Here is a 57,671-nt window from a genome sequence, read left to right on the forward strand (position 1 = left end):
GTGGCCGTAAGTCACCGTCGTCCGCAGGGTGGTCCGGTCCGGTCCCGACCGGGCCCTGTGCCGGCCGGCCGCGCACCCGGACGACCTCCTGGTCCTCGGCGCCCGCACGGGGGCTCGTAGGGCCGCGGTCCGCCGCCAGGTGCCGACGCACGCCCGCTGCCCGGTCCTGACGGTGCCCGCGTCGGCCTTCGTACGGCGCGAACGCCGAGCTCTGCGCCGGGCCATGGCGCGGGACTTCGCCGACCTCGCCGCCGGGTGACCCCCGGGGCGCGCCGGTCAGGCCCCCGGGCCCGAGCTCGCCAGCGCCTCCGACAGCTCCACCGCGACCTGCTGGAGCACGGGCACGATCTTCTCCGTGGCCGCGTCCGTGACCCGGCCCGCGGGACCTGAGATCGAGATGGCGGCGGCCGTGGGGGAGTCGGGGACCGAGACGGCCAGACAGCGCACGCCGATCTCCTGCTCGTTGTCGTCGACCGCGTAACCGAGCCGGCGCACCTCCTCCAGCGCGGTGAGGAAGCCGTCCGGGGTGGTGATCGTCTTCTCCGTCGCGGCAGGCATGCCGGTACGGGCGAGCAGCGCGCGCACCTCGTTCGCCGGGGTGTTCGCGAGCAGGGCCTTGCCCACGCCCGTGGAGTGCGGCAGCACCCGGCGTCCCACCTCGGTGAACATGCGCATCGAGTGCTTGGAGGGCACCTGGGCCACGTAGACGATCTCGTCCCCGTCGAGCAGCGCCATGTTCGCGGTCTCGCCGGTCTCCTCGACCAGACGGGCGAGGTAGGGGCGTGCCCAGGTGCCGAGTAGTCGGGAGGCGGACTCGCCCAGGCGGATCAGGCGGGGGCCGAGCGCGTAGCGGCGGTTCGCCTGCTGGCGTACGTAACCGCAGGCCACGAGCGTGCGCATGAGGCGGTGGATGGTGGGCAGCGGCAGCCCGCTGCTCACGGAGAGCTCGCTCAGGCCGACCTCCCCGCCGGCGTCGGCCATGCGCTCGAGCAGATCGAAGGCGCGCTCGAGGGACTGGACACCACCGCTCGGGGCGGATGACTTGGCGTCGTCGGTGGTGCTGGCGCTGGACGCAGGCACGGCGCGGTCCTTTCAAGGCTGACAGGCAGTGATGCAGCCTACCCGGCTGTTGGTTGACTCCTTGGTGGTACGTAGCTACGTTCTGCTTTGCGGAATTCTAATTCCATTCTGTGGAAACATCCAGAGGGGTGTATTCGAGGGCAGGGTGGAGGGGTGAGCCCTTGACGGCATGAGGGCTTGAGTGAAGACTCCTTCAACAGAACGTTGAATTCCGTTACGTGGAAGTTAACTGCGGCAGCGGGAGTCGACAGCGGCAGAGAGAGGGGTCCGGGTGTCCGACGTCGGATGGGTCGAACTGATGCTGCGCTCGACGCGCGTCATCACTCCCGAAGGGACGCGCGCCGCCACGGTCGCGGTCGCCGCGGGCAGGATCACGGCCGTGCTCGCGTACGACGCCGAGGTGCCGCCCGGTGCCCGCCTGGAGGACTTCGGAGACGACGTCCTCCTGCCGGGCCTGGTCGACACCCACGTGCACGTCAACGACCCCGGCCGCACGGAGTGGGAGGGCTTCTGGACCGCGACGCGCGCCGCCGCGGCCGGTGGCATCACCACCCTGGTCGACATGCCGCTCAACTCCCTCCCGCCGACGACCACGGTCGAGCACCTCCGTACGAAGAGGGACGTCGCCCGCTCCAAGGCGCACATCGACGTCGGCTTCTGGGGCGGTGCCCTCCCGGACAACGTCAAGCACCTGCGCCCGCTGCACGACGCGGGAGTCTTCGGCTTCAAGGCCTTCCTGTCGCCGTCCGGCGTGGACGAGTTCCCCGAGCTGGACCAGGAGCAACTGGCCCGTTCCCTGGCCGAGATCGCCGCGTTCGACGGCCTGCTCATCGTGCACGCCGAGGACCCGCACCACCTCGCCGCCGCCCCTCAGAAGGGCGGCCGGAGGTACGCCGACTTCCTGGCCTCGCGCCCGCGCGACGCCGAGGACACCGCCATCGGCAACCTCATCGCGCAGGCCGAACGCCTCCACGCGCGTGTGCACGTGCTGCACCTGTCGTCCTCCGACGCGCTGCCCCTGATCGCCGAGGCCAAGCGTGCGGGCGTGCGGATCACGGTGGAGACCTGCCCCCACTACCTGACCCTGACGGCCGAGGAAGTCCCCGACGGGGCGAGCGAGTTCAAGTGCTGCCCTCCCATCCGCGAGGCCGCCAACCAGGACCTGCTGTGGCAGGCGCTGGCCGACGGCACGATCGACTGCGTCGTCACCGACCACTCGCCGTCCACGGCCGACCTGAAGACGGACGACTTCGCGACCGCCTGGGGCGGCATCTCCGGGCTTCAGCTGAGCCTGTCGGCGGTCTGGACGGAGGCCCGCAAGCGCGGTCACAGCCTGGAGGACGTGGTCCGCTGGATGTCCACGCGCACGGCCCGACTGGTCGGCCTGGACTCCCGCAAGGGCGCCATCGCGGTGGGCCTTGACGCCGACTTCGCCGTCCTCGCCCCCGACGAGACCTTCACCGTGGATCCCGCCGCGCTGCAGCACCGCAACCAGGTCACGGCGTACGCCGGCCGAACGCTCAGCGGGGTCGTGAAGTCCACCTGGCTGCGAGGCGAGCGGATCGCGGCCGACGGCGAGTTCGGCGCCCCCGGCGGCGAACTCCTGACGCGCACCCCGTAGTCCTCGAACGCACCCGCACCCGCAGCGGCCGACCTCGAAAGGCAGACCTGATCAACGTGACGGCGATTCCTCACTTCACCGGCGACGCGAACCCTTACGGAGGCGGCGACCCGTACGCGGACCACCGCACCGCCGACTTCCCCTTCACCCAGTACGCCAACCTCGCCGACCGACAGCTCGGCGCCGGGGTCATCGCCGCCAACGACGAGTTCTTCGCCCAGCGCGAGAACCTCCTGCTGCCCGGGCGGGCCGAGTTCGACCCCGAGCACTTCGGGCACAAGGGCAAGATCATGGACGGCTGGGAGACGCGACGGCGCCGCGGCGCCTCGGCCGAGCACCCGTGGCCGACGGCCGAGGACCACGACTGGGCGCTCGTCCGGCTCGGCGCACCCGGTGTCGTACGCGGGGTGGTGGTCGACACGGCCCACTTCCGCGGGAACTACCCCCAGGCGGTGTCGGTCGAGGGCGCCTCGGTCCCCGGCTCCCCGTCACCGGAGGAACTCCTCGCGGACGACGTGAAGTGGACGACGCTCGTACCGCGCACGGCGGTCGGCGGCCACGCCGCCAACGGCTTCGCCGTCTCCGTCGAGCAGCGCTTCACCCACCTCCGCGTCAACCAGCACCCCGACGGCGGCATCGCCCGGCTGCGTGTGTACGGCGAGGTCGTGGCCGACCCGGAGTGGCTCTTGGCGCTCGGCACCTTCGACGTCCTTGCCCTGGAGAACGGCGGCCGGGTCGAGGACGCGTCCAACCTCTTCTACTCGCCCGCCACGAACACCATCCAGCCGGGGCGCTCCCGCAAGATGGACGACGGCTGGGAGACCCGCCGCCGCCGCGATCAGGGCAACGACTGGATCCGCTACCAGTTGGTCGCCCAGTCCGAGATCCGCGCCTTGGAGATCGACACGGCGTACCTGAAGGGCAACAGCGCCGGCTGGGCGTCGGTGTCGGTGAAGGACGGCGACGACGGCGACTGGACGGTGATCCTCCCCCGTACCCGCCTCCAGCCCGACACCAACCACCGCTTCGTCCTCGCCGCGCCGGTGAGCGGGACCCACGCGCGCGTGGACATCTTTCCCGACGGAGGCATCTCCCGCCTGCGTCTGTTCGGCTCCCTCACGGAGGAGGGCGCCACGGCCCTGACGACCAGGTACCAGGAGCTCGGCGGCTGAGGCCGCGCTGCCGCGCGGGGCCCGGCGGGCCGCGATCAGGGCTGGTCGTCGGCGGCGTCGCGGGCACGGCTGTCGCGCAGCTGCCGCCAGTGCGTGCGGTACAGCACGTAGTACAGGGCGACGATCACGGCAGCCACCTGCAGACCCACGCCGAACTCCAGGAAGGAGTCCTCGCTCATCAACCGGTTGGTGAGGTAGGCGAAGTTCAAACCGAAGAAGCCGGTCAGGAACGACAGCGGCAAGAAGATCATCGAGACGATGGTGAGCCTGTTGATCACGACGTTCTGCTGATCGGCGACGAGTGACGCGTAGCTGGTCGCGGCCCGCCGGGCCGCGTCCCGCAGCGCCTCGATCTCCACGAGGACCAGTTGCACGGTGTGCTCGTGCAGCCGGTTCATCGCCTGCCGCTCCTCCGAGAGATGGTGATCCGCCATCCTGCGGCGCACCAGGATCTCCTGGGCGACCGCGGCGTACGGCAGGAACGCGCGATGCAGATGGGCCGCGCGCCGTCGCAGCCGGGCCAGCCGTTGGACGTGCTCCGGCTGCCGCCGCTCGAACATCGCCTCCTCCAGGTCCTCGACCTCCAGCTGGGCCTGCGTGACGGCCCGGCGAAAGGTCTCCAGAACCCCTTGCAGAAACAGGAACAGCGTCGTCACCACGTCGGGGGGCAGATCCTGCCGCAACCGGTCGATGAAGGCCTCGATCAGTTCGACGGGCCCGTGATGCACCGTGATGAAGCGGCGCTCGTCGGCAAGGACATGGACATGGGAGACCTCGTTTCCGCAGACCACCGGAACGACGCCGATGGCAGTGCCGCCGTGGTACTCGGCCCGGACCTGCTCGTCCGCTCTGCCGAGCCACTCCCCGGCCGCGTCGTCCAGTCCGAGCCGACGGGAGAGCGGCTCGTCGTCGAGTGGGGGTTCGTCTCCCAGGTCGATGTCCACGATCACGAAGCCGGAGGGCGCCGCGAGGCGCTCCCGGGCCTGTGCCAGTCCGGTGCGAACGACGACGCCCTCCGGCATCGACACCACCGAAACGATCATCGCCCCTCACCGTGGATGGCGTCGTGTGCGCACCGCACCATCCCTCGGCACACTACCGCCGAAGGTCCCGCGAGCAGCTGACCGCGCACGGCGTCGTGTCGGGCTTCGTTAACTCCCGGAAAATTCATCGGACTTGGCGGGAGAAATCCTCTGCCTTGACATTGACATGCCAGGGTCTACGCGCGTCATCCTAGAGTCATGAGATTCCCCCCACGAATCACTCGTATCGGCGCCCTGGTCGCCTTCACGTCCGCGCTGCTCATCGGTGGCACCACCGTGGTCCCCGCCAACGCGGCGGCCACCGCCGTGGGCAGCATCTGCTACAGCAAGCTGCCGTCGCAGGCGTACGACACGCTGGACCTGATCGCGTCCGGCGGTCCCTTCCCGTACTCGCAGGACGGGGTCGTCTTCCAGAACCGGGAGGGTGTCCTGCCCTCCCAGTCCACCGGGTATTACCACGAGTACACCGTCATCACGCCGGGCTCCTCGACGCGCGGCGCCAAGCGCATCGTGACCGGCAAGAAGACGCAGGAGGACTACTACACCTCGGACCACTACGTCACGTTCAGGCTGATCAACTTCGGCTGCTGAGCCGAGGGCTGAGCGTACAACTGGTGTGACCGCTTTGCGGAAGACCCTCGCCCCGCGGTTCCCCCCACGTTCATGGGCCGCGGGGCGAGGTACGTCCGGACGAAAGTATGCGGCGCCGCTACTTTGGTCGACGATCGCCGCCGCGGGGGAGGTGCCCGCGGGGCGGGCCTCGTAGATTTGCCGACCGTGAGTGGTGACAATCCGGTGCCGATGGCACCCGTTCTGCCCGGGCGGCGCTGGCTGCTGCCGTCGGCCGTGGTCGCGGAGCTCGGCCCCGAGCGGACGGGGCAAGGCGGACGGCCCCGGCGTACCGCGCGTGACTGGGTGGTCGACTTCGGCTGCTTTCTGCTGGCCGTCGTCATCGGGGGGATGGCCGCGCACACGCTGACCCGCGACCCGGACACCCCGCACGCCCTCGCCGTCGTCGACCAGTGGATCGGCGGACTCGCCTGCCTCGCCGTGTGGTCGCGCCGCCGGTGGCCGCTGGGGCTGGCCGTGGCGATGATCCCTGTCGGACTGCTCTCCAACACCGCGGGCGGCGTAGGCCTGGTCGCCCTCTTCACGCTCGCCGTGCACCGGCCCCTCAAGTACGTGGGCTGGGTCGCAGGTCTCCAGCTCGCCCTGCTTCCGGTCTACTTCTGGCTGCGCCCCGATCCCGATCTGCCCTACGCCGCCGCCATCGCCGTCACCGCGCTGCTGACGCTGGCGGTCGTCGGCTGGGGCATGTTCGTACGGTCCAAGCGGCAGCTCATGCTGAGTCTGCGGGACCGGGCGCGGCGGGCCGAGACGGAGGCCGCGCTGCGGGCCGAGCAGGCGCAGCGGCTGGCGCGCGAGGCGATCGCGCGCGAGATGCACGATGTGCTCGCGCACCGGCTGACGCTGTTGAGCGTGCACGCGGGGGCGTTGGAGTTCCGGCCGGACGCGCCTCGCGAGGAGGTCGCGCGGGCCGCCGGGGTGATCCGGGAGAGCGCGCACGAGGCCCTGCAGGATCTGCGGGAGATCATCGGGGTGCTGCGGGCGGGTGACTCCGACGACGCGGGGCGGCCGCAGCCGACGCTCGGCGCGTTGGACGCGCTGGTCTGCGAGTCGCGTGAGGCGGGGATGAAGGTGGCCCTCGATCTGCGGGTCACCGATGCCGCGGCTGTGCCCGCGTCCGTCGGGCGGACCGTGTATCGCATCGCCCAGGAAGGGCTGACGAACGCTCGAAAGCATGCTCCGGGAGCCGAGGTCACGGTTGATGTCTCGGGTGCCCCGGGTGACGGTCTGCGTGTGTCCGTGCGAAATCCGGCCCCTCCGGGGGAGGTGCCGCATGTGCCGGGTTCCGGGCAGGGGCTGATCGGGCTGACGGAGCGGGCCACTCTGGCCGGGGGGCGTCTGGAGCACGGGTCCGACGGGGGTGGGGGCTTCTTGGTGCGGGCGTGGCTGCCGTGGGGTGGGTGAGCGTGGGGTGCGGCTGCGGCTGCGTGGGTGAGCGTGCGGTGCGCCTGCGGGTGCGTGGTGGGGCGGGGCCGTGGCGGTGCGTCGAGCCCGTCGCCGCCTGATCAGACGTGGGCCGGGCAAGGGAGCCGCTGCTCGATCCGGACGTAAGCGACGGCTTGCGGCGCACCGCCACGGCCCCTTGCGTCGCATTGCGGCTGCGGCTGCGGGTGTGTCAGGGGGTGCGGGGGATTACTCGGTGGCCCGCGGTGCCGTACACCCAGCTTGCTGTTTCGTTGATGAAGTCTGTCGGGAAGCCTGTGCGGAAGGCGGTGGCCTCCTCCAGGCCGGTCAGTATGTGGTCGGGGAGGGTGAGTTCGCTTGCGCCCAGGTTGTCGGTGAGCTGGGTGACGTGGCGGGCGCCGATGATGGGGTGGACGATGGGGGAGTGGGCCATGGTCCAGGCGATGGCCACCTGGGCGGGGGAGGCGCCTAGTTCGTCGGCCGCCGACTGGACCGCTTCGGCCACCGTCCGTTCGAGTTCCCCGATCGCCTCGGGGGAGAGGCGGGTCGCCGTGCCGGGGGCCACGCCGCCCGGACGTGTGTACTTGCCCGACAGAACGCCGTTCTGCAGCGGGCTCCACGCGGCCACCGACATGCCGAGGGTCTCCGCCATGGGGAGGAGCTCGCGCTCCGCGTCGCGGCTGAGCAGGCTGTAGGGCACCTGGAGTGCGGCGAAGGGGGACCAACCCCGCCACTCGGCAAGGGTGTTGGCCCGTGAGACCACCCAGGCGGGCGCGTCCGAGATGCCCACGTACAGGACCTTGCCGGACCTTACGGCGTCGTCCAGGGCGCGCATGGTCTCCTCGACCGGTGTGTTCCGGTCCCAGATGTGCACCCAGTAGACGTCGATGTAGTCCGTGTCGAGGCGCCGCAGGCTCGTCTCCAGGGAGAGGGCGAGGTTCTTGCGGTGGTTCCCGGCGGCGTTCGGGTCGGTGCCGTCACGGGAGACGGTGTACTTGGTGGAGAGGACGAAACGGTCGCGTCGGCCCTTGAGCAACTCCCCCACGATCTCCTCGCTGGCGCCGCCCCGGTAGTTGACGGCCGTGTCCACCACGTTGCCGCCCGCCTCCGCGTACGCGTCGAGGATCCGCGCGCACTCCTCTTTCGGCGCTCCCACCCCGCCCTGCTCCCCGAACGTCATGGCGCCGAGGAACAACTCCGAGACGCGCAGGCCGGTCCTGCCCAAGAGCCGATAGCGCACTGAACTCCTCACTCCCGGGAGAGACCCCGTCGAGACTGTCCTGTCGGCCGACGGTAGTCGTTCGTCGCGGTCGAAGCGTGGGTAATGCCCCGGTGGGCACCTACGGTAGGCACCATGAATGCGATCCGGCTGCTTCTCGTCGACGACGATCCGCTGGTCAGGGCCGGCCTGTCCTTCATGATGGGCGGCGCCGACGACATCGAGATCGTCGGCGAGGCCGCGGACGGCAGCGAGGTCGAGGCGCTCGTCGACCGCACCCGCCCGGACGTCGTCCTGATGGACATCCGGATGCCGGTGGTCGACGGGCTCACGGCCACCGAACGGCTGCGAGGGCGTGAGGACGCGCCGCAGATCGTGCTCCTCACCACGTTTCACGCCGACGACCAGGTGCTGCGGGCGCTGCGCGCGGGTGCCGCCGGGTTCGTTCTCAAGGACACGCCGCCTGTGGAGATCCTCGCCGCGGTACGCCGGGTCGCGGCCGGTGATCCCGTGCTCTCGCCCGCCGTCACCCGCCAGTTGATGGAGCACGCGGCCGGTGGGGCGCCGGGTGGGCGGCGCACCGGCGCCAGGGACCGGATCGGCGCGCTCAACGACCGTGAACGCGAGGTCGCCGTGGGCGTCGGCCGGGGCTCCTCCAACGCCGATATCGCCGCCGAGTTGTACATGAGCGTCGCCACCGTCAAGACCCATGTCTCACGGATCCTCGCCAAGCTCGGCCTCAACAACCGTGTGCAGATCGCCCTGTTGACGTACGACGCGGGACTTCTGGAGGGAGACGACGGGCACTGAGCGCCGGGCCCGCGCGTTGGAAGGACAACGGGAGGGAAACCATGATCGATCTGGGGGAGTACGGCGCGGCGTTCACGAGGGACCCGTATCCGGTGTACGCGGCGCTGCGCGAGCGCGGCCCCGTCCACTGGGTGCGGACGCCGCAGCCGGGTGCGTACGAGGGCTGGCTCGTCGTCGGGTACGAGGAGGCGCGGGCCGCCCTCGCCGACCCGAGGCTCTCCAAGGACACGAGGAGAGGGGGGTGGAGCTCGCTCGAAGAGGAGCTGATGGGCCGGTATGTGCTGATCGCCGACCCGCCGGAGCACACCCGGCTGCGCTCCCTCGTCACGGGCGCGTTCACCATGCGGCGGGTGGAGGCGATGCGCCCGCGCGTCCAGCAGATCACCGACGAACTGCTGGACGAGATGCTGCCGAAGGGGGGCGCCGACCTCGTCGACTCGTTCGCCTATCCGCTGCCGATCACCGTCATCTGCGAGCTCCTCGGCGTTCCGGACATCGACCGGGTGACGTTCCGCGCGCTGTCGAACGAGATCGTGACGCCGACCGATGGGGATTCCGAGCTGGCGGCCGTCCGGCAGCTGGCCGCCTATCTCGACGAGCTGATCGAGGACAAGCGGTGCACGGCACCTGGCGACGACCTGCTCAGCGACCTCATCCGCACCCGGGCCGAGGACGGCGACCGGCTCTCCCGGGACGAGTTGCGCGGGATGGCGTTCATCCTGCTGGTCGCGGGCCACGAGACCACCGTCAATTTGATCACGAACGGTGTGCATGCTCTGCTCACCCACCCCGAGCAACTCGCCGCGCTGCGGGCCGACATGACGCTCCTCGACGGCGCGGTGGAGGAGGTGCTGCGCTTCGAGGGACCGGTCGAGACGGCGACGTACCGCCATGCGGCGGAGCCGTTGGAGATCGGTGGCAGGGCCATCGCGGCCGGTGACTCGGTGATGATCGGGCTCGATGCCGCCAACCGTGACGCGGCGCGCTGCCCGGATCCGGACCGCTTCGACATCCACCGCGCCCCGCAGGGCCATCTCTCCTTCGGGCACGGCATCCACTACTGCCTGGGTGCGCCGCTGGCCCGTCTCGAAGCCAGGGTCGCGCTGCGCTCCCTGCTGGAGAGATGCCCGGACCTCGCGCTGGACGGGGCCCCGGGTGACTGGCTCTCCGGCATGCTGATGCGCGGTCTGCGCAGCCTGCCGGTGCGCTGGTGAGTGGTGGTGCGTGGGGGGTGAGTCGGGGGGGGTGACGATGGTGCGGCTTCGGGTGGGGAGCGGCACCGACGTGTTCGCTCAGTCCCGTCTGCCGGGGATCTCCGCCAGATACACCGGGCGTCTCTCCAGCCGCGACAGCTCGCAGGCCTCGGCGATGCGCAGGGCGTGCAGGGCCTCCTGCCCGTCGCAGGGGTTGGCGCGTTCGCCGCGCACGACGTCGACGAAGGCGGCGAGCTCGGCCTCGTAGGCGGGGCCGAAGCGCTCCAGGAAGCCGGTCCACGGCTTGTCGGCGGCCGGCGGTCCCGCCGGTTCGGTGGAGGCGATCGGCGTACGGTCGTCCAGGCCGACGCCGATCTGGTCCAGCTCGCCGGCCAGCTCCATGCGCACGTCGTAGCCCGCGCCGTTCAGCCGGGTCGCCGTCGTCGTGGCGAGTGTGCCGTCGTCCAGGGTGAGGACGGCGGCGGCCGTGTCGATGTCATGAGCCTCACGGAACATCGAGGGCCCGGCGTCGGAGCCCATCGCGTACACCTCGACGACCTCGTGGCCAGTGATCCAGCGCAGCATGTCGAAGTCGTGGACGAGGCAGTCGCGGTACATGCCGCCGGAGATCGGGAGGTACGCGGCCGGGGGCGGCGACTGGTCGGAGGTCATCGCACGGATGGTGTGCAGCCGTCCGAGCCGCCCCGAGCGCACCGCCTCGCGCGCGGTCGTGTAGCCCGTGTCGAAGCGGCGCTGGAAACCCAGCTGCAGGACCGTGCCGGCCGCGTCGACCTCGGCGAGCGCGGACAGCGTGCCCGGCAGATCGACCGCGATGGGCTTCTCGCAGAACACCGGGAGCCCCAGGCGCGCTGCCCGACCGATCAGTTCGCCGTGCGCCGAGGTGGCCGCCGTGATGACCACGGCGTCCACGCCCCAGGTGAAGATCTCGTCCACGCTGGGCGCCGCCGTCGCGCCCAGCCGGTCCGCGACCGTATGTGCCCTGACCGAGTCCGCGTCCGTGACGATGAGGGAGCCGACCTCGCGGTGGCGGTTGAGAACGGTCGCGTGAAATGTGCCGATACGACCCGTTCCGATAAGTCCGATGCGCATGGGAACAAACTGAGGCCCACCAGGCACGCTGTCAATGCTTTGTCCGGACAATCGAACTACACAACTTCCCGTCAACATCTCCCGGAGCTACGCTCGGCCCGTGCCGAAACCAGATGAGGAACCGACCGTGTCGCTCCAGCTCAGCGTCGACCGCAGCAGTCCGGTCCCGCTGTACTTCCAGCTGTCCCAACAGCTGGAGGCCGCGATCGAGCACGGGACCCTGACCCCGGGCAGCCTTCTCGGCAACGAGATCGAGCTCGCGGGGCGGCTCGGGCTGTCCCGGCCCACGGTCCGTCAGGCCATCCAGTCCCTCGTCGACAAGGGTCTGCTGGTGCGCCGCCGCGGCGTCGGCACCCAGGTCGTGCACAGCCAGGTCAAGCGGCCCCTGGAGCTCAGCAGCCTGTACGACGACCTGGAGGCGGCCGGGCAGCGCCCCGCGACCCGGGTGCTCGTCAACACCGTCGTACCGGCGTCCGCCGAGGTCGCGGCCGCTCTGGGCTTGGCCGAGGGCAGTGACGTACACCGCGTGGAGCGGCTGCGGCTCGCCCACGGGGAGCCGATGGCGTACCTCTGCAACTACCTGCCCCCGGAGCTGCTGGACCTGGACAGCGGGCAGATGGAGGCCACCGGTCTGTACCGGCTGATGCGGGCCGCGGGCATCACGCTGCACAGCGCCCGTCAGTCCGTCGGCGCCCGCGCGGCCACCGCGGAGGAGGGGGAGCGGCTCGGTGAGCCCGAGGGGGCACCGCTGCTCACCATGCAGCGCACCACCTTCGACGACACCGGACGTGCGGTGGAGTTCGGCAGCCATATGTACCGTGCCTCGCGCTACTCCTTCGAATTCCAGCTTCTCGTGCGGCCGTGAACCGGCCGTGAATCGGCCGTGAATCGGTGGGGGAGCGGCCGTGGGTCGGCTTCGGTGAGGCCGAATTTGAATCGTAAGAATGTTCTAAAAAGTGCATTGACTGGTGTGCGGACGCAAAGCTAGAACTCCCCTCAGCCGCAAAGGAGCGGCGGAGAAGAGGGTGTTCCGACCATGCGTACAGCCCGAACGGCAGCGGCGGTGATCGCCGTGATCGCGCTCGCGGCCGGCTGCAGCAACTCCGGTGGCAAGGACTCCGAGAACAAGGCGAGCGGCAGCGGGAGTGGCGGCAAGGCCGCGAGTACGCCCCGTCTGAAGATCGCGATGGTGACGCACTCCGGCGAGGGTGACACGTTCTGGGACATCGTGCAGAGCGGCGCCAAGCAGGCGGCGAGCAAGGACAACGTCGACTTCCTGTACTCGAACGACAAGGAAGCGGGCGGGCAGGCCCAGCTCGTCCAGGCCGCCATCGACAAGAAGGTCGACGGGATCGTCGTCACCCTGGCCAAGCCCGATGCCATGAAGGACGTCCTCGCCAAGGCCGAGCAGGCGGGCATCCCGGTCGTCACGATCAACTCCGGTGCCGAGTTCTCCAAGCAGTTCGGGGCGCTCGCGCACTTCGGCCAGGACGAGTCGGTCGCCGGTGAGGCCGTCGGCGAGGAGCTCAACAACCGAGGCCTGAAGAAGGCCGTCTGCGTCATCCACGAGCAGGGCAACGTCTCGCTGGAGCAGCGCTGCGCGGGCGTGAAGAAGACCTTCAAGGGCACGGTCGAGAACCTCAACGTCGACGGCACCAACGCCCCCGCCACCCAGTCCTCCATCGAGGCGAAGCTCCAGGCGACCAAGGGCATCGACGCCGTGGTCACCCTGGGCGCCCCGATCGCCGCCGTCGCGGTGAAGGCCAAGGCCGACGCGGGCAGCAAGGCGGAGATCGACACCTTCGACCTGAACGCCGAGGTGGTCAAGCGCCTCCAGGCCAAGGAAGTCGGCTTCGCGGTCGACCAGCAGCCCTACCTCCAGGGGTACGAGGCCATCGACATGCTGTGGCTCTACAAGACCAACGGCGACATCCTCGGCGGCGGCAAGACGGTCCTGACCGGCCCGGCCATCATCACCGAGAAGGACGCCTCGACCCTCGAGAAGTACACCGCGCGCGGGACCCGCTGATGGGGTGCACGATCCCAGTGTTCGATACTTGGGCGTTTGGGGCCGGCGAGATGTCGGCCCCCGGGGCCTGCGGAACGGCCCGCCGGGCCGTTCCGCAGGCCCCGGCGCACCAAGGAACACAGCAAGAAGGGCACGGCCTCGTGGCACGGACTCGGACCTGGGTAAGCATCGCGCTCGCAGGGGCGCTGGGGGTGTCCCTCGCGGGATGCAGCAGCACCGGCGGGAAGCGGGCCGAGGATGCCCGTAAGGCGGCGTCGGCCCAGGGCAGGGCCGCGGTGAACACGCCCAAATGGACTTTCGCGATGATCACCCATTCGGGCGATGGCGACACGTTCTGGGACATCGTGCAGAACGGCGCCAAGCAGGCCGCCGTCAAGGACAACATCAACTTCCTGTACTCGCACAACGCCGAGGCGCAGCAGCAGGCGCAGCTCGTCGACGCCGCCGTGGACAAGCAGGTCGACGGCATCATCGTCACGCTGGCCAAGCCGGACGCGATGAAGGCCGCCGTCGCGCGCGCCGAGAAGGCCGGCATTCCCGTGATCACGGTGAACTCCGGATCCGAGCAGTCCAAGGCGTTCGGCGCGCTCGCCCACATCGGGCAGGACGAGACGATCGCCGGTGAGGCGGTCGGCGAGGAGCTGAACAAGCGGGGTCGCAAGAAGGCCCTGTGCATCCTGCACGAGCAGGGCAACGTCGGCCACGAGCAGCGCTGCGCGGGCGTGAAGCAGACCTTCCACGGCACCGTGCAGAACCTCTACGTCCAGGGCACCAGCATGCCCGACGTGCAGTCCTCCATCGGCGCCAAGCTGCAGGCCGACAAGTCCATCGACACGGTCGTCACGCTCGGCGCCCCCTACGCGGACACCGCGGTGAAGGCGAAGGCCGACGCGGGCAGCAAGGCCGAGATCGACACCTTCGACCTGAACGCGAAGGTGGCCTCGGAGCTCAAGGACGGCACGCTCGGCTTCGCGGTCGACCAGCAGCCCTACCTCCAGGGGTACGAGGCCGTGGACCTGCTGTGGCTCTACAAGTACAACGCCGATGTCCTCGGCGGCGGCAAGCCGGTCCTCACCGGCCCGCAGATCATCACCAAGGATCAGGCCGCCGCGCTCGAGGAGTACACCAAGCGGGGGACCCGATGAGCGCCACTGCGCCCGCACCCGCGCCGTCGCCCGACACCAAGGTCGACGAGCGCCTCCTGAAGACCTCGCCACTGCGCAGACTCATGGGCCGGCCCGAGCTCGGTTCCGTGGTCGGCGCGATCGCGGTCTTCCTCTTCTTCGCGATCTTCGCGGACAGCTTCGTACGGGCCGCGAGCCTCAGCACGGTGCTGTACGCCTCCTCGACGATCGGCATCATGGCCGTACCGGTCGCGCTGCTGATGATCGGCGGCGAGTTCGATCTCTCCGCGGGCGTCATGGTGACCAGCTCCGCGCTGATCTCCTCGATGTTCAGCTACCAGATGACCGCGAACGTCTGGGTCGGCGTCCTCGTCTCGCTGGTCGTCACGCTGGCGATCGGTGTCTTCAACGGCGTCATGCTGACCCGTACGGACCCGCCGAGCTTCATCATCACGCTCGGCACCTTCCTGATGCTGACCGGTATGAACCTCGGCTTCACCAAGCTGATCAGCGGCACGGTGTCCACGAAGTCGATCTCCGACATGCAGGGGTTCTCCTCGGCCAGGGACGTCTTCGCCTCGACGCTCACCATCGGCGGCGTCGACTTCAAGATCACCATCCTGTGGTGGCTGGCCCTGGTCGTCGTCGCCACCTGGATCCTGCTGCGCACCCGCTTCGGCAACTGGATCTACGCCGTCGGCGGCGGCGAGGACGCGGCCCGCGCGGTCGGCGTCCCGGTCAACAAGACGAAGATCGGCCTCTACATGGGTGTCGCCTTCGGCGCCTGGATCTCCGGGCAGCATCTGCTGTTCTCGTTCGACGTCGTGCAGTCCGGCGAGGGCGTGGGCAACGAGCTGATCTACATCATCGCGGCCGTCATCGGCGGCTGTCTGATCACTGGCGGCTACGGCTCCGCGGTCGGCGCGGCGGTCGGCGCGCTGATCTTCGGCATGGTGAGCAAGGGCATCGTGTTCGCCGAGTGGAACCCGGACTGGTTCAAGTTCTTCCTGGGAGTGATGCTGCTCCTGGCGACCCTGCTCAACCACTGGGTCCGCAAGCGCGCGGAGGTGACGGCATGACGACGGACGGCGACGGCATGACGACGGACGCGGAAAAGACGACCGGCGCGGCCGCCACGGAACGCACGGCGCTCGTCGAACTCGACGACGTCAGCAAGTACTACGGCAACATCCGGGCCCTCGAAGGTGTCTCGCTGGTGGTGCACGCGGGGGAGATCTCGTGCGTGCTCGGCGACAACGGCGCGGGCAAGTCCACACTGATCAAGATCATCGCGGGTTTGCACCAGCACGACGCCGGCACCCTGAGCATCGAGGGCGAGGAGACCCGCCTCACCTCCCCGCGCGAGGCCTTGGACCGGGGCATCGCCACCGTCTACCAGGACCTCGCCGTGGTCCCGCTGATGCCGGTGTGGCGGAACTTCTTCCTCGGCTCCGAGCTGTCGAGGGGCACGGGCCCCTTCAAGCGCATGGACGTCGACCGCATGCGCCGGACCACCCACGCGGAGCTGCTGCGCATGGGTATCGACCTGCGTGACGTCGACCAGCCCATCGGCACCCTCTCCGGCGGTGAGCGCCAGTGCGTGGCGATCGCCCGCGCCGTCCACTTCGGCGCCAAGGTCCTCGTCCTCGACGAGCCCACCGCCGCGCTCGGCGTGAAGCAGTCCGGCGTGGTCCTCAAGTACGTGGCCGCCGCGCGGGACGCCGGTCTCGGCGTGGTCCTCATCACCCACAACCCGCACCACGCGTACCTGGTGGGCGACCGTTTCGTCCTCCTGAAGCGTGGCGCCATGTTCGGCAGCCACACCCGCGACGAGATCACCCTCGACGAGCTGACCCGCCAGATGGCGGGCGGCAGCGAGCTGGACGACCTGCGTCACGAGCTCGAGCGGAGCACCCCCTAAGAGGCGCGGGGCTGTGACATTCGCGGCTCTGCCGCGTGGCGCGACCAGCCACACACGGCCCGCGGTTCACATACGGCCCAAGGCTCTCCGGGGCGTTCCGACGGAGCGTTCCGGAGAGCTCAGGGGGACTCCGCCATGCGCCCCTATGGCACGGTGAGGCAGAATCGGCCCGATGAGCACCTACCGCGACCTCGCACACCGCGGCTCCGCGCGGGCCACTGTCCTGCGGACCGTAGGGACGCGTGAACGCCGTTCCCACCTGACGGCGCCCCGCGTCCCCACCGTCGGTATCGACATCGGCGGCACGAAGGTGATGGCGGGCGTCGTCGACGCCGACGGCAACATCCTGGAGAAGCTCCGCGCCGAGACGCCGGACAAGTCCAAGAGCCCCAAGGTCGTCGAGGACACCATCGTGGAGCTGGTCCTGGACCTCTCGGACCGGCACGACGTGCACGCCGTGGGCATCGGTGCGGCCGGCTGGGTCGACGCCGAGCGCAACCGCATCCTCTTCGCTCCCCACCTGTCCTGGCGCAACGAGCCCCTGCGCGACCGTCTCGCCGGACGGCTCGCCGTTCCCGTCCTGGTGGACAACGACGCCAACACCGCCGCCTGGGCGGAGTGGCGGTTCGGCGCGGGCCGTGGCGAGGACAACCTCGTCATGATCACGCTCGGCACCGGCATCGGCGGCGCGCTGCTGGAGGACGGCCAGGTCAAGCGCGGCAAGTTCGGCGTCGCGGGCGAGTTCGGCCATATGCAGGTGGTCCCCGGCGGCCACCGCTGCGCGTGCGGCAACCGCGGCTGCTGGGAGCAGTACAGCTCCGGCAACGCGCTGGTCCGTGAGGCCCGCGAACTCGCCGCCGCGGACTCCCCGGTCGCGTACGGGATCATCGAGCACGTCAAGGGCAACATCGGCGACATCACCGGCCCGATGATCACCGAGCTCGCCCGCGAGGGCGACGCCATGTGCATCGAGCTGCTCCAGGACATCGGCCAGTGGCTCGGCGTCGGCATCGCCAACCTGGCGGCGGCCCTGGACCCCTCCTGCTTCGTCATCGGCGGCGGCGTCAGCGCGGCCGACGACCTCCTCATCGGGCCCGCGCGCGACGCCTTCCGCCGCCACCTGACCGGCCGCGGCTACCGCCCCGAGGCCCGTATCGCCCGCGCCCAGCTCGGCCCCGAGGCGGGCATGGTCGGCGCCGCCGACCTCGCCCGCCTCGTCGCCCGCCGCTTCCGCCGCGCCAAGCGCCGCCGTGTGGAGCGCTACGAGCGGTACGAGCGCTACTCCGAGTCCCGCCGTACGACCCAGGGGACGCTGTGACGGCCTCGCTGCCGCGCCAGGCCTCACCTCCGGACGAGCCGCAGCGCCCGCCGGAGGACCCGCGCCGCAAGTTCCGCCGCCGTGCCCTGACGCTGCTGATCATCGTGCTGCTCATCGGCGTCCCGGCCGGCTACCTGGTCATCTCCGCCAACCAGAGCCGCGACAGCGGCAAGCAGAAGGAGGAGAAGTACTCGGCGACCGGCCTCACCGTGGGCTGGCCCTCGCGTGTCCAGCGCCGCCTCTACCAGGTGCCGATCCCGCTGAACGCCGTCGCCGTCGCCTCCTACGAGACGAACAACTGGAAGACCAGCCGCTTCTACGTTCAGTTCGCCACCAACGGCCCGGGCCTGGAGCAGTTCCTCGCGGAGATCGGCACCAACCGGGACGAACTGCGCAAGAACGACATCGCCATCAGTGCCCGCGACCAGAAGGTCGTCGGCTGGAAGTTCACGGGCCCCGGCTCGTGGTGGGGCCTCGTCCACGAACAGAAGGACCCGGCGCCCACCCAGGACATCGTCGTGAACTGGCCCCAGCCCGGGCGCGCCATGGTCTACGTCGTCTCCCGCACGATCCCCTGAGCCGCCCCGCGCCGGCGCCACCGTCGGGACCGATTGTCAGAGCCCGCCCGTAGAGTCGAAGACAACTGATTCGACCGAGGGGCGGGAGGTGACCGGACGTATGGGCGACGAGGCCGTGCGGACCGATACGGCTGTGCCGGTGCGGCTTGCCGCCGTCTTCCTGCCCGCACCCGTGCCCCGCCAGGGGCGCGTCGCCTTCTGGGACCCGGAGGGCGGGCCGCTGCCGTCCGACGGCGGCTCCGGGAGCGTGCCGCCCGCCGAGAGCACGACGTCCGCCGAGCCGACCGAGCTGACGGTGGTACGACCGCACGGCTCCGGAGGCCGCCGCGGCACCGTCCCCGCGCTGACCCTGCCGATCGCCGAGGCCCTCCCACTGCTTGCCGGGGCCCGCCACGACCGCGCCGCGCATCCGGCCACGATCTGCTGGGGCGCGGCCGCGCTGCACGCGCTGCGGCTCGTCGCGCGGGGCCGGCTGCTGCCCGGGCTCACCCCCGAGGGCCACGACGCCTGGCGCGCGGGCCCACTGGACCCGGACGACATCGCCCACCTGCGGGCCGTGGCCGCCGCCCTCCCGTACGAAGGGCATGCCGTCCCGCTCCCCGGCAAGGGCCCCCTCCGGCTGCCCGAACCGGAAGCGCTGATGCGCTCCTTCCTGGACGCGGTCGCCGACACTTTGCCGCGCACCCCCGCCGCTCCCCACACCTCAGGGAAACCCTTCGCGGCCGGCGAGCCGCAGCGGCTGCCCGGAGGCCACGACTGGGCCGCCGAGGTCGCCGCGGGCATGGACGCGGGCGTACGGATCTCGCTCCGCCTGGACCTGTCGGCGTACCAGCTCTTCGACGACGGCGAGGACGCGCACCGCGCGGGCGCCGCCGTCGTCCAGGTGCACAGCCTCGCCGACCCCACCCTCGTCGTCGACGCCGCGGCCCTGTGGGCGGGCGACGCCGACACGGCCTTCGGCCCCCGCGCGCGCGTCGACGCGGCGCTCGCCGTGCGCCGCGCGGCCCGCGTCTGGCCGCCCCTGGACCGCCTGTCCGAACAGGATGCGCCCGACGTCCTCGCGCTCTCCGAAGAGGAGCTCTCCGACCTGCTGGGCATCGTCGCGACCCGCCTCGGCGCGGCCGGAGTCGCCGTCCACTGGCCCCGCGACCTCGCCCACGACCTCAGCGCCGCCGCGGTGGTGCGCCCCGCGCCCGGCTCGGCCACGGACGGCACCGGATTCTTCGAGAGCGAGGAACTGCTCCAGTTCCGCTGGCAGTTGGCCCTCGGCGGTGACCCGCTCACCGAGGCCGAGATGGACGCCCTCGCCGAGGCCCACCGCCCGGTCGTCCGGCTGCGCGATCAGTGGGTCCTCGTCGACCCCGCGCTCGTCCGCAAGGCCCGCAAGCGGGAGCTGGGCCTGCTCGACCCGGTCGACGCCCTGTCCGTGGCGCTCACCGGCACCGCGGAGGTCGACGGCGAGACGGTCGAGGCGGTCCCGGTCGGCGCCCTCGCCACACTGCGCGAGCGCCTGACGGCCGGCATCACCCCCGTGGAACCGCCCCCGGGTCTCCAGGCCCGGCTGCGGGACTACCAGCTGCGGGGCCTCGCCTGGCTCGACCTCATGACCTCGCTCGGCCTCGGCGGCTGCCTCGCCGACGACATGGGCCTCGGCAAGACCATCACCGTCATCGCCCTGCACCTGCGCCGGGACCGCGGCGAACCCACCCTGGTCGTCTGCCCGGCATCGCTCATGGGTAACTGGCAGCGGGAGATCAACCGCTTCGCGCCCGGCGTCCCCGTCCGCCGCTTCCACGGCCCCGACCGCACCCTGGAGGACCTCGACGGCGGTTTCGTCCTGACCACCTACGGCACGATGCGCTCGGCCGCGCCCCGGCTCGCCCAGCAGACGTGGGGCATGGTCGTCGCGGACGAAGCCCAGCACGTCAAGAACCCCTACTCGGCGACGGCGAAGGCCCTGCGCACGATCCCGTCCCCCGCGCGCGTGGCCCTCACCGGCACCCCCGTGGAGAACAACCTCTCCGAGCTGTGGGCCCTGCTCGACTGGACGACCCCCGGCCTGCTCGGCCCCCTCAAGTCCTTCCGCGCCCGACACGCGCGCGCCGTGGAGAACGGCGAGGACGAGGAGGCGATCGCCCGCCTCGCCCGGCTGATCCGCCCCTTCCTGCTGCGCCGCAAGAAGTCCGACCCCGGGATCGTCCCCGAGCTCCCGCCCAAGACGGAGACGGACCACCCGGTCCCCCTGACCCGCGAACAGGCCTCCCTCTACGAGGCCGTGGTCCGCGAGTCGATGCTCGCCATCGAGACGACCGAGGGCATCGCCCGCCGCGGCCTGGTCCTGAAGCTCCTCACCTCCCTCAAGCAGATCTGCAACCACCCGGCGCTGTTCCTGAAGGAGGACGCCCGGGCGGCCGCCCACGGACCCTCCGCCCGCTCCGGCAAGCTCGCCCTGCTCGACGAGCTGCTGGACACACTGCTCGCCGAGGACGGCTCGGCGCTGGTCTTCACCCAGTACGTGGGGATGGCCCGACTGATCACCGCCCACCTGGCCGCGCGCGCCGTCCCGGTGGAGCTCCTGCACGGCGGCACCCCGATCGCCGAACGCGAGCACATGGTGGACCGCTTCCAGAGCGGCGCCACCCCGATCCTGGTGCTGTCCCTCAAGGCCGCGGGCACCGGCCTGAACCTCACCCGGGCGGGCCACGTCGTCCACTTCGACCGCTGGTGGAACCCGGCCGTCGAGGAACAGGCCACCGACCGCGCCTACCGCATCGGCCAGACCCAGCCCGTCCAGGTCCACCGCCTCATCACCGAGGGCACGGTCGAGGACCGCATCGCCGAGATGCTCGAAGCGAAGCGGGCGCTCGCCGACGCCATCCTGGGCTCCGGAGAGGCGTCCCTGACCGAACTGACCGACCGCGAGCTGTCGGACCTGGTGTCACTGCGGAGGCCGTCGTGAGCGGATCCGAGGAGGAGACCCGACCGGTGACCGGGGGCGTGGACGTGCCCGAGGCCGAGCCGTCACGTCCGGCGGCCGGGCCGCGCCCCGCCGACGTGGCGCGTCGCGCGCTGCGAGCCGCGCGGGAGCGCGACACCCGGGTTGCGGCGGCAGGGGAGGAGCCGGGTTCGCGGTCCGACGGGGTGACCTCCCCGGCGGCCCGACCGGGCGACGTGGCCAGGCAGGCCCTGCGCCGGGCCGCCACGAGGGGGAGCGATCCGCACCCGGGCCCGAGTTCGGGTGCGGACACCGTCCCGGATCCGGAGACCGACTCAGGCGCCGAACCCGGCCCCGTACGACCTCCCGCCCGAGCGGAGACGGCGGACGCCCCGTCCGCCGACGTGCCCGCAACCGGCACGCGTCCTGGTGACATCGCCCGCGAGGCACTGCGCGCCGCGCGCACGGAGGCCAGACAGGCGCGAACGGCGGCGGAAATCAAGGGAGTCGAGAGCGCGCACCGGTCCGCCGACCGCGCGTCGGCCGGTTCGCGAGCCCGGCGCGACCGACGGGACCACGACCGGGGAGGCCGGGTCCGGGACGTGCGAGAGGTGCTCGCGGAGGCCTTCGAGCTGCCCGGCTCCGAAACGCCGCGCGAGGCAACCGCCACCGGACGTCCGGCGCACGTCGACACCGAGCCCGATACCAAGACCGCGCGGGACGCCAAGACCCACACCGAGCCCGACTCCGACACCGAGCCCGACGCCGAGAAGGGGCACCGCAGGTCGACGCAGCCGACGCAGCCGACACAGCCCCGGCTCGGCGAGCCGAGCATGCTCCCGTCGGCCGCCGCCCTGCCACGCTCCATGGCATCCCCGCGCCGTGACGGCGAGCTGCGCCGCACGTTCGAAGCGCTCCCCGCCCGCACCTCGCACGCGGACGCGCACACCTTCGCGGAGACCTGGTGGGGCAACGCCTGGGTGAGCGCACTCGAAGAAGGGGCCCTGGACGCGGCGCGGCTGGCGCGCGGACGGGCGTACGCCGACCAGGGGCACGTCGACGCCATCACCGTCACACCGGGACTCGTGCTCGCCTATGTCCACGGGAGCCGCCCGCGGCCGTACCGCGTCCAGGTCCGACTGCGAACGCTGGACGACGGCGACTGGGACCGTTTCCTCGACGCGGCCGCCGAGCGCCCCGGGCACATCGCGGCGCTCCTCGACAAGGAGATGCCCAAGTCGCTCGCGGACTGCGGAGTCGACCTGCTCCCCGGCCCCGGCGACCTCGCACCCCAGTGCAGTTGCCCCGACTACGGCCACCCCTGCAAACACGCCGCCGCCCTCTGCTACCAGACGGCACGTCTGCTCGACGAGGACCCCTTCGTGCTGCTTCTGCTGCGCGGCAGGGGCGAGCGCGACCTGCTGGACGCGCTGTCCCGCCGCAACGCCACCCGCGCGGCCCGCGCCGCCCAGGAACACCAGCCGGCGCCGCTGCCCGGTGTACGGGCCCGTGACGCCCTCACACGCCGGGCGCTGCCGCCCCTCCCGGCGCCGCTGCCCGCCCCCGCGCACCCCGAGCAGCCGCCGACCTACCCGGGCGCGCCGGGCGGCCCCGACCCGTTCGCACTGGACCAGCTGGCCACGGACGCGGCCGCCCGCGCGCACGCGCTGCTCACCACGGGCCGTGACCCGGTCGCGGAGCTGACGCTCTGGCAGGACGCGGTACGGCTGGCCGCCGCCCGCCCAGGTTCCGGCCTCACCGCCGCGACCCGCGCCCTGTACTCCTCGCTGGCCTCCGCCGCCGGCCGCACCCCGGCCGACCTGGCACGCGCGGTCGCCGCCTGGCGGCAGGGCGGGCTCGCAGGGCTCACCGTCCTCGAAGAACCCTGGGACCCGCCCGCGGGCCGTTTCGACCGCGCCCGCCCCCTCCTCCTCGCCGCCGACCTCCCCGCCTTCCGCCCGTGGCGCAACCACCTCACCCACCCCCGCGGCCACGCCCAGCTCCGCCTGGGCCACGACGGCCTCTGGTACGCCTACGAATCGGAACCGGGCCACGAGGACTGGTGGCCCCGGGGCACCCCCGACCTGGACCCGGTCGGCGCCCTGACCGGCCTCGGCGCACCGGGCGAACTCTGACCCGCCCGCCCGAGCCGACCGAGTCACGCGGCACCCCGGTCAGCCACCACAGGCAGGCTGACCACGTTCGTGAACATGTGACGGACCTGTGTGGGTGGAGTGGATACCCGGGGCCCATGTCCGCGCCCACAGCCGCGGAAGTTGGCGCACAGGTTGTAGGGACACCGGGTTATGAGGGTGTGCAGACTCCGGCGCGGGCACCGTGCGACCGCGAGCGTGACATTCAGCAGGATCCTGCTCGGCTCGTTCTGGGTCCTGTTGCGGCCCGCCGGATGTCGGCGACCGGGGAGCGTTGGGGAAGCGAATCTCGTCGTAAGCAGAGCAGCGGACTCATAATCCGTCGGCCGTGGGTTCGAGTCCCACCCGCCCCACCACGGCAGGCTTTTGACCTGCGAAAACGTTCATTTTTAGGTGCCGGAGCGTCAACTTTGCCTGGACGGACTGAATCCGCTGCTCGTGGGTTTGGAGTCCGGCGGTGGTCGGGGGAGTTGTAGCGCCTCTGACCTGCGGCGGAGTAGGTGATCGAGGTCGTCGCTCGCTGTCAGGGCGACCGCTCTGACGCTCGATGCCAGGGTCCAGGGGCCGTACAGGGGCCGGGGCGACGCGGCCGTGTCCAGGCCGACGGTGTCTCAGGGCCGATCTGTTGTCCCATTTGCTGGTTGGGCGGGCATAGGTAGGGCGACGTCGGCCTGCGTGGCGATAGCCCACCTGGTTCCCAGTGGCAGCGGACGGCTGCTGAGGGAGGGTCTGGCGATGACTGAGAGGGCAGGGAAACAGCCCGAAGAGGAAACGGCCCCGATGGGTTACTCGACCCTCTCGTTTCAGGCCCTGCGGTTGCTTGGTCAGGCGGTGGGGGCCACCGACAGGCCGGCAGACGTCGCTTCCTGCCGAGGGCCTTGGGGCGGGCCGTGGTCGGTGCCCAAGGCGAACCCTATCTGACCTGCACTTTTATGCTGCGGGAGGAGGGTGTTGTTGGGGGTTACTGCTGTGAGGGGTAATGACAGGGTCTCTCAGTCCATGTGCGGCGAACCTACCCTGGCCTCATGGACAACCGCGCCGAAATCAGTGCGTTTCTGAAATCTCGCCGTGGCAAGATCACGCCCGAGCAGGCCGGTCTGCCCGTGTACGGCCAACGCCGGGTGACCGGGCTGCGCAGGAACGAGGTCGCGACGCTCGCAGGCGTCAGCGTCGAGTACTACACGCGGCTGGAGCGCGGCAATCTCAGCGGTGTCTCCGACGGCGTCCTGGACGCGCTCGCCCAGGCCCTGCGGCTCGATGACACGGAGCGCACGCACCTGTTCGACCTGGCCCGAGCGGCGAACACGACGCCCGCCCGGGTGCGGCGCCGGACTGCCCGGCCGGCGGTGAGGCCCAGTGTGCAGCGCATCGTGGACGGCATGCCGGGCATGCCGGCGTTCGTGAAGAACCACCGGTTCGACATTCTGGTCGCCAACCCGCTCGGTCGCGCGCTGTTCTCGGAGATGTACGCCGATCCGGTCTGCGGGGCGAACACCGTGCGGTTCGTGTTCCTCAGCCCCGCGGCCAGGCGGTTCTACGTCGACTGGGAACGCATCGCCAGGGGTGCTGTGGGCGCGCTGCGGATCGAGGCGGGCAAGAACCCGTACGACCGGGAGCTGTCGAACCTGATCGGTGAGTTGTCGACCCGCAGCGACGCCTTCCGTGTGATGTGGGGCGCCCACGACGTGCACGTCTTCCATGAGGGGACGAAACGCCTTCGGCATCCGGTCGTCGGCGAGCTGGAGCTCGACTTCGAATCGATGAACCTGCCGGACGGCTCGGGGCTGGTCGTGGCGTTGTACAACGCGGCCCCCGGCTCCGCGGCCGAGGACGCTCTGAAACTGCTGGCGAGCTGGTCCGCCACGGCCGAGGCCGCGGATGCGCAGGCCGCCGAGGCGGACTCCGGGAGCTGAACCGACCTCCACGGCCCCGCCATCTCCGGCTGCCGCCGGCAGCATGGGCGGGGCCTTGGCCTGCGCATATACCGCTGGGGGTCCCTGCCATTACCCCTCACAGCGGAGACTCCCTCATCGTGTCGGTTCCCGGTTGCATGGTCAGTGCCCCGTTTCAGGGGCCGGACCGATATCGGACCCCGTATCGGTCCGTCCCCGCTCATGCAAGGAACCACCATGACTGGCAAGAGCACGATGATCACGCTGAACAACGGCGTGCAGATGCCCGCGCTCGGCCTCGGCGTCTTTCAGAGCCCGCCGGAGGAGACCGCCACCGCGGTCACGACCGCGCTCCAGGACGGCTACCGGCTGATCGACACCGCCGCCGTCTACGGGAACGAGAAGGAGGTCGGCGAGGGCATCGTCGCCTCCGGCGTCGACCGCGGCGAGGTCTTCGTGACCACCAAACTGTGGCTCTCCGACTTCGGCCCCGACGCGACCCTGCGTGCGTTCGACACCAGCCTCGGCAAGCTGGGCCTGGAATACCTGGACCTGTATCTGCTGCACTTCCCGTACACGTCCCAGTTCGACTCCACGGTCGCCGCGTACAAGGCGGCGGAGAAGCTGCTGGCCGACGGGCGGGTGCGGGCGATCGGCGTCTCCAACTTCGGCCCCGAGCGTCTCGACGACCTCATCGAGCGCACCGACGTCGTGCCGGCGGTCAACCAGGTCGAGCTGCACCCGTACTTCATCCAGCGCGAACTGCGCGAGACGCATGCCGGCCTCGGCATCGTCACCCAGGCGTGGTCGCCCCTCGGCGCGGTGAACCTGTACTGGCCCGACGCGCCGCACGCGGGCAAGAGCCCGTTGCAGGACCCGGTCATCACTCAGATCGCCGCCAAGTACGGCAAGACCCCCGCGCAGATCGTGCTGCGCTGGCACATCGAGCACGGCCTGTCCGCGATCCCGAAGTCCGTCACGCCGCACCGCATCGCGGAGAACGTCGGCGTCTTCGACTTCGCGCTCACCGCCGACGAGACGGCCGCCGTCGACACCCTCGACACCGGCCTGCGCGGCGGCCCCGACCCGGACAGCATCAAGGCCGACTCCTTCGGTTGAACCGGCGCCGGCACCCGGCCGCTCCCGTGACCCGGCCCCCTGTTTCACCCCCCACATTCAGCAAAGGCTCTATCTCCGCATGTCCTCTCACCGAGAAAAGCCCGCCAAGCTGCCGTTCGTCGTTCCGCTGCTGGCCCTCGGCACCTTCCTGATGATCACCAGCGAGTACATCATCGCGGCCCTCCTGCCCGAGGTGTCCTCCGACCTCGGCGTCAGCGTCTCCACGGCCGGCCTGCTGATCACTGCGTTCGCGGTCGGCATGATCGTGGGCGCGCCCACGATCTCGATCGCCACGCTGCGTCTGCCCAGGCGCTCCACCCTGGTCCTGGCGCTTGCCGTCTTCGCCGTCGGCCACGTGATCGCGGCACTCAGCTCCTCCTTCACCGTCGTGCTCGCGGCCCGTGTGATCACCGCGCTGGCCACTGGCACCTTCATCTCCGTCGCTTCGGTCGTGGCCACCTCCGCCGCGGGTGCGGCCGCCGCCTCCCGCGCCATGGGCGTGATGATGAGCGGCATGAGCCTGGCCATCGTGGCCGGTGTGCCGCTGGGCTCCTGGGTCGGTCAGGCGATCGGCTGGCGTGGCACGTTCTGGGCACTGGCCGCCCTCGCGGTCGTGGCTGCCCTGGTCATCGGCCGGTTCATCCCTGCCGAGGAACGCGCCGAGGTGACACCCTCCGTCCGCTCCCAGCTCGCCGTGCTGCGCCATGGCCGTATGTGGCTGGTCCTGGCCGCCACCGCGCTCGTCACGGGTGGCTTCATGGCCGCGTACAGCTACATCTCTCCGCTGCTCACCGAGCGGACCGGGATCTCCGAAGGAGCCGTACCGCTGGTCCTGGTCGGCTTCGGCGTCGGCGCCCTGCTGGGCACGAACATCACCGGGCGCCTCGGCGACCGCAAGCCGCTGGCCACGTTCATCACCACCTCCGTCGCCTCGGTGCTGGTGCTGCTCCTGCTGATCCCGCTGTCCACGAGCCCCGTGGCGACCGTCGTCCTGGTGGTGCTCCTCGGCGTGACAGGCCTGGGCATCACGTCGATCGCCACCCCGCTGTCCGTGCGCTTCGGACACTCCTCGCCCGCCCTCGCCGCTGCCTTGACGGTGTCGGCCTTCAACGTGGGAATCGCCCTCGTCTCCTGGCTGGCCGGCACGACCTTGGACACCTCGCTGGGGGTGACCGGACCGGAGGTGGTCGGCGCGGTCATGGCCGGCCTGGGCCTGATTCCCCTGCTCGTCCTCGCCGCGATACGCGCCACCCGGACCGCCATGCCGCGGGTGTCCCTGCCTGCGGCGGACGAGGAGACCTCGCACGAGACTCAGGCCCACCGCGTCGCGGCCTGAGTACGGGACACCACCGGGTGTTCCATCGCAGCCCCCATCTCGGCTGATTACGTTTCGTAACAGATCAAACACTTGCAAAGGATGAAACGCCATGGCTGAAGGACAGAGCGCCGCGCAGAAGCTGCTCGGCGACTTCGCCCCCGAACTGGTCCGGCTCACCGACGACGTCCTCTTCGGCGAGGTGTGGGCGGGTGAGGGCCTGTCCCAGCGGGACCGCAGCCTGATCACCGTCGCCACGCTGGTCGCCCTCTACCGCGGTGACCAGCTCGCCTTCCACCTGCCCCGGGCCCTGGAGAACGGGGTGACGAAGGAGGAGCTGGTCGAGGCCATCACCCACATCGCGTTCTACGCCGGCTGGCCCAACGCGATGTCCGCGATCACCCAGCTGAAGAACATCGTCGAGGGCGCCGACGCGAGCTGATTCCCGCGCCGACCCGTCTGGAGCAACACCCCATGAGCAAGGTCTTCTTCGTCACCGGTGCCGGCCGCGGCCTGGGCGTGGACATCGCCCAGCGCGCCCTGGACGCCGGCCACCGGGTGGTCGCCACCGGCCGCCGCCCCGAAGACGTCGTCAAGGCCCTCGGCGGCGAGCCGGACAACCTGCTGGCCACCGCCCTGGACCTCACCGACCCCGACACCGCCGAGGCCGCCGTCCGCGCGGCCGTGAAGCGGTTCGGCCGGATCGACGTCCTGGTCAACAACGCCGCCAACTTCTTCGCCGGCTACTTCGAGGTCGTCTCTCCGCAGCAGATGCGGCAGCAGATCGAGACCAACGTCTTCGGCCCGATGAACGTCACCCGCGCCGTGCTGCCCGTCCTGCGTGAGCAGCGCGCCGGACACATCATGACGATTTCCTCGCTGGCCGGGCTGGTCGGCCAGGAGTTCTGCGCCGCCTACACCACCTCCAAGTTCGCCGTGGAGGGGTGGATGGAGGCGCTGCGCCTGGATGTGGCCCCCTTCGGGATCCGCACCACGACCGTGGAGCCCGGCTTCTTCCGCACCGAGCTGCTGGCGGACGCCTCCACCACCTGGCCGGAGCGGATCGTCGACGACTACGTCGAGAGCACCGCGGCGCAGATCGAGGGCTGGAAGTCCATGAACGGCCGCCAGGCCGGCGACCCGGCCAAGCTGGCCGCCGCCCTGCTGAAGGTCGCCGAGCAGGACGAGCCGCCGGTGCGGTTCGTGGCCGGCGCCGACGCCATCACCGCCGTAGAGGCAAAGGCCAAGGAGCTGCTGGCGCAGGTCGAGGCATCACGCGAGCTGGGCTGGGACCTGGCCCACGACGACGCGGCCTGACCGGGCGCCCGGCACACCTCACCCACCATCAGGACCCACACCGGCCAGGGCGTCATCGCCCGCGGCCACTCGAAAGGAGAACCACCATGAAGAAGCGTGAACTGGGAAACAGCGGCCTCGAAGTGTCCTCGATCGGGCTCGGCTGCATGGGAATGACCTTCGGCTACGGCCCGGCGGCAGACACGGGTGAGGCCATCAAGCTGATCCGGGCCGCCGCCGAGCGCGGTGTGACGCTCTTCGACACCGCCGAGGGGTACGGGGAAGCGAACGAAAGGCTGGTGGGCGAGGCCCTCGCGCCGGTGCGCGACCAGGTCGTCATCGCCACCAAGTTCGGGTTCAAGGACGGCAACCCCACGGCGGGACTGGACAGCCGCCCGGAACGGATCCGGATCGTCGCCGAGCAGTCCCTCAAGCGCCTGCAGACCGACCGCATCGACCTCTTCTACCAGCACCGGGTGGACCCCGACGTGCCGATCGAGGAGGTCGCGGGAGCCGTCAAGGAGCTCATCCAGGAGGGCAAGGTCAAGCACTTCGGCCTGTCCGAGGCCGGTGTGGACGTCATCCGCAGGGCCCACGCGGTACAGCCGGTCACGGCCCTGCAGAGCGAGTACTCGCTGTGGTGGCGCGAGCCCGAGGAGGTCATCCTGCCGACGCTGGAGGAACTGGGCATCGGCTTCGTGGCGTTCAGCCCGCTCGGCAAGGGGTTCCTGACCGGCGCGATCAGCCAGGACACGAAGTTCGAGGCCAACGACGTCCGCAACGTGCTGCCGCGCTTCGAGGAAGAGGCGCGCCAGGCCAACCTCGCGCTGATCGCGCTGCTGGGTGAGATCGCGGACGCCAAGCAGGCGACCCGGGCCCAGACCGCCATCGCGTGGCTGCTGGCACAGAAGCCGTGGATCGCACCGATCCCGGGCACGACGAAGCTGCACCGCCTCGAAGAGAACAGCGGCGCCGACAGCGTGGAACTGACCTCCGAGGACCTCAAGCGCATCGAAGAGGCCGTCGCCCAGGTGCAGATCAAGGGCGAGCGGTACACCGCAGCGCAGCAGAAGACCATCAACCGGTAAGCCACCGGCTCCCATTGGCCCTTTCCTGACGAAGCGCCGGAGCGTCGTTCGAGGCGCTTCGTCGGGAAGGCCCCACCCATCAGGAGAAGTTCACATGGAAACGCAGGCACTCAAGGGGCGGATCGCCCTGGTCACCGGCGGCACGACCGGACTCGGCTTCGGCGCCGCCAGGCGACTGATCGAAGAAGGCGCCACCGTCTACATCACGGGCCGGCGCAGGGACGTGCTCGACGCCGCCACCGAGAAGCTCGGCGCGTCCGCCACCGGGATCCAGGCCGACGTCACCAGCAAGGCCGACATGCTTCGTGTCGCCGAAACGATCAAGGCGGCGCACGGCCACCTCGACATACTCTTCGCCAACGCGGGTGGCGGACACGCCACGCCCCTCGCCGAGCTGACCGAGGAGCAGATCGACAGCGAGCTCGGCATCAACATCAAGGGCGTCATCCTCACGGTGCAGAGCGTGCTGGGCGTCCTGCGCGACGGCGCGTCCATCGTCCTCAACGCGTCGATCACCGCCGACATGGGGCTGCCCGGGTTCGCCGTCTACGCGTCGTCGAAGGCGGCCGTACGCTCCCTCGCCCGCAGCTGGACGACGGACCTCAAGGACCGGGGGATCCGGGTCAACTCGATCAGCCCCGGAGTGGTGCCCACCGAGGGCTACAGCCACGAACAGAAGCTGAGCGATGAGGACATCGCCGCCTACGTCGAGCGCGTCGCCAAGGAGATCCCGGCAGGACGCGTGGGCACGGCCGAGGACATCGGCGACGCCCTCGTCTTCCTCGCCTCGGACGGCAGCCGCTACATCACGGGCGTCGACCTCGTCGTGGACGGCGGCATGACCCGCGTCTACGCCGGCCAGAACTGACGAAGGAATTCACATGACCGACATGACCACTGCCAAGTCGGCAGAGCGCCACATCATCTGCGAGGTACGCGGCAAGGCAGCCCACCGCGCCAGGGTCGAGGAACTCCTGCTGGAACTCGTGGGCCCCGCGCGAGCCGAGACCGGATGCCTCTACTACGACCTCTACCAGCAGTCGGACGAGCCCGACACCTTCTACATCGTCGACGGCTGGGCTTCGGCCGAGGCGGTCGCGGAACACGCCGAGCACCCGAACGTGACGAAGGTCGTCGAGCAACTGCTCCCGCTGCTCGACGTACCCCTCAAGGTCGCCACCAGCAATCGGGTCAGCGACCCGGACTAGCGACTGGTCGGGGTCCGAACCCGTCAGGAAAAACTCATGGCTCGCATCTTCATCACCGGTTCCACCGACGGCCTCGGCCTGATGGCCGCCCAACTGCTGTCCCGGCAGGGCCACACAGTGGCGCTCCACGCACGCGACAACGCCCGGGCCCACGACGCACACGCCGCACTCCCGGACACCGCAGGCGTCGCCGTCGGTGACCTGTCCAGCATCGCCCAGACCCGCGAAGTCGCCGCCCAGGTCAACGACCTGGGCACCTTCGACGCGGTCATCCACAACGCCGGCGTCGGCTACTACGGGCGAGAACGGGTAGAGACCGAGGACGGCCTCTCGGACGTCTTCGCGGTCAACGTGCTGGCGCCCTACCTCCTCACGGCGCTCATCACCCCGCCCCGGCGGCTCGTCTACCTCAGCTCCGGCATGCACCACAGCGGCGACACCACCCTGCGGGACCCGCAATGGGCGACGCGGCCATGGCAGGGCTCCCAGGCGTACTCGGAATCGAAGTTCCACCTCACCGCGCTCACGTTCGCCGTCGCGAGGAAGTGGCCCGCGGTGCTTTCCAACGCCGTCGACCCGGGCTGGGTCCCCACGAAGATGGGCGGGAGCGGAGCCACTGACGACCTGCGGCTGGCTCCGGTGACCCAGGCATGGCTGGCTGTCAGCGATGACGCCGAGGCGCTGGTCACCGGCCGCTACTTCCACCACCGGCAGCCCCGCCCTCCGCACCTGGCGACGCAGTCACCCGAGGTGCAGGACCGGCTGCTGGAGTACTGCGCCGACCTCACCAAGGTCGAACTGCCGGCCGCGGCCTCAGCCGACTGAGCCCGCGCGCCCCCTCACCTCCGCACGTGCGGACTGCTGCGTGCGCCCAACCCGATAGGAGCGAATCATGACCGGAACGAACCCGCTCATCGCCCTGAACAACGGAGTGCAGATCCCCGCCCTGGGGATCGGCGTCTACCAGAGCACCCCCGAGGAGACCACCGACGCGGTCCTGACCGCGCTGCACGACGGTTACCGGCTGATCGACACCGCAGCCGCGTACTTCAACGAGAGGGAGGTCGGCGAGGCGATCGCCCGCTCCGATGTGGACCGCTCCGAGATCTTCGTGACGACCAAGCTGTGGCTCAGCGACTACGGCTACGACTCCGCGCTGCGGGCCTTCGACGTGAGCCTGCGCAAGCTGGGCCTCGAACAGCTCGACCTGTGGCTGCTGCACCAGCCAATGCCGTCCGACTTCGAGAAGACGATCGCGGCGTACAAGGCGGCGGAGAAGCTCCTCGCCGACGGCCGCGTCCGAGCGATCGGCGTGTCGAACCAGACACCCAAGCAGCTCGACGAGCTCATCTCCCGCACCGGCATCGTCCCGGCCGTCAACCAGATCCAGGTGCACCCCTACTACACGCAGCCCGAGTGGCGGGCGGCGAACGACAGCCACGGCATCCTGACCCAGTCGTGGTCGCCCATCGGCGGCGCCTACGTCTACCGGGGCGCCGACACCAACCCGCTCGAAGACCCCGTCATCACCGCCCTGGCCGACAAGTACGCGAAGACACCCGCGCAGGTCGTGCTCCGCTGGCACCTCGACCACGGCTTCTGTGCGATCCCCAAGTCCGTCAAGGCGCACCGCATCGCCGAGAACCTCGACGTCTTCGACTTCGCCCTGACACCCGACGAGGTGACCGCGATCGACGCCCTCGACACCGGCGTACGCGGCGGCCCCGACCCCGACTCGCTCGACCTGCAGAACGCCGGCTTCCCGATCCCCGACTAGGGACCGTGAAGCACCTCTCCAACAAGCCCAAGAACGAAAGCACGAAAGAACGCAATGATCACGAAAGCCCTGCCCATGAAGAAGCGGTCCGGATTCGCGGTGATCTCAGCGGTAGCGGCCGTCATCGTCTCGGCCCCGTACGCGTCCGCCGCGACCGAGTGTGCGGATGCGCAGCCCGCCGTCAGCCACGTCAGGACCGTGGCCGCATTCGACTTCGCCACCGGCGACGTCCCTGAGAACGTCACCGTCGCCCCGGACAATTCACTGACCGTCTCGATGGTCGGCGCGCCCGCGGGCGAACGTCCGGCGCTGGTGCGGATCTCGCCGTCCGGGCACCGCACGGTGCTGGTCACCGGGCAGAAGGGCGACGGAATCACCAGCAACACCCGCGGCCACGACGGCACCATCTACTACAACGTGTGGTCCTCCGACGCCTCCCGGAACGGAGTGTGGAAGCTGCCGCCCGGCGGCACCCCCCACCGCATCTCGGCGCTGCCCGTCGGAGGAGTCCCCAACGGTCTGGCCATCGATCCGGCCGGGCGCACCTTGTACGTCGCCGACAGCCAGAAGGGCACCGTCTGGGCCGTACCGGTCGCCGGCGGCCCCGCGACCGCCTGGCTGGTCGACCCCGCCCTCGCGATCAAGGCGTCCGCACCCGTGCCGTACGGCGCGAACGGACTCCGCTTCCACAACGGCGCCGTCTGGGTCTCCAACCTCAGCAAGGGCACCCTGCTGCGGATCCCCGTCACCGCCACCGGAGCTCCGGGCCGGATCCACACCGTCACCAGCAGCCTCACCGGCGTCGACGACTTCAACTTCCTCAGCGACCACTCCAACGTCGTGTTCGCCGCGCTGAACACGCAGAACCAGATCGCGATCGTTTACCCGGACGGCACCACCGGGACCGTGCTGACCGCCTCGGACGGCCTCGCCTCGCCCACCGCCACCGCAGTGCGCGGGCAGCGGCTGTACATCACCGACGGCGGACTGAACGAGCCCCACGACGCGAAGCTGCAGACCGGGAAGATCGACCTCGGCGCGCTGCTCTCGCACTGAGCATCCGGCAGTTCCCCGTGATTCAGAGCCCTTGGCTTTCAGGGATGCCGACTCGGGGTCCCTGCCGGTACCCCTCACCACCGAGACTCCCACATCCTGTCCGGCCTCGGTTCCATGGTCGGTACCCCACTTCCGTGGGCCCGGCCGCCAAGGGGATGAGCCATGACCGGCAGGAGTCCGGTGATCAAGGAGAGAACAGCATGACCACAGCAGCGCGTGACACGACCCGCTCCGGGAACCAGGACGAACGCCATGGCACCGCCGTCGTCGTCGGTGCCTCCCTCGCGGGTCTGATGACCGGACTGGCCCTGTCGCACGCCGGAGTGGACGTGACGATGCTGGAGCGATCGGGGGCGGTCCCCCGGGCCCGGAGAGGGGCCGCCCTTGGCGGGGTGAGTGAGGGCCTGCTCAGCAGAATCACGGGATCCCGTCACTCGAAGAACGGCTCGGCGCCGCTGAGTTCGGTGGCCTCCGGCGTGCAGAGCTGGACGGCTGTCCACGCCCGGCTCCGAGCGGCCGTCGACGCCGACCCCCATATCGAGCTTCGCCCCCACACGACCGTACGAGGCGTCGGCCAGGACGCGGATTCGGCGCGGGCGATCACCGCGGACCAGCAGACTTTCCGGGGCGATGTCGTGATCGGAGCGGACGGCCACGGAAGCGTGGTGCGCGCCGCCGTCGCACCCGACAAGCCCGACGCGACGTTCGCCGGCTACCTGATCTGGCTCGGTCTCACCGATGAGTCCTCGCTCGTGCCCTCGTGCCACCTGCCGCGGGACGTGGACATCCTCAGCGGTGGAGAGGACTATCTCCTCGGCTATCCGCTGCCCGGCCCCGACGGTTCCGTCACACCGGGCTCCCGCCAGGCCGGCTGGGCCTGGTACGACGCGAGCCACAACGATCTCCTGCGCGAAACGCGGGCTGTCGTCGGCAACGTCGTGCGCCGGTCGCTCACCTCCGCCGACATACCGGAGGCGACCTTCCGCGAGCTCGTGGACAAGGCCGAGGACCTGTGGCCGTCGCCCTGGCGCGAGGCCATCCTCGACTGCATCGAGCGGCGTGCCGTGATCGGCACCCCCATCGCCGAGTACGTCCCCGACCAGCTCGTCAACGGCCGCCTCGCCCTCGTCGGCGACGCCGCCCACGTGCCCACCCCGATGACGGGCTCGGGATTCAGCGCCTCACTCCACGACGCCGAGGCGGTCGCCGCAGCCGTCTCGGCCGGTGTACGCGGACAGGCCATGGCACAGGCTCTGCGCGAGTATGAGCGGAAGCGGCTCAGCAGCGTGCGGAGCATGGTCCAGTCGGGCCAGCAGTTCAGCCGCTCCTTCACCGGCCTGGCCGCCTGAGCCACTGCCACACCCCCAAAGCCTGTACGCCGCGTGCCTCCCGGGGCGAACGCGGTGACAAGCCGGCACGTGCCTCCACTGCGTAGCGTGGGCTGTACCCGCGGCCTCCGGTACGGCCCACGCATCCAGCCGCGCTACGCAACCCGCCTTGGTGCACATCCGTCGCCGCTCGGTAGCCTGTACGAAGAATTCCTGGCCTGCGGCAACGGCCGCAGAGGCTCCGCCCTGAGTACCGGGGCGGAGCCTCCGCGCGTTGGAAAGGCAATCCGCTGCGGGCGAGTTCGCCCCCCGACCGCACTGGGGGGACGCGGCTCCTGCGGCTGTCGTCGTCTCCCTCAAAGACCGTCAGGGGCCATTGAGGGGCCACAAGGACAGGAACACATCGACAAGCACCACACAGGACTGACACGGATCAGCACGCCTGACCTGGTAAAACGGCAAAGATGAGCGTTGATCGGCAAGGGCCGCCAAGATCCTCAAAGGACTCATAATCCGTCGGCCGTGGGTTCGAGTCCCACCCGCCCCACTATGAACGTGCCCTGACCTGAACTGCTGAGCGGCGTCCGGATGAAGAGCCGCGGCACGAACCGGAACCGGCCTGGGCGAGCCTGACGAGCGTCCGGGCGTCCGTCCGGTCGGGACAGGAGTTCAGCGCGTCTTCGCACGTCAGGTCGCCCAGACGGACCCAGGCCGCAGGGCCTGGGTCAGGGCAGTACGACGATCTTGCGTCCCTGGCCGGCTGCGAACTGCTCCAGTGCCTGCGGGTACTGGGTCAGCGGCATCCGGTGGCTGATGAACACCTGGGGATCGAGCACCCCGGTGGCGAACAGTTCCGCCGCCCGCTCGTAGCTGTGCAGCACTGCCATGGAGCCGGTGATGGTGATCTCCTGGTTGTAGATGCGGTACGGCGAAATGGTGGCTGTCGTCGCGTAGTCGGAGACCCCGAACTGCAGGAACGTTCCGGCCTTGGCGACCCGTTCCAGGCCGTCCTGGATGGCGGCGCCGTTGCCGGTCGCGTCGACCACCACGTCCCAGCCGCCCGGTCGCCCCAACTCGTCGGCGGAGAGGGCCGCTTGGGAACAGCCCAGCTTCTCGGCCGTGGTCAGCCGTTCCGGGTTGACGTCGACGACGTCCACCGAGGCGGCACCGGTGCGCTTGGCCAGCTCCAGCATCATCAGGCCCATGGTCCCGCTGCCGTAGATCAGCACATGTGAGCCGAGCCTGCTGTTGAGCACGTCGTAGCCGCGCACGGCGCAGGACAGCGGTTCGATCAGGGCCGCGTCCTGGACGTCCACGTGGTCGGGCAGCCGTACGCAGTTGGCGACGGGTGCCACGGCGTACTCGGCGGCGCCGCCCGGCACGGTCACGCCGATCGCTTGCCACCGGTCGCAGAGGTTGTTGCGGCCGGCCCGGCAGTAGCGGCACTCGTTGCAGTACAGCGAGGGGTCCACGGCGACCCGGTCGCCGATCTTGAGTTCGGTGACCTCGCTGCCGAGGCCCACGACCTCTCCGGCGAACTCGTGGCCGGGGACTATGGGCAGCTTCGGGGCGAACTCGCCCTGGAGGATGTGCAGATCGGTTCCGCACAGCCCGCAGGCCGCTACGTCGATCACGACCTGGCGCGGCCCGGGGGTGGGGTCGGGCACCGTGGTGACGGTGACCTTGCCGGGGGCTTCGATGACAGCGGCTTTCACTTGACTGCTCCTAGGGACAGGCCGCGGACCAGTTTGTCCTGGGCGGCGAAACCGGCGATGAGGACCGGCAGGGATACCAAGGTGGCGGCGGCGCAGAGCCGGGCGAGGAACAGGCCCTCGCTGGTGATGAAGCCGACGAGGAAGACCGGTGCGGTCGAGGCGTTGGTCGCGGTGAGGTTGACGGCGAACATGAACTCGTTCCAGCTGAAGATGAAGCAGATCAGCGAGGTGGCGGCGAGTCCCGGCATGGCGACCGGCGCGACGACCCGCCACAGCACGGTGAGCAGGCCCGCGCCGTCGACCTCGGCCGCCTCCAGGATCTCCTTGGGCACCTCGGCGAGGAACGAGCGCATCATCCACACCGCGATCGGCAGGTTCATGGCGGTGTAGAGGATGATCAGCGTCCAGACGTTGTCCAGCATTCCGGCGTCCTTGACGATCAGGTACACCGGCAGCAGGGCCGCGATGGCCGGGAGGAACTTCGTGGACAGGAAGAAGAACATCACGTCGGTCCACTTCTCGACCGGCTTGATGGACAGCGCGTAGGCCGCCGGCACCGCCAGGGCAAGCACCAGCAGCGTCGAAAGGACGCTGGCCATGGCCGAGTTGAGGAGGAAGGGGGTGATGTCCCGGCTGAACAGCAGTCTGTACTGGTCGAAGGTGAGGGGCGCGAAGGGGGTCGGCGGGTTGGTCGCCGCGTCCGCCTCCTGGTGGAAGGAGGTGAGCACCATCCACGCCACCGGTGCGAAGAAGGCCAGGGTGGCGAGCCAGGCGACGAACGTCCACAGCGGCGACAGCCGCGGTGTACCGCCGTGGTCGTCGTGGCGGCGGAGGAGCTTCTTGAACCTCGCGCCGGGGGCGGCGAGGGCTGCGTGAGCGGTCATCGGGATGTCTCCTCGCGGAACAGCGACGCGATGGTGCGCAGAGCGAAGGTCGCGATCACGATCGAGCCGATGACGACGACGACTCCGGCGGCGGCCGCCTGGCCGTACTCGTACTTGCGGAACATGGTCAGGTAGATCTCGTAGGGCAGGTTGGTGGTCTGGGAGCCGGGGCCGCCCTGGGTGATGGTGTAGACCGCGTCGAAGGTCTGCACGACGTAGATCGTGCCGAGCAGGATGCCCAGTTCGATGTACTGGCGCAGGTGCGGCAGCGTGATGTGGCGGAAGGTCGCCACGGCGGAGGCGCCGTCCATGCGGGCCGCCTCCAGGACGTCGCCGGGCTGCGCCTGCAGGCCGGCCAGGAGGATCAGCATCATGAACGGGGTCCACTGCCAGACCAGCGAGACCACGACGGCGGGCATGGGGTAGGAGGAGATCCAGTCGACCGTGGGGCCGTTGTCCGCGCCGAAAAGCCGGTATACGGCGTTGAGGGTGCCGTTGGGCAGGCCGTAGTCGGGGTTGTAGATGGCGTGCTTCCACAGCAGCGCCGCCGCGACCGGCATGACCAGGAACGGGGAGATGAGCAGGGTCCGCGCCAGGCCGCGGCCGACGAACCTGCGGTCGAGCAGCATCGCCAGGCCGAGTCCGAGGACCACGCTGATGAGCACCACCGACGCGGTGAGGACGACGGTGTTGAGCACCGCCGTGCGCAGTCGTTCGTCGGTGAAGACGAACGTGAAGTTGGACAGTCCGACGAAGTGCCGGTCGCCCGGCTTGAGGATGTTCCACTGGAGCGTGGAGATCACGATCGTGGCCACGAAGGGCAGTTGCGTGACGACGATGGTGAAGACCAGTGCCGGCAACAGCGGGAAGCGGCGTTTCCACTTGCTGACGCCGGTGGTGGTGCGTGGACGGCTGGGCGGTGATGCTTTTTTGAGGGGAGCAGTGAGCGTGGTCATGGGCTTTCCTCCGCCAGTGACGGCCGGGTAGGGGGGAGCGGTGCCCGGCCGGGGGAGGGCCGGCCGGGCGGTTCGTGCGGGTCACTGGTAGTTCTTGGCGACGTCCTCGGCGAGCTTCTGGCCGTCGTCGAGCGCCTTGTCCACGCTGGTCTTTCCGGCGATGGCGGCGGAGATCTCCTGCGTGACCTTCGTTCCCAGGTCCTGGAACTCGGGGATGGCCACGTACTGGACGCCCACGGTCGGCCTCGGCTGGACGCCCGGGTTGGCCGGGTCGGCGCCCTCGATGGACTTCAGCGTGATGTCACCGAACGACGCGGCGGCCTTCTGGTACTCCGGGATCTCGTACGTGCTGGCCCGCTTGCCGGCCGGGACGCGCGCCCAGCCGAGCTTCTCGCCGACCAACTTCTCGTACTTCTTGCTGGAGGCCCACAGCATGAACTGCGAGGCCGCGTCGGCGTTCTTGGTGGTCTTGGGCATGGCCCACGCCCAGCTCCACAGCCAGCCGCTGCTCTTGGTCTCGACGGTCGGCGCGTACGCGTAGCCGACATGGCCGGAGATCTTGCTGGAGCTGGGGTCCTCCAGCGAACCGGCCGCGCTGGTCGCGTCGTACCACATCGCGACCTTCTTCTGGCTCATCGCGTTGAGGCACTCGGTGAACCCGGCCTGCGGGGCGCCCGCCTCGCCGTGCCCCTTGACCAGGTCGACATAGAAGTTGGTGGCCTTCTTGAACGCCGCGCTGTTGACCTGGGCCTTCCAGTCCTTGGTGAACCAGGTGCCGCCGAAGGTGTTGACCACGGTCGTCAGGGACGCGCCGAGCTCTCCCCAGCCGGCCAGACCGCGCAGGCAGATGCCCTTCATGCCGGGCTCGGCGCCGTCGACCTTGGCCGCGATGTCGGCGATCTGCTGCCAGGTCGGGTGCTCGGGCACCGTGATGCCCTTGGCCTGCATGACGTCCTTGTTGTACATGAGCATCGACGACTCGCCGTAGAACGGCAGGGCGTAGAGCTTGCCGTCGGAGCCGGACAGCGACGTGACCATCGGCTTGAGCAGATCGGCCTTGTCGAAGCTCGTGTCCTTGTCGGCGTAGGAGCTCAGTTCGTGCAGCCAGCCGTTCTTCTGCCAGATGGGGATCTCGTAGGCGCCGACGGTGGCGACGTCGTACTGGCCGGCCTGGGTGGCGACGTCCTGGGTGACCTTGTCACGCAGCTCGTTCTCGGGAAGGATCGTGAAGTTGACCTTGATGCCGGTGTCCTTCGTGAACGTGCTCTTCGTCAGCTTCTGGATGTCCTCCATCTGCGGGTTGCCGACCATCAGCACGTTGATGCTCTTGCCGCCGCCACCGGAGCTCGAGGAGCCGCCCGCCCCGCTACAGGCGACCAGCAGCGAGCCCGCGGCCGCGGCTGCGGCGGCGACATGGATCATTCTTTTTGTGCGCATGACTGACTCCAGGGGATGTTTCGAGGGCGTGGGGAACCAGGCCCCCGGGCTTGCGGGGGTGGGAGAGGGGGAGAACTGCGGCTCAGACCCGGATGACTTCGGGGCCCAGGAGTGAGTAGCGGTGTGCTTCGGAGGCGGGCAGCCCGGCGTCGGTGACGATCGCCTCGAACTCTGTGACGTCCGCGAAGCGGCAGAAGCTCACGGCACCGAACTTCGTATGGACCCCGGAGAAGACCCGGCGCCTGGCGGCCCTGAGGGCCTGGGCCTTGACCTCACTCACCGCGGGGTCGGGGGTGGTGAGTCCGTGCTCGCGGGAGATGCCGTTCGCGCCGACGTACGCCAGGTCGATGACGAAGCCGGACAGCATGCGGTTCGCCCAGTGGTCGACCGTGGCCAGCGTCCCGCCGCGCACCCGACCGCCGAGCAGCAGCACGGTGATGTTCTTGGCGGAAGCCAGGTCGCCGGCGGTGGTCAGCGAGGAGGTGACCACGGTCAGTGGCCGGTCGCGGGGGAGTGCGGCGGCGATGAGCTGCGGGGTGTAGCCCTCGTCGAGGAAGACGGTCTCGGCGTCCCCGAGCAGTTCCGCCGCGGCGGCCGCGATCCGGGCCTTCTCGGGGACGTGCATGGTGGTGCGGAAGGCGAGCGTGGTCTCGAAGCCCGCGCTCTCCACGGGATGGGCACCGCCATGGGTGCGGCGGACCAGCCCGTGTCTCTCCAGGAGGTTCAGATCGCGCCGCACGGTCTCCTTGGAGACCCCGAGGTCGGCAGCGAGTTTTCCGACGTCCACGGATCCGGAACGGCGTACCGCTTCCAGGATCCCGCGTCTTCGTTCATCGGCGTCCACGGCGACACCTCCGTTTCACGGCTCTGCGCGTTGTGCCCGCGTCGGCTGATTCCCGGAGCCCGGCCCGTTCGGGCTCTGGTGGCCAAATTTCTACAAGGTGAATGCCCATACTGACCAGGTTCGTCGTAGAGCAGTTCATGACCGAATGTGCCCGTTTTTCGGAGTGGGGATCCCCTGAACAATGCGGTGGAGGGCCCCAGGGCGTGGGAGACCGCTGCCCGCTTGTCCGCTGGGCGTGCCCGCTCGCCGCCTGTTTCCCGGAGTGATCAGGACACCGGACCGGATTCGACGCGTAAATCCGGTTGCACTGTGGGCAGATGCGGTGGGCGCTCTGTCATACGAACCGGCATGGGCAAGACCGTAGGTAGCTGACCTCGCCTCCTGCGTTGCCACCCCGCGGCGCGGTGTTGATCAAGGGCTGCGGGGCGTTCGTCCTGCCCATTCACCCGTCCCACGGCGGGCGGCTTTACCCGTCCCAAGGCGGGCGGCTTTACCCGTCCCACGGCGGGCGACGAAGCCGCCCTGGGTCGCTTACCTGCTGAATGACGGCGTCCCGAATTCCGGTACGTGCGGGGAACCGCACCCCCAGCCGGTCAGAGCCGTTGCCGAGCGACGCATGCGGCCACAGGGGCACGCCGTGACACTCGCACGTGCTGACAGAGGTGATGCAGCAGCGCCCTCCCGGCCTCGCGGGCCGGTCGCATCGGCACCCGCACATCCTCCTCCCCCCGCACCGCCAGGGGGTTAGGTCTGGGAGCTGCTAGGGGGGTGGTCAGGGGGTGGACCGCTCCCCGATCACCTGAGACTGATCAACGGCAGCCATGCGCCTGACAAGCGTGCACCAGCGCAGATCTCAGGGTTCCGCCCGGCATCCGTCGGGTGCTCCGCCAGACCGAGAGGTGTAGTGACATGCTCCGAACCGAGCTGATCCGGCCGCTTCCCGAACTTCTGAGGGGGCACGCCGTCCGCTTCGGGGCCAAGGTGGCCTTCCGTGACGCTCGACGGAGTGTGACCTACGCCGAACTGGAGCTGCGGACACGGCGGTTGGCGGGTCATCTGGCCGGGCTGCGGCTGCAGCCGGGCGACCGGGCCGCGATCCTGCTGAGCAACAGTGTCGACACGGTGGAGAGCTACCTGGCGATCACCCGGGCCGGCGCGGTCGGTGTGCCGCTCAACCCGCGGGTGACCGAGACCGAACTGGCCTATCTCCTGGACGACAGTGGCGCCCGCGTCGTCATCACCGACCCGTCCAGGGCCGGTCTGCTGAGCGGGCTGGTGAGGAGTCGGCCCCATTTGCGGGTGGTCGTCACCGGTGCGGCCGGGATACCGGCCGGGGCTCCCGCGGGCACCGTGTCGTTCGCGGCGCTCGCCGCCTCGGAGCCCACCCTGCCGGCCAGGGACGACCTCGGGCTGGACGACGTGGCGTGGCTGCTCTACACCTCCGGCACCACCGGCAAACCCAAGGGCGTGCTCTCGACGCAACGCAACTGCCTGTGGTCCGTCGCCGCCTGCTACGTGCCCGTGCCGGGCCTGTCGCCCGAGGACCGGGTGGTGTGGCCGCTGCCGCTGTTCCACTCTCTGTCACACATCGCGTGTGTGCTCGGTGTGACCGCGGTGGGCGCCTCGGCGCGGATCGTGGACGGCTTCTCCGCCGACGAGGTCCTAGCCGCCATGGAGGAGGAGAACGCGACCTTCCTCGCGGGTGTGCCGACCATGTACCACTACTTGGTCCGGGCCGCGCGGGAGCATGGGTTCAGGGCCCCGTCGCTGCGGATGTGCCTGGTGGGAGGGGCGATCACGACGGCGGATCTGCGCCGTTCGTTCGAAGAGGTCTTCGGGGCGCCGCTGCTCGATGCGTACGGCAGTACGGAGACCTGCGGCTCGATCACCATCAACTGGCCGACCGGAGCCCGCGTCGACGGTTCTTGCGGACTGCCGGTGCCCGGACTCGGCGTACGGCTGGTCGACCCGGAAACGGGGCTGGACGTCGCACCGGGCGAGGAGGGCGAGGTCTGGGTGCGCGGGCCGAGCGTCATGCTCGGATACCACAACCAGCCCGAGGCGACGGCCGCCGCGTTGAAGGACGGCTGGTACCACACCGGCGACCTTGCCCGCAGGGATGGTGAGGGTTACTTCACCATCACCGGCCGGATCAAGGAACTCATCATCCGCGGCGGGGAGAACATCCACCCCGGCGAGGTGGAGGAGGTGTTGCGCCGCGTGCCCGGCGTGGCCGACGTCGCCGTGGTCGGCAAACCGCACGAGGTGCTGGGCGAGGTCCCGGTGGCCTTTCTGGTACCCGACCCGGAAGGCCTCGATCTGGAGCAGCTGTTCGCCGCCTGCCGAGAGCAGCTGTCGTACTACAAGGTGCCCGAGGAGCTCTACGAGATCGAGCAGATCCCGCGGACCGCATCCGGGAAGGTCACCCGGCATGTACTGCTGGAGCAGCCGACCCGGCTCAGGGCATCGAGCAGCGGCCGCTACGAGTCACTGTTCCGCATCGACTGGACGCCGCTGCCCTCGGTGCGGGCGCCCCGGACGGAACCCGGCCGGTGGGCCGTGGCCGAAAGCACGGACGGATCCGGCACGGGTGTCGCCGACGGGCTGATGGCGGCCGGGGTGCCCGTGGACCGGTACGAAGGGCTCGACGCGGTGCGGGCCGCCGTCGACGCCGGGGAGCCGGTCCCCGCCGTGACCGTCCTCGACCTCACGGCCTTCCCTGAACCGTCCGCCGAGGACGGGCCCGCCGAGGCCGCCGCACTGCGGGAACTCGTCCGGCAGCTCGAACCCTGGTCGGCCGACGCAGGGCTCGCCGAAGCCAGGCTCGTCGTGCTGACCCGGCGCGCCGTTGCCGCCGGTTCCGCCGAGGACGTCGAGGACCCCGTACGGGCCCCGCTGTTGGGCTGGCTGCGCTCGGCGCAGGCCGAGCTCCCCGGTGGGCCGGGCCGACTGATCCTCGCGGACATCGACGGCGAAGCGGCGTCCGTGGCGGCGCTGCCGGTGGCGCTCTCGGCGGCCGAACCGCAGTTCGCCGTCCGCGGCGGTGTGGTGCTGCTGCCGGGACTCGCCCAGGTCTCCTCCGTCACTGACCGGGAGCCGACGCCCCTGCTCGACCCACAGCGGACCGTCGTGGTCAGCGGTGCCGAGGGGCGGACCGGTGCCGCCGTGGCCCGGCAGCTCGTCGCCGGCCACGGGGCCCGCCACCTGCTGCTCATCAGCCCGCACGGCCGCTCGGACCCGGCCGCCGCCACGCTCAAGGCCGAACTGGCCCGCGCGGGTGCCAAGGTGCGTCTCGCCGCCTGCGACGTCACCGACGGCAAGGCCCTCGCGGCCGTGCTGGCCAAAGTCACGCGCCCGCTGACCGCCGTGGTCCACGCCGCCGCGGACACCGCGAACCTCGAGCAGGCGATCGCCGGCGCCCGTCGGCTGGACGAGCTCACCCGGAACCTCCCGCTGACCTCCTTCGTGCTGATCTCCTCGGTCACCGGGGTGCTCGGCGCGCCCGGCCAGGGGGAGCGGGCCGCGCAGGCGGTCCTTCTCGACACGATCGCCCGGCGCCGTCGCGCCGCCGGGCTGCCCGCGCTCTCCTTCGCCCTCGGCCCCTGGGACCAGGACGCCGCCGACGGGGCGCCGGTGGGCGTCGGGGTGCTCCCCGCGCACGAGAGCCTGGCCCTGTTCGGCGCCGCACACGCGGCCGACGAGCCGTACCTCGCCGCGATGCGGCCCGACACCACGACGTTGCGGGCCGGTGCCGTACCGGCCCTGCTCCGAGGCCTGATCGACGCGCCCGTCGCCGCCGCCGAGGCGGATGAGGCCGAGTCTTCCGCGCTGCGTGCCCGGCTGCGTGACCTGTCTCGTTCCGAACAGCAGCGGATCCTGCTCGACCTGGTGCTCGACGCGGTACGCGAGATGGCGGTTGGGGGCGAGGCGGGCGCCCACCGCACATTCAAGGAACTCGGCTTCACCTCGGTCTCCGCGGTCGAACTGCGCAACCGGATCACCACGGTCACCGGCTTCGGGCTGCCCGCCACGCTCGCCTTCGACTACCCCACGCCGGCCGCCGTCGCTCGCCACCTGCACACCGAACTGCTGGGCGACGGACTGGCGGACACGGCCGACGAGCCGGTCACGCCCGTCATCTCCGACGATCCGATCGCGATCGTCGCGATGGGCTGCCGACTGCCCGGCGGGGTGGCCTCGCCGGAGGAGCTGTGGCGGCTGGTGTCCGAGGGCGAGGACGCGATCTCGCCGTTCCCCGAGGACCGCGGCTGGGACCTGGAGCGGCTCTACGACCCGGACCCCGACCACGCCGGCACCTCGTACGTCAGGCACGGGGGATTCCTGCACGACATGGCCGAGTTCGACGCGGCGTTCTTCGGGATCTCGCCGCGCGAGGCGCTCGCGATGGACCCGCAGCAGCGGCTGCTGCTGGAGACCTCCTGGGAGGTGTTCGAACGGGCCGGAATCGACCCGACCTCGCTGCGCGGCAGCAAGATCGGCGTGTTCTCCGGAGTGATGCACCACGACTACGCCAGCAACCTAGCCAAGGTCCCCGACGGTTCCGAGGGCTACATCGGCATCGGTACGGCCGGCAGTGTCGCCTCGGGCCGGGTGTCGTACACCCTCGGTCTGGAGGGCCCGGCCATCACCGTCGACACTGCCTGCTCCTCCTCGCTGGTGGCGCTGCACCTGGCGGTGCAGGCGCTGCGGTCCGGCGAGTGTTCGATGGCGCTCGCCGGCGGCGTGGCCCTGATGGCCACGCCCGGGGTGTTCGTGGAGTTCTCGCGGCAGCGAGGCCTGGCGGTGGACGGCCGGATCAAGGCGTTCGCCGGGGCAGCCGACGGCACCGCGTGGTCCGAGGGCGTGGCCGTCGTCCTCGTCGAACGGTTGTCGGATGCGCGGCGGTTGGGGCATCCGGTGCTGGCGGTGGTGCGGGGTTCGGCGGTGAATCAGGACGGTGCGAGCAATGGTCTGACGGCGCCGAACGGTCCGTCGCAGCAGCGGGTGATTCGTGCGGCGTTGGCGTCGGCGGGTTTGACGGCTGTGGATGTGGATGTGGTGGAGGCGCATGGTACGGGGACCACGCTGGGGGATCCGATCGAGGCGCAGGCGGTGTTGGCGACGTATGGCCAGGGGCGTGAGCGGCCGGTGTGGTTGGGGTCGTTGAAGTCGAACATCGGTCATGCGCAGGCGGCGGCGGGTGTGGCTGGTGTGATCAAGATGGTGTTGGCGTTGCGGCATGGGGTGTTGCCGCGGACGTTGCATGTGGATGAGCCGACGTCGAAGGTGGACTGGTCGGTGGGGGCGGTGGAGTTGCTGACCGAGGCGCGGGAGTGGCCGCGGACGGGACGGCCCCGCCGCGCCGGCATCTCCTCCTTCGGCGTCTCGGGCACGAACGCCCACGTCATCGTGGAGCAGGCGCCCGAGGACGAGCCCACCGAACTGCCCGCAGGCGAACGGGGAGGGGTACTGCCCTGGCTGGTCTCCGGTGGCACCCAGGGCGGGGTGCGTGCCCAGGCAGGCCGGCTGGCGGCCTTCGTGGAGCGCGGCGCCCAGACGGACACCGTCTCCACCGCCTACTCCCTGGCCGCCACCCGCGCCCAGCTCGGCCACCGGGCCGTGGTTCTCGCCGACGGCCGTGACGACGCGCTGGCCGGGTTGCTCGCCCTGTCCCGCGGCGAGTCCGCGTCGGGTGTCACCGAGGGTGCTGTCGTCGCCGGTCGGCTGGCGTTGTTGTTCACCGGGCAGGGCAGTCAGCGGGTGGGTATGGGCCGTGAGTTGTACGAGGCGTTCCCGGTGTTCGCCGAGGCGTTCGACGCGGTGTGTGCCGAGGCCGACGGGCAATTGGGGTGTTCGCTGAGGGAGTTGGTGTTCGAGGACGCCGGTGGGGTGTTGGACCGTACGGAGTTTGCTCAGCCGGCGTTGTTCGCGGTCGAGGTGGCGTTGTACCGGTTGCTGGAGTGGTTCGGCGTACGGCCCGATTTCCTTGCCGGGCATTCCGTCGGTGAGGTCGCCGCCGCGTATGTCGCGGGTGTCTGGTCGTTGCCGGATGCGGTACGGCTGGTCGTTGCCCGGGGGCGGCTCATGGGCGGTCTGCCATCTGGCGGGGTGATGGTCGCGGTCGAGGCCTGCGAGTCGGAGGTGGTCGAGTCCCTGGCCGGTCGGTCGGGGGTTGATGTCGCTGCTGTCAACGGGCCTACTGCTGTGGTTCTGTCCGGAGTGGCGGAGGCGGTCGAGGAGGTGGCCGCGGAGCTGGCTGCGCGGGGGCGTCGTACCAAGCGGCTCACTGTGAGCCATGCTTTCCACTCCGTTCTGATGGAACCGGTACTGGAGGAGTTCCGTGCGCTGGTCGCCGGGCTGACCTTCAACGCTCCCTCGATTCCTGTTGTCTCCAACCTGACGGGAGAACTCGCGGGCGCCGAACTGCTGACCGCTGACTACTGGACCCGTCACATCAGGGCCGCGGTCCGTTTCGGTGACGGGGTGCGGCAGTTGGCCGACTCGGGCGCTGTCACCTTCCTGGAGGTGGGCCCCGGCGGAGTGCTGACCGCGATGACCCAGGACAACGTCACCGGCGATCCCGAGACCTTGGCATTCGTGCCCGCGCTGCGCGCCCAGGGATCCGAGGAGCGGGCCGTACTGGCTGCCCTGAGCCGACTGCATGTGCGCGGTGTCCAGGTGGACTGGGGTGTGCTGTTCGCCGGTTCGGGCGCGCGGCGGGTGGAGCTGCCCACGTACGCGTTCCAGCGCGAGCGATTCTGGTTGGAGCCCGGCGCCGGCGCGGGTGACGCGGACGGCCTTGGTCTGCAGGCCGGCGGGCACCCCCTGGTGGGCGCGCTGGTCCGCCTTCCGGGCTCCGGCGGTGTGCTCGCGACCGGTCGGCTGTCGGCGGGTACCGATGGCTGGCTCGCCGACCACCGGGTCGCCGGCGCGGTCGTGCTACCGGGTACGGCCCTGGTCGAACTCGCCGTCCGGGTCGGCGACGAGGTGGGTACCGGCGCGGTCGAGGAACTCGTCGTCGAAACCCCGCTGGCCGTCCCCGACAAGGGTGGGTTGCGGTTGCAGGTCGCCGTCGCGGGCCCGGACGAGACCGGACGGCGCGAGGTGAGCATCTACAGTTCCACCGACGCCGAGACCTGGACGCGGCACGCCCGCGGAGTGCTCACCCCGCAGACGCCGGACGCCGGTTTCGAGCTGACGCAGTGGCCCCCGGCCGACGCCGAACCGGTCGACCTGGACGGGTTCTACGAGGCACGGGCCGCGGCCGGTCTGGAGTACGGGCCGCTGTTCCAGGGGCTGCGGGCGGCCTGGCGGCGGGGCGAGGAGGTGTACGCCGAGGTCGCGCTGGACCAGGACGTCGACGCGGGCGGCTTCGGGCTCCACCCGGCGCTGTTCGACGCCGCGCTGCACACCGGGATCCTCGCCGGCGTCGGCGACGACGGCCGCGGTGGCACGCTGCTGCCGTTCGCCTGGAACGACGTCACCCTGTACGCGTCGGGCGCCACCGCCCTGCGCGTGGCGGTCACCCCGGACGGCGCGGGCGGTATGGCGTTGCGCGCCGCCGACCCGGCGGGTGCGCCCGTCGCCGCCGTGCGGTCGCTGAGGCTGCGGCCGCTGTCCGTCGGCCAGCTCTCCGCGGCCGCTTCGGTGGCGCAGGAGTCGCTGTACCGCGTCGACTGGACGCCGGTCGCCCCGGCCGGGAAGCCGCTGCCGCTGACCGCGTTCACCGACCCGGCGGCTCTGGCCCAGGCCGTACGCGAGGGCGGCAGCGTGCCCCAGGCCCTGCTCTTCGACCTGACCGGTCGCGGGGACCTGGCCTGTCGCGGTGAGTCGGCCGACCGAAAGGCCCTGCCCGGTCGCCCGTCGGACACGATCGCCGAGACCTGCCCGCAGCGAGTCCGCGTCCTGACCGCCCACACCCTGGACGCCCTGCAGAGCTGGGCCGCACAGCCCGAACTGGAGCCCGCCACACTGGTGGTCGTCACCTACGGGGCGGTCGCGGTGAACAGCACCGACGAGATCCACGATCCGGCGGCCGCGGCCGTGTGGGGCCTGGTCCGCTCCGCACAGTCGGAGAACCCGGACCGCATCGTGCTGGTGGACCTCGACCGGGACCCGGCGTCCCGCGAGGCGCTCGGCGCGGCTCTGGCCACCGGAGAGCCGCAACTGGCGCTGCGTGCCGGCACGGCCACCGCCCCCCGGCTCGCCCGTGGCACCGGCGGCGCGCTGCCCGTTCCGGCGGACACCGCCGCATGGCACCTGGACGTCACCGAGCCCGGCACCCTGGCCAACCTGGCTCTGGTGCCCGGCCCCGGCGCGGCCCCGCTGGCCGAGGGTCAGGTCCGGGTGAGCGTACGCGCCGCCGGCGTCAACTTTCGCGACGTCATGATCACCCTCGGAATGTACCCGGGCGACGCACCGCTCGGCGGCGAGGGCGCGGGTGTGGTGGTCGAGGTCGGCTCCGGCGTCACCGACCTCGTGCCCGGCGACCGGGTGATGGGCCTGCTGGAGGAGGGCTTCGGGCCGCTCGCGGTGGCCGACCGGCGCAAGCTGGTACGGATGCCCCGGGGCTGGTCGTTCGAGCAGGCCGCCTCGGTCCCGATCGTGTTCCTCACCGCCTACTACGGGCTGCACGACCTCGCCGGGCTGCGGGCCGGACAGGCTGTGCTGGTGCACGCGGCGACCGGCGGCGTCGGCTCGGCCGCGGTGCAGCTCGCCCGGCACTGGGGCGCGGAGGTGTTCGGCACCGCCGGCCCCGCCAAGTGGGAGGCGCTGCGCGCTGCCGGTCTCACCGACGACCACATCGCCAGCTCCCGAGACCTCGACTTCCGGGACCGGTTCCTCGCCACGACCGGCGGCCGCGGCATGGATGTCGTCCTCGACTCGCTCGCGGGCGAGTTCGTCGACGCCTCCCTCGAACTGCTGCCGCGCGGCGGCCGGTTCCTGGAGATGGGCAAGACCGACATCCGGGACGCCGCGGAGGTCGCGGCCGCCCACCCGGGCGTCGACTACCAGGCGTTCGACCTGGCCGAGGCCGAGCCGGAGCGGGTCCAGGAGATCCTCACCGAGCTGGCCGGACTGTTCGAGAGCGGGGTGCTTCAGCCGCCGCGGCTCAAGGTGTGGGACGTACGGCACGCCCCCGAGGCGTTCCGCCACCTCAGCCAGGCCCGGCACATCGGCAAGGTCGTACTGACCGTGCCGCGTGCCCTCGACCCCGAAGGCACGGTGTGGGTCAGCGGCACCGGCAGCCTGGGCGGCCTGACCGCCCGACACCTGGTCACCGAACACGGCGTACGGCACGTTCTGCTCACCAGCCGACGCGGCGCCGCAGCCGACGGAGTGCCCGAACTCGTCGCCTCCTTGCGCGAACTGGGCGCTGAGGTCACCGTCATCGCCTGTGACACGGCCGACCGGGACCGGGTACGGGCCGTCCTCGACGCCGTCCCGGAGGACCGCCCGCTGACCGCGGTGGTGCACACCGCGGGTGTTCTCGACGACGGCGTGATCTCCGCGCTCACCCCCGAGCGGCTCGACACGGTCTTCGCACCGAAGGTCGACGCCGCATGGCACCTGCACGAGCTCACTCGAGACCTGGACCTGGCCGCGTTCGTGCTGTTCTCCTCGGCCGCGGGCACGCTCGGCAACCCAGGGCAGGGCAACTATGCCGCCGCCAACACCTTCATCGACGCGCTCGCCCGACACCGGCGCGCCCAGGGCCTGCCCGCCACCTCGCTCGCCTGGGGCTTCTGGTCGTACGGCAGCGACATGACGGCCCAGCTCGACGGTGCCGCGCTGCAGCGCACCAAGCGGGGCGGCATGCTCGGCCTCACCGCGGAGAGCGGCATGGCCCTGTTCGACGCCGGGCTGGCCTCCGCGGACGCGGCGCTCGTCCCGACCGTCCTCGACCTCGCGGAGCTGCGCGCCACACCCGCCGACGACCCGGTGCCGCCGCTGCTACGCGGCCTCGTCCGGACCGGCCGGCAGACCGCGCGTGGCGCCACGGTGGCGGGCGGTTCACTGGCCGACCGGCTCGCCGCGCTGCCCGCCGACGAGCAGGAGCGGTTCCTCGTCGACCTGGTACGTGGCCACGCCGCCACCGTCCTCGGGCACGCCTCGCCGGACACGGTCGACGCCACCCGTGCCTTCAAGGACGCCGGGTTCGACTCGCTGACCGCCGTCGAACTGCGCAACCGGCTCGGCGCCGGCACCGGCCTGCGGCTCCCGGCGACGGTCGTCTTCGACTACCCGACCCCGACCGTGCTCGCCCGGCACCTGCGGACCCAGCTGCTCGGCGACCGGGCCGACGCGCCCGCAGACGCCCCTGTCGCGCCCGCCCCGGCCGTGGCCGACGACGACCCGATCGCGATCGTCGCGATGAGCTGCCGGTTCCCCGGCGGGGTGGCCTCGCCCGAGGACCTGTGGCGGCTGGTGGCCGACGGTGTCGACGCGATCGGCGACTTCCCCGGCAACCGGGGCTGGGATCTGGACCACCTGTTCGACCCCGACCCGGAGCAACCGGGCACCTCCTATGTGCGCCAGGGCGCCTTCCTGCATGACGCCGGGGAGTTCGACGCCGGGTTCTTCGGGATCTCGCCGCGCGAGGCGCTCGCGATGGACCCGCAGCAGCGGCTGCTGCTGGAGACCTCCTGGGAGGTGTTCGAACGCGCGGGCATCGACCCGGGCAGCCTCGTCGGCGCCAAGGTCGGTGTGTACACCGGCCTGATCAGCCACGACTACACCTTCGGCATGCACAACGACGCGGGCGACCTGGAGGGTTACCGGCTCACCGGCACCGCGGGCAGCGTCGCCTCCGGCCGGGTCAGCTACTTCCTCGGCCTGGAGGGGCCCTCGCTCAGCGTCGACACGGCCTGCTCCTCCTCGCTGGTCAGCCTGCACCTGGCGGTACAGGCACTGCGGTCGGGCGAGTGCTCGATGGCGCTGGCGGGCGGCGCGATGCTGATGGCCTCGCCCGACACCTTCGTGGAGTTCTCCCGCCAGCGCGGACTGGCGGCGGATGGCCGGATCAAGGCGTTCTCCGGTATGGCGGACGGTACGGCCTGGTCCGAGGGCGTTGGTGTGTTGCTGGTGGAGCGGCTTTCGGACGCGCGTCGGTTGGGCCACCCGGTGCTGGCGGTGGTGCGCGGTTCGGCGGTCAACCAGGACGGTGCGTCCAATGGGCTGTCCGCCCCTAATGGTCCGTCTCAGGAGCGGGTGATCCGCGGGGCGCTGGCGGTGGCGGGGTTGACGACGGCGGATGTGGATGTGGTGGAGGCGCACGGTACGGGTACCACGCTGGGTGATCCGATCGAGGCGCAGGCGCTGCTTGCGACGTATGGGCAAGAGCGGTCGGCGGAGCGGCCGTTGTGGCTGGGTTCGTTGAAGTCCAACATCGGTCACGCGCAGGCCGCCGCTGGTGTCGCTGGAGTGATCAAGATGGTGATGGCGCTGCGGCACGGTGTTCTGCCGAAGACGCTCCATGTCGACGAGCCGACGCCGAAGGTGGACTGGTCGGCGGGTGCGGTGGAGTTGCTGACCGACAACCGGGACTGGCCGGCTGTGGACCGGCCGCGTCGTGCGGGTGTGTCCTCCTTCGGTGTCTCCGGTACGAACGCCCACGTCATCCTGGAACAGGCCCCCGCCGACGAGAGCGCGCGGACGCCCGAGGAGGCCGGGGCCGGGTCCGGTCCCGGGGAGACGGACGGCCCGCTGCCGTGGCTGCTGTCCGCCAAGAGCCGGGGCGCCCTGCGCGGCCAGGCCGAACGCCTCGCCGTCCATCTCACGGACCACCCCGCGCAGTCCGCCACCGACGTGGCGTACTCGCTGGCCACGACCCGGGCCGACCTGGAACACCGGGCCGTCGTGGTCGCCGCGGACAAGGACGACGTCCGGGCGGGACTCACCGCGCTCGCCGCCGGCGAACCCTCGCCCGAACTGGTCACCGGTACCGCCGACGTCCGCGGCAAGACGGTCTTCGTCTTCCCCGGCCAGGGGGCCCAATGGGCCGGCATGGGCGCCGAACTCCTCGACAGCTCACCCGTGTTCGCGGCCCGGATGGCCGAGTGCGCGGCGGCCCTCGCCCCGTACACCGACTGGTCGCTGCTGGACGTGATCCGGCAGACCGAGGGCGCGGCCTCCCTGGACCGGGTCGACGTCGTCCAGCCCGTCTCCTTCGCGGTGATGGTGTCGCTGGCCGCCCTCTGGGACTCGCTCGGCGTGACCCCCGACGCGGTCGTCGGCCACTCCCAGGGTGAGATCGCCGCGGCCGCCGTCGCGGGCGCCCTGACGATCCACGACGCCGCGAAGGTCGTGGCGCTGCGCAGCCGGGCCATCGCCCGCGGCCTGGCCGGCCAGGGCGGCATGATGTCGGTTTCGCTCCCCGCCGAACAGGTCACGCGGCGGCTGTCCGACGGCGTGGAGATCGCCGTCGTCAACAGCCCCTCCTCGGTCGTCGTCGCCGGAGCGCCCGCCGTGCTCGAAGGCCTTGAGGCCGAGCTGAGGGCGCAGGGCGTCCGGGTCCGCATGCTCCCGGTCGACTACGCCTCGCACAGCTCGTACGTGGAACTCATCCAGGACGAACTGGCCAGGCTGCTCGCCGGGCTGGAGCCGCGCCGGGCCGAGGTGCCGCTGTACTCGACGGTCGACGGAGAATGGCAGGACGGCACCGGGATGGACGCCGGCTACTGGTACCGGAACCTGCGGCAGACCGTACGGTTCGCGGAGGCCACCGGGGCGCTGGTGGACCAGGGCCACCGGGTGTTCGTCGAGGTCAGCGCGCACCCCGTGGTCGCCACCAGCGTGCAGGACGTGCTGGACGGCCGGGACAGTGTGACGGCCGTGGTGACCGGCACCCTGCGCCGTGACGAAGGCTCGCTGATACGGGTCCTCAAGGCCTGGGCCGAACTCCACGTACGCGGAGCGGAGACCGCCAAGGAGGCCCCGTTCGCCGGGACCGGGGCGGCCCGGGTCGACCTGCCGACGTACGCCTTCCAGCGGGAGCACTACTGGCATGCCGACACCCCGGGCTCCGGCGACCTGAATGCCGTCGGACTGGACGCGGGCAGCCACCCGCTGGTGGGCGCGGTGGTGCCGCTGCCCGGCTCCGGCGGAGTGCTCGCCACCGGCCGGCTCTCCCCGGCCACCAGCGACTGGCTCCCCGACCACCGGGTGTCGGGCGTAAGCGTGGTGCCCGGCGCGGCCCTGGTCGACCTGGTCATCGGGGTCGGCGACGAGGTCGGCGCGGGCGTCGTGGAGGAACTCGTCATCGAGACACCGCTGGTGGTCGACGGCCGGGCCGGGACCCGGATCCAGGTCACGGTCGCCGACCTCGACGAGGCGGGCCGTCGTGAGGTGAGCGTCTACGGCTCCGCCGAGGGCGAGGTCTGGACCCGCCAAGCGCGCGGCGTCCTCGTCGAAAGCGGCACCGGCGCGGACTTCGAGCTCGGCCAGTGGCCACCGGCCGGCGCCGAACCCGTCGCCGTCGACGGGTTCTACGAGCGGCAGTTCGACGCCGGTCTGGAGTACGGGCCGCTGTTCCAGGGCCTGACCGCGGTGTGGCGGCGCGGCGAGGAGGTGTTCGCCGAGGTGGCGCTGCCGGAAGACACCGAGCCCGGCGGATACGGGCTGCACCCCGCTCTGTTCGACGCCGCCCTGCACGCCGGTGGCTTCGCCGGGGCCGGCGGCGGCAGCGAGGAGGGCCCTCTGCTGCCCTTCGCCTGGAGCGGAGTCGAGCTGCACGCGTCCGGGGCCACGGCCCTGCGGGTCGCAGTCACACCGGACGGCTCCGGTGGCATGGCGCTGCGCGCCGCCGACGAGTCGGGCGCGCCCGTACTGTCGGTCGGCTCGCTCGTCCTGCGGCCGATCGCACCAGGGCGGCTGACCGCCCTGTCCGGGGCGACGGACACGCTGTTCCGGCTGGACTGGACCCAACTGGTGCTGCCGGCCGGGGCGGGGGAACTGCCGGAGTACGCCGGGGCGGCCGCGTACGCGGTGGGCGGGGACGGCCCGCTGCCCGGTGAGGCCGGGGCGGCCGCCGTCGACGGGTCGGCGCCCGCGGGCCCGGACGGACTCCTCCCGGAGGTCACCCCCGGCGACGGCGCCACGCCCGACGCCGTCGTCGCCGACCTCCTGGCGCTCGCCGAGACCACCGGCCCGGACGGGACCGGGGACGCCGACGGCCCGTGGCGGGTGCGCCGACTGGCCGGCCGTACCCTCGCCCTGCTCCAGCGGTGGCTCGCCGACCCGGACCGGGCACGGACCAGGCTCGTGCTGGTCACCCGTGGCGCCGTCGCCGTGCACGGCCCCGACGAGATCACCGACCCCGCCGCCGCGGCGGTCTGGGGACTGGTCCGCTCCGCCCAGTCGGAGAACCCGGGCCGGATCGTCCTCGCCGACCTCGACGCCGACCCGGCGTCCCGGGCCGCGCTGCCCGCCGCCGTCGCCACCGGCGAGCCCCAACTGGCGCTGCGGGCCGGTGAACTGTCCGTACCGCGGCTGGCCCGCGCCGCCGTAGAGCCTGCCGGGGCCGGCCGCCCGCTGGACCCCGACGGCACCGTGCTGATCACCGGCGGCACCGGCATGATCGGTCGGCTCGTCGCCCGTCATCTGGTCACCGAGCACGGTGTCAGGCATCTCGTGCTGACGGGCCGCCGCGGCCGTCAGGCGCCCGGCGCCGCGGAACTGGGCGCCGAGCTCACCGCGCTCGGCGCCGAGGTACGGGTCGAGGCGTGCGACGCCGCCAACCGGGAGGCGCTGCGCACCGTGCTCGACGGCATCCCGCAGGCCCACCCGCTGACCGGTGTGGTGCACGCGGCCGGTGTGCTGGACGACGGAGTGCTCGCCGCGCTCACTCCGGAGCGTCTCGACACGGTCTTCTCACCGAAGGTCGACGCCGCATGGAACCTGCACGAACTCACCCGGGACCTGGACCTGGCCGCGTTCGTCCTGTTCTCCTCGGCCGCCGGTGTCTTCGGCACCCCCGGCCAGGCCAACTACGCGGGGGCCAATGGCTTCCTCGACGGTCTCTGCCTGCTCCGGCAGGCGCGGAAACTGCCCGCGACATCCCTGGCCTGGGGTCTGTGGGCCGACGCCAGTGGGATGACCGGCCATCTGAGCGAGGCCGATCTGCGGCGCAGCCGGCGCGGCGGCATGCTCGGACTGTCGTCCGACGAGGGCATGCGGCTGCTGGACGCCGCGCTCGGGTCCCATGAGGCCCTGCTCGTGCCGGCGAGGCTGGACCTCGCCGGGCTCGGGGCTCGTGGCGACGCCGGGGCGGCCGAGGTTCCGTCGCTGCTGCGAGGCCTGGTCAGGCCGCTCGCCCGGCGCACCACGCGGGCCGGCCGGCGGCCCGAGGGGCCCTCGCTCGCCGACCGGCTGGCGACGCTGCCCGACGCCGAACGGACCCGCGTCCTGCTCGATCTGGTCACCGCCCAGGTCACCACGGTCCTCGGCCGCTCCCCGGCCGACGCCATCGAGCCCACCCGGCAGTTCAAGGACCTCGGCTTCGACTCGCTGCTCGCGGTCGAACTGCGCAACCGGCTCGGCGAGGCCACCGGGATCCGGCTGCCGGTGTCCCTCGTCTTCGACCACCCGACGCCCACGGCCCTCGCCAGGCAGCTGAAGGAGCAGCTGGTGCCCACGGTGGAGGAGCCCGCGGCCGGAGGTCCGGCCGGCGGCGGGGAGGGCGTCATCGAGATCGACGACGACTTCGACCTCGACGCGGCCAGCGACGACGACCTGTTCGACCTCATGGACAAAGAGCTCGGCAGCTCCTGAACCCGCGACAAAGAGCCCGGCAGCGAACCGGGCACCCCGTGAATCCGTCCGCGCCGCACTCCGACCGAGGGGCTGACCTGGCATGACCACCCATGACGAGAAACTCCGCGAATACCTCAAACGCGCACTGGCGGACCTGCGCAGCACCGGCAAGCGGCTGCGCGAGGTGGAGGCGGCCCGGACCGAGCCGGTCGCGATCGTCGCGATGGGCTGCCGGCTGCCCGGCGGGGTCGCTTCCCCGGAGGACCTCTGGCAGCTCCTCGAACGCGGTGGCGACGCCGTGTCCGGCTTCCCCGAGGACCGCGGCTGGGACCTGGAGCGGCTGTACGACCCGGACCCGGACCACCCCGGGACCTCGTACGTGCGGGAGGGCGGATTCCTGCACGACGCGGCGGACTTCGACGCGGCGTTCTTCGGGATCTCGCCGCGCGAGGCGCTCGCGATGAACCCGCAGCAGCGGCTGCTGCTGGAGACCTCCTGGGAGGTGTTCGAACGGGCCGGAATCGACCCGACGACCCTCGAGGGAAGCCGGGTCGGGGTGTACGCGGGTGTCATGTACGCCGACTACGTGCCGCACGGCCGGGTCCCCGCCGAGGCCGAGGGCCTCCTCGGCATCGGCAACTCCGGCAGCGTCACCTCGGGCCGGGT

At 71.0% G+C, this 57,671-nt stretch carries 39 protein-coding genes (1 of these 39 running past the window's edge); 30 read left to right on the top strand and 9 right to left on the bottom strand.

Translation table 11 applies throughout. The annotated features are described in order from the left end of the window. Nucleotides 1-28 precede the first annotated feature (28 nt). A complete protein-coding gene (locus tag ACFZDJ_RS34450; protein WP_391064751.1) occupies nt 29-259 on the top strand; it encodes a hypothetical protein in 231 nt (76 codons plus the stop codon). A 17-nt stretch (nt 260-276) separates the two neighbouring features. Here the strand turns inward: ACFZDJ_RS34450 and ACFZDJ_RS34455 are convergent, their stop codons facing one another. Continuing rightward, entirely contained in the window at nt 277-1,080 is an 804-nt protein-coding gene (locus ACFZDJ_RS34455; protein ID WP_390934388.1) for an IclR family transcriptional regulator C-terminal domain-containing protein, read from the bottom strand. Nucleotides 1,081-1,378: 298 nt separating this feature from the next. On the opposite strand from ACFZDJ_RS34455, the gene allB reads away from it, so the two are divergent. Then, complete coding sequence (gene allB, locus ACFZDJ_RS34460; RefSeq protein WP_391064926.1) at nt 1,379-2,701, top strand: allantoinase AllB; 1,323 nt, start codon at nt 1,379-1,381, stop codon at nt 2,699-2,701. A gap of 56 nt (nt 2,702-2,757) precedes the next feature. After that, nucleotides 2,758-3,873, top strand: coding sequence for an allantoicase (gene alc, locus ACFZDJ_RS34465; protein ID WP_391064754.1), 1,116 nt, complete (start codon nt 2,758-2,760; stop codon nt 3,871-3,873). 35 nt (nt 3,874-3,908) lie between these two features. Here the strand turns inward: alc and ACFZDJ_RS34470 are convergent, their stop codons facing one another. Further along, on the bottom strand, nt 3,909-4,916 hold the full coding sequence (locus ACFZDJ_RS34470; RefSeq protein WP_391064756.1) for a CorA family divalent cation transporter: 1,008 nt from the start codon (nt 4,914-4,916) through the stop codon (nt 3,909-3,911). 198 nt (nt 4,917-5,114) lie between these two features. Here ACFZDJ_RS34470 and ACFZDJ_RS34475 point away from each other — a divergent pair, with 198 nt between their 5' ends. Together ACFZDJ_RS34475 and ACFZDJ_RS34480 are read left to right on the top strand one after the other, a co-directional pair. Next, a complete protein-coding gene (locus ACFZDJ_RS34475) occupies nt 5,115-5,507 on the top strand; it encodes a ribonuclease domain-containing protein (RefSeq protein WP_384916200.1) in 393 nt (130 codons plus the stop codon). Between the two features lie 210 nt (nt 5,508-5,717). Further along, nucleotides 5,718-6,947 carry a histidine kinase gene (locus tag ACFZDJ_RS34480; RefSeq protein ID WP_390934601.1) on the top strand — a complete coding sequence of 410 codons (1,230 nt, stop codon included), beginning with the start codon at nt 5,718-5,720 and terminating at the stop codon, nt 6,945-6,947. 211 nt (nt 6,948-7,158) lie between these two features. Here ACFZDJ_RS34480 and ACFZDJ_RS34485 read toward each other — a convergent pair whose 3' ends face one another. Then, on the bottom strand, nt 7,159-8,187 hold the full coding sequence (locus ACFZDJ_RS34485; protein ID WP_390934385.1) for an aldo/keto reductase: 1,029 nt from the start codon (nt 8,185-8,187) through the stop codon (nt 7,159-7,161). Nucleotides 8,188-8,301: 114 nt separating this feature from the next. Between ACFZDJ_RS34485 and ACFZDJ_RS34490 the strand changes: the two genes are divergently transcribed. Then, nucleotides 8,302-8,976, top strand: a complete 675-nt coding sequence (locus tag ACFZDJ_RS34490) for a response regulator (RefSeq protein WP_384916209.1) — start codon at nt 8,302-8,304, stop codon at nt 8,974-8,976. A 41-nt stretch (nt 8,977-9,017) separates the two neighbouring features. Continuing rightward, complete coding sequence (locus tag ACFZDJ_RS34495) at nt 9,018-10,190, top strand: cytochrome P450 (RefSeq protein ID WP_391064759.1); 1,173 nt, start codon at nt 9,018-9,020, stop codon at nt 10,188-10,190. A 78-nt stretch (nt 10,191-10,268) separates the two neighbouring features. On the opposite strand, the gene ACFZDJ_RS34500 is transcribed toward ACFZDJ_RS34495, so the two are convergent. Then, nucleotides 10,269-11,279: a Gfo/Idh/MocA family oxidoreductase gene (locus ACFZDJ_RS34500; protein WP_390934383.1), complete on the bottom strand. Its 1,011-nt coding sequence runs from the start codon at nt 11,277-11,279 to the stop codon at nt 10,269-10,271. Between the two features lie 127 nt (nt 11,280-11,406). On the opposite strand from ACFZDJ_RS34500, the gene ACFZDJ_RS34505 reads away from it, so the two are divergent. From ACFZDJ_RS34505 to ACFZDJ_RS34605, 21 genes are all read left to right on the top strand, one after another. Then, nucleotides 11,407-12,144, top strand: a complete 738-nt coding sequence (locus ACFZDJ_RS34505) for a UTRA domain-containing protein (protein ID WP_390934599.1) — start codon at nt 11,407-11,409, stop codon at nt 12,142-12,144. 171 nt (nt 12,145-12,315) lie between these two features. Further along, nucleotides 12,316-13,308, top strand: a complete 993-nt coding sequence (locus ACFZDJ_RS34510; protein ID WP_390934382.1) for a substrate-binding domain-containing protein — start codon at nt 12,316-12,318, stop codon at nt 13,306-13,308. Between the two features lie 140 nt (nt 13,309-13,448). Then, nucleotides 13,449-14,453: a sugar ABC transporter substrate-binding protein gene (locus tag ACFZDJ_RS34515; RefSeq protein ID WP_168512616.1), complete on the top strand. Its 1,005-nt coding sequence runs from the start codon at nt 13,449-13,451 to the stop codon at nt 14,451-14,453. Next, the gene (locus ACFZDJ_RS34520) at nt 14,450-15,511 is read left to right on the top strand and encodes an ABC transporter permease (RefSeq protein WP_391064762.1); all 1,062 of its coding nucleotides are present in this window, start codon (nt 14,450-14,452) and stop codon (nt 15,509-15,511) included. The genes ACFZDJ_RS34515 and ACFZDJ_RS34520 overlap by 4 nt, the downstream gene beginning before the upstream one ends. A gap of 17 nt (nt 15,512-15,528) precedes the next feature. Further along, entirely contained in the window at nt 15,529-16,353 is an 825-nt protein-coding gene (locus ACFZDJ_RS34525) for an ATP-binding cassette domain-containing protein (protein WP_391064929.1), read from the top strand. A gap of 172 nt (nt 16,354-16,525) precedes the next feature. Continuing rightward, a complete protein-coding gene (locus ACFZDJ_RS34530) occupies nt 16,526-17,671 on the top strand; it encodes an ROK family glucokinase (RefSeq protein WP_054237090.1) in 1,146 nt (381 codons plus the stop codon). Continuing rightward, the gene (locus ACFZDJ_RS34535; protein WP_391064765.1) at nt 17,668-18,249 is read left to right on the top strand and encodes a sugar kinase; all 582 of its coding nucleotides are present in this window, start codon (nt 17,668-17,670) and stop codon (nt 18,247-18,249) included. Before ACFZDJ_RS34530 ends, ACFZDJ_RS34535 begins: the two co-directional genes overlap by 4 nt. Before the next feature lie 100 nt (nt 18,250-18,349). After that, nucleotides 18,350-21,208: an SNF2-related protein gene (locus tag ACFZDJ_RS34540; protein ID WP_391064932.1), complete on the top strand. Its 2,859-nt coding sequence runs from the start codon at nt 18,350-18,352 to the stop codon at nt 21,206-21,208. A gap of 44 nt (nt 21,209-21,252) precedes the next feature. Then, a complete protein-coding gene (locus ACFZDJ_RS34545) occupies nt 21,253-23,319 on the top strand; it encodes an SWIM zinc finger family protein (RefSeq protein WP_391064934.1) in 2,067 nt (688 codons plus the stop codon). 1,043 nt (nt 23,320-24,362) lie between these two features. Continuing rightward, nucleotides 24,363-25,250, top strand: a complete 888-nt coding sequence (locus tag ACFZDJ_RS34550) for a helix-turn-helix domain-containing protein (RefSeq protein WP_390934379.1) — start codon at nt 24,363-24,365, stop codon at nt 25,248-25,250. 216 nt (nt 25,251-25,466) lie between these two features. Next, a complete protein-coding gene (locus ACFZDJ_RS34555) occupies nt 25,467-26,348 on the top strand; it encodes an aldo/keto reductase (RefSeq protein WP_391064768.1) in 882 nt (293 codons plus the stop codon). Nucleotides 26,349-26,427: 79 nt separating this feature from the next. Beyond that, entirely contained in the window at nt 26,428-27,684 is a 1,257-nt protein-coding gene (locus ACFZDJ_RS34560) for an MFS transporter (protein ID WP_391064771.1), read from the top strand. 91 nt (nt 27,685-27,775) lie between these two features. Continuing rightward, nucleotides 27,776-28,105: a carboxymuconolactone decarboxylase family protein gene (locus ACFZDJ_RS34565; protein WP_390934376.1), complete on the top strand. Its 330-nt coding sequence runs from the start codon at nt 27,776-27,778 to the stop codon at nt 28,103-28,105. A 32-nt stretch (nt 28,106-28,137) separates the two neighbouring features. Further along, entirely contained in the window at nt 28,138-28,980 is an 843-nt protein-coding gene (locus ACFZDJ_RS34570) for an SDR family NAD(P)-dependent oxidoreductase (protein ID WP_391064774.1), read from the top strand. Between the two features lie 86 nt (nt 28,981-29,066). Further along, nucleotides 29,067-30,047, top strand: coding sequence for an aldo/keto reductase (locus ACFZDJ_RS34575; RefSeq protein ID WP_391064777.1), 981 nt, complete (start codon nt 29,067-29,069; stop codon nt 30,045-30,047). A gap of 94 nt (nt 30,048-30,141) precedes the next feature. Next, nucleotides 30,142-30,915, top strand: coding sequence for an SDR family oxidoreductase (locus tag ACFZDJ_RS34580; RefSeq protein ID WP_391064780.1), 774 nt, complete (start codon nt 30,142-30,144; stop codon nt 30,913-30,915). A 13-nt stretch (nt 30,916-30,928) separates the two neighbouring features. Next, nucleotides 30,929-31,255 (top strand): antibiotic biosynthesis monooxygenase, encoded by a 327-nt coding sequence (locus ACFZDJ_RS34585; RefSeq protein WP_390934372.1) that lies wholly within the window; start codon nt 30,929-30,931, stop codon nt 31,253-31,255. A 36-nt stretch (nt 31,256-31,291) separates the two neighbouring features. Further along, nucleotides 31,292-32,080, top strand: a complete 789-nt coding sequence (locus ACFZDJ_RS34590; protein WP_391064783.1) for an SDR family NAD(P)-dependent oxidoreductase — start codon at nt 31,292-31,294, stop codon at nt 32,078-32,080. Nucleotides 32,081-32,147: 67 nt separating this feature from the next. Then, complete coding sequence (locus tag ACFZDJ_RS34595; RefSeq protein ID WP_390934370.1) at nt 32,148-33,032, top strand: aldo/keto reductase; 885 nt, start codon at nt 32,148-32,150, stop codon at nt 33,030-33,032. Between the two features lie 54 nt (nt 33,033-33,086). Next, nucleotides 33,087-34,088 carry an SMP-30/gluconolactonase/LRE family protein gene (locus tag ACFZDJ_RS34600; protein WP_391064786.1) on the top strand — a complete coding sequence of 334 codons (1,002 nt, stop codon included), beginning with the start codon at nt 33,087-33,089 and terminating at the stop codon, nt 34,086-34,088. A 200-nt stretch (nt 34,089-34,288) separates the two neighbouring features. Then, nucleotides 34,289-35,437, top strand: a complete 1,149-nt coding sequence (locus ACFZDJ_RS34605) for an FAD-dependent monooxygenase (RefSeq protein ID WP_391064789.1) — start codon at nt 34,289-34,291, stop codon at nt 35,435-35,437. Between the two features lie 704 nt (nt 35,438-36,141). Here ACFZDJ_RS34605 and ACFZDJ_RS34610 read toward each other — a convergent pair. The 5 genes from ACFZDJ_RS34610 to ACFZDJ_RS34630 form a co-directional block, all read right to left on the bottom strand. After that, complete coding sequence (locus ACFZDJ_RS34610) at nt 36,142-37,131, bottom strand: alcohol dehydrogenase catalytic domain-containing protein (RefSeq protein WP_390934367.1); 990 nt, start codon at nt 37,129-37,131, stop codon at nt 36,142-36,144. Further along, on the bottom strand, nt 37,128-38,015 hold the full coding sequence (locus tag ACFZDJ_RS34615; protein WP_168512653.1) for a carbohydrate ABC transporter permease: 888 nt from the start codon (nt 38,013-38,015) through the stop codon (nt 37,128-37,130). Before ACFZDJ_RS34615 ends, ACFZDJ_RS34610 begins: the two co-directional genes overlap by 4 nt. Further along, nucleotides 38,012-38,971 carry an ABC transporter permease subunit gene (locus ACFZDJ_RS34620; RefSeq protein ID WP_391064792.1) on the bottom strand — a complete coding sequence of 320 codons (960 nt, stop codon included), beginning with the start codon at nt 38,969-38,971 and terminating at the stop codon, nt 38,012-38,014. Before ACFZDJ_RS34620 ends, ACFZDJ_RS34615 begins: the two co-directional genes overlap by 4 nt. 81 nt (nt 38,972-39,052) lie before the next feature. After that, on the bottom strand, nt 39,053-40,408 hold the full coding sequence (locus ACFZDJ_RS34625; RefSeq protein ID WP_391064795.1) for an extracellular solute-binding protein: 1,356 nt from the start codon (nt 40,406-40,408) through the stop codon (nt 39,053-39,055). Between the two features lie 82 nt (nt 40,409-40,490). Further along, nucleotides 40,491-41,252 (bottom strand): DeoR/GlpR family DNA-binding transcription regulator, encoded by a 762-nt coding sequence (locus tag ACFZDJ_RS34630; protein ID WP_384923017.1) that lies wholly within the window; start codon nt 41,250-41,252, stop codon nt 40,491-40,493. 909 nt (nt 41,253-42,161) lie between these two features. Between ACFZDJ_RS34630 and ACFZDJ_RS34635 the strand changes: the two genes are divergently transcribed. Both ACFZDJ_RS34635 and ACFZDJ_RS34640 read left to right on the top strand, forming a co-directional pair. Next, nucleotides 42,162-57,023, top strand: a complete 14,862-nt coding sequence (locus ACFZDJ_RS34635) for an SDR family NAD(P)-dependent oxidoreductase (RefSeq protein ID WP_391064799.1) — start codon at nt 42,162-42,164, stop codon at nt 57,021-57,023. Nucleotides 57,024-57,150: 127 nt separating this feature from the next. Beyond that, nucleotides 57,151-57,671, top strand: partial view of an SDR family NAD(P)-dependent oxidoreductase gene (locus tag ACFZDJ_RS34640; protein WP_391064936.1) — the 5' end (the start) only. 4,954 nt of this gene lie beyond the right edge of the window; 521 of the gene's 5,475 nt are visible here — the first part of the coding sequence; its start codon is at nt 57,151-57,153; its stop codon lies beyond the right edge, outside the window.

This window comes from Streptomyces sp. NPDC007896 (genome assembly GCF_042959425.1).
Lineage (GTDB): Bacteria > Actinomycetota > Actinomycetes > Streptomycetales > Streptomycetaceae > Streptomyces.

What these genes read in the sequence shown, in the direction of transcription:
- allB (WP_391064926.1), top strand. Translation starts at nt 1,379, where the DNA reads ATGCTGCGCTCGACGCGCGTCATCACTCCCGAAGGGACGCGCGCCGCC.
- ACFZDJ_RS34470 (WP_391064756.1), bottom strand. Translation starts at nt 4,916, where the DNA reads ATGATCGTTTCGGTGGTGTCGATGCCGGAGGGCGTCGTCGTTCGCACC.
- ACFZDJ_RS34475 (WP_384916200.1), top strand. Translation starts at nt 5,115, where the DNA reads ATGAGATTCCCCCCACGAATCACTCGTATCGGCGCCCTGGTCGCCTTC.
- ACFZDJ_RS34480 (WP_390934601.1), top strand. Translation starts at nt 5,718, where the DNA reads ATGGCACCCGTTCTGCCCGGGCGGCGCTGGCTGCTGCCGTCGGCCGTG.
- ACFZDJ_RS34490 (WP_384916209.1), top strand. Translation starts at nt 8,302, where the DNA reads ATGAATGCGATCCGGCTGCTTCTCGTCGACGACGATCCGCTGGTCAGG.
- ACFZDJ_RS34495 (WP_391064759.1), top strand. Translation starts at nt 9,018, where the DNA reads ATGATCGATCTGGGGGAGTACGGCGCGGCGTTCACGAGGGACCCGTAT.
- ACFZDJ_RS34500 (WP_390934383.1), bottom strand. Translation starts at nt 11,279, where the DNA reads ATGCGCATCGGACTTATCGGAACGGGTCGTATCGGCACATTTCACGCG.
- ACFZDJ_RS34510 (WP_390934382.1), top strand. Translation starts at nt 12,316, where the DNA reads ATGCGTACAGCCCGAACGGCAGCGGCGGTGATCGCCGTGATCGCGCTC.
- ACFZDJ_RS34520 (WP_391064762.1), top strand. Translation starts at nt 14,450, where the DNA reads ATGAGCGCCACTGCGCCCGCACCCGCGCCGTCGCCCGACACCAAGGTC.
- ACFZDJ_RS34525 (WP_391064929.1), top strand. Translation starts at nt 15,529, where the DNA reads ATGACGACGGACGCGGAAAAGACGACCGGCGCGGCCGCCACGGAACGC.
- ACFZDJ_RS34530 (WP_054237090.1), top strand. Translation starts at nt 16,526, where the DNA reads ATGAGCACCTACCGCGACCTCGCACACCGCGGCTCCGCGCGGGCCACT.
- ACFZDJ_RS34540 (WP_391064932.1), top strand. Translation starts at nt 18,350, where the DNA reads ATGGGCGACGAGGCCGTGCGGACCGATACGGCTGTGCCGGTGCGGCTT.
- ACFZDJ_RS34550 (WP_390934379.1), top strand. Translation starts at nt 24,363, where the DNA reads ATGGACAACCGCGCCGAAATCAGTGCGTTTCTGAAATCTCGCCGTGGC.
- ACFZDJ_RS34555 (WP_391064768.1), top strand. Translation starts at nt 25,467, where the DNA reads ATGACTGGCAAGAGCACGATGATCACGCTGAACAACGGCGTGCAGATG.
- ACFZDJ_RS34560 (WP_391064771.1), top strand. Translation starts at nt 26,428, where the DNA reads ATGTCCTCTCACCGAGAAAAGCCCGCCAAGCTGCCGTTCGTCGTTCCG.
- ACFZDJ_RS34565 (WP_390934376.1), top strand. Translation starts at nt 27,776, where the DNA reads ATGGCTGAAGGACAGAGCGCCGCGCAGAAGCTGCTCGGCGACTTCGCC.
- ACFZDJ_RS34570 (WP_391064774.1), top strand. Translation starts at nt 28,138, where the DNA reads ATGAGCAAGGTCTTCTTCGTCACCGGTGCCGGCCGCGGCCTGGGCGTG.
- ACFZDJ_RS34575 (WP_391064777.1), top strand. Translation starts at nt 29,067, where the DNA reads ATGAAGAAGCGTGAACTGGGAAACAGCGGCCTCGAAGTGTCCTCGATC.
- ACFZDJ_RS34580 (WP_391064780.1), top strand. Translation starts at nt 30,142, where the DNA reads ATGGAAACGCAGGCACTCAAGGGGCGGATCGCCCTGGTCACCGGCGGC.
- ACFZDJ_RS34585 (WP_390934372.1), top strand. Translation starts at nt 30,929, where the DNA reads ATGACCGACATGACCACTGCCAAGTCGGCAGAGCGCCACATCATCTGC.
- ACFZDJ_RS34590 (WP_391064783.1), top strand. Translation starts at nt 31,292, where the DNA reads ATGGCTCGCATCTTCATCACCGGTTCCACCGACGGCCTCGGCCTGATG.
- ACFZDJ_RS34595 (WP_390934370.1), top strand. Translation starts at nt 32,148, where the DNA reads ATGACCGGAACGAACCCGCTCATCGCCCTGAACAACGGAGTGCAGATC.
- ACFZDJ_RS34600 (WP_391064786.1), top strand. Translation starts at nt 33,087, where the DNA reads ATGATCACGAAAGCCCTGCCCATGAAGAAGCGGTCCGGATTCGCGGTG.
- ACFZDJ_RS34605 (WP_391064789.1), top strand. Translation starts at nt 34,289, where the DNA reads ATGACCACAGCAGCGCGTGACACGACCCGCTCCGGGAACCAGGACGAA.
- ACFZDJ_RS34615 (WP_168512653.1), bottom strand. Translation starts at nt 38,015, where the DNA reads ATGACCGCTCACGCAGCCCTCGCCGCCCCCGGCGCGAGGTTCAAGAAG.
- ACFZDJ_RS34620 (WP_391064792.1), bottom strand. Translation starts at nt 38,971, where the DNA reads ATGACCACGCTCACTGCTCCCCTCAAAAAAGCATCACCGCCCAGCCGT.
- ACFZDJ_RS34625 (WP_391064795.1), bottom strand. Translation starts at nt 40,408, where the DNA reads ATGCGCACAAAAAGAATGATCCATGTCGCCGCCGCAGCCGCGGCCGCG.
- ACFZDJ_RS34635 (WP_391064799.1), top strand. Translation starts at nt 42,162, where the DNA reads ATGCTCCGAACCGAGCTGATCCGGCCGCTTCCCGAACTTCTGAGGGGG.